At 69.6% G+C, this 46,713-nt stretch carries 41 protein-coding genes, 1 pseudogene and 1 riboswitch; of the genes and pseudogenes, 15 read left to right on the forward strand and 27 right to left on the reverse strand.

All coding sequences use genetic code 11. From position 1 onward, the window contains the following. A pseudogene (locus tag V1318_RS19885) lies at positions 1–200 on the forward strand (hypothetical protein); the annotation flags it as partial. Here the strand turns inward: V1318_RS19885 and leuB are convergent. Genes leuB through V1318_RS19935 form a run of 10 tightly spaced genes read right to left on the reverse strand, consistent with a single transcriptional unit; the run spans position 189 to position 11,831 of the window. Next, a complete protein-coding gene (leuB, locus tag V1318_RS19890) occupies positions 189–1,277 on the reverse strand; it encodes a 3-isopropylmalate dehydrogenase (protein WP_332941505.1) in 1,089 nt (362 codons plus the stop codon). The pseudogene V1318_RS19885 and the gene leuB overlap by 12 nt on opposite strands. Then, positions 1,267–1,848, reverse strand: a complete 582-nt coding sequence (gene leuD / locus V1318_RS19895) for a 3-isopropylmalate dehydratase small subunit (RefSeq protein ID WP_332941506.1) — start codon at positions 1,846–1,848, stop codon at positions 1,267–1,269. Before leuD ends, leuB begins: the two co-directional genes overlap by 11 nt. Then, on the reverse strand, positions 1,848–3,272 hold the full coding sequence (gene leuC, locus V1318_RS19900; RefSeq protein ID WP_332941507.1) for a 3-isopropylmalate dehydratase large subunit: 1,425 nt from the start codon (positions 3,270–3,272) through the stop codon (positions 1,848–1,850). Before leuC ends, leuD begins: the two co-directional genes overlap by 1 nt. A gap of 47 nt (positions 3,273–3,319) precedes the next feature. Further along, positions 3,320–4,909 (reverse strand): 2-isopropylmalate synthase, encoded by a 1,590-nt coding sequence (locus V1318_RS19905; RefSeq protein WP_332941508.1) that lies wholly within the window; start codon positions 4,907–4,909, stop codon positions 3,320–3,322. Continuing rightward, positions 4,906–6,069, reverse strand: coding sequence for a threonine dehydratase (locus V1318_RS19910; protein ID WP_332941509.1), 1,164 nt, complete (start codon positions 6,067–6,069; stop codon positions 4,906–4,908). The genes V1318_RS19905 and V1318_RS19910 overlap by 4 nt, the downstream gene beginning before the upstream one ends. A 4-nt stretch (positions 6,070–6,073) precedes the next feature. Further along, positions 6,074–7,054, reverse strand: a complete 981-nt coding sequence (locus tag V1318_RS19915) for an aminotransferase class IV (RefSeq protein ID WP_332941510.1) — start codon at positions 7,052–7,054, stop codon at positions 6,074–6,076. Continuing rightward, positions 7,045–7,281 carry an ACT domain-containing protein gene (locus tag V1318_RS19920; protein WP_332941511.1) on the reverse strand — a complete coding sequence of 79 codons (237 nt, stop codon included), beginning with the start codon at positions 7,279–7,281 and terminating at the stop codon, positions 7,045–7,047. Before V1318_RS19920 ends, V1318_RS19915 begins: the two co-directional genes overlap by 10 nt. Next, positions 7,265–9,013 (reverse strand): acetolactate synthase 2 catalytic subunit, encoded by a 1,749-nt coding sequence (gene ilvG / locus V1318_RS19925; RefSeq protein WP_332941512.1) that lies wholly within the window; start codon positions 9,011–9,013, stop codon positions 7,265–7,267. Before ilvG ends, V1318_RS19920 begins: the two co-directional genes overlap by 17 nt. Continuing rightward, positions 9,013–10,044 (reverse strand): ketol-acid reductoisomerase, encoded by a 1,032-nt coding sequence (gene ilvC, locus V1318_RS19930; protein ID WP_332941513.1) that lies wholly within the window; start codon positions 10,042–10,044, stop codon positions 9,013–9,015. The genes ilvG and ilvC overlap by 1 nt, the downstream gene beginning before the upstream one ends. Positions 10,045–10,097: 53 nt before the next feature. After that, positions 10,098–11,831 (reverse strand): dihydroxy-acid dehydratase, encoded by a 1,734-nt coding sequence (locus V1318_RS19935; protein ID WP_332941514.1) that lies wholly within the window; start codon positions 11,829–11,831, stop codon positions 10,098–10,100. Between the two features lie 170 nt (positions 11,832–12,001). Between V1318_RS19935 and V1318_RS19940 the strand changes: the two genes are divergently transcribed. Next, complete coding sequence (locus V1318_RS19940; protein ID WP_332941515.1) at positions 12,002–12,172, forward strand: hypothetical protein; 171 nt, start codon at positions 12,002–12,004, stop codon at positions 12,170–12,172. A 200-nt stretch (positions 12,173–12,372) separates the two neighbouring features. Here V1318_RS19940 and V1318_RS19945 read toward each other — a convergent pair whose 3' ends face one another. Continuing rightward, positions 12,373–13,455 (reverse strand): L-dopachrome tautomerase-related protein, encoded by a 1,083-nt coding sequence (locus V1318_RS19945; protein WP_332941516.1) that lies wholly within the window; start codon positions 13,453–13,455, stop codon positions 12,373–12,375. Between the two features lie 164 nt (positions 13,456–13,619). On the opposite strand from V1318_RS19945, the gene V1318_RS19950 reads away from it, so the two are divergent. Then, positions 13,620–14,543: a LysR substrate-binding domain-containing protein gene (locus V1318_RS19950; protein WP_332941517.1), complete on the forward strand. Its 924-nt coding sequence runs from the start codon at positions 13,620–13,622 to the stop codon at positions 14,541–14,543. 418 nt (positions 14,544–14,961) lie between these two features. Here V1318_RS19950 and V1318_RS19955 read toward each other — a convergent pair whose 3' ends face one another. Then, entirely contained in the window at positions 14,962–15,426 is a 465-nt protein-coding gene (locus V1318_RS19955; RefSeq protein WP_332941518.1) for an Lrp/AsnC family transcriptional regulator, read from the reverse strand. A gap of 105 nt (positions 15,427–15,531) precedes the next feature. Here V1318_RS19955 and V1318_RS19960 point away from each other — a divergent pair, with 105 nt between their 5' ends. The 4 genes from V1318_RS19960 (at position 15,532) to V1318_RS19975 (ending at position 18,020) form a co-directional block, all read left to right on the forward strand. Beyond that, positions 15,532–16,146: a LysE family translocator gene (locus V1318_RS19960; RefSeq protein ID WP_332941519.1), complete on the forward strand. Its 615-nt coding sequence runs from the start codon at positions 15,532–15,534 to the stop codon at positions 16,144–16,146. Positions 16,147–16,323: 177 nt separating this feature from the next. Next, entirely contained in the window at positions 16,324–16,986 is a 663-nt protein-coding gene (locus V1318_RS19965) for a hypothetical protein (RefSeq protein ID WP_332941520.1), read from the forward strand. Between the two features lie 138 nt (positions 16,987–17,124). Beyond that, positions 17,125–17,403: a hypothetical protein gene (locus V1318_RS19970; RefSeq protein ID WP_332941521.1), complete on the forward strand. Its 279-nt coding sequence runs from the start codon at positions 17,125–17,127 to the stop codon at positions 17,401–17,403. A 281-nt stretch (positions 17,404–17,684) separates the two neighbouring features. After that, the gene (locus V1318_RS19975; protein ID WP_332941522.1) at positions 17,685–18,020 is read left to right on the forward strand and encodes a hypothetical protein; all 336 of its coding nucleotides are present in this window, start codon (positions 17,685–17,687) and stop codon (positions 18,018–18,020) included. 170 nt (positions 18,021–18,190) lie between these two features. Here V1318_RS19975 and V1318_RS19980 read toward each other — a convergent pair whose 3' ends face one another. Beyond that, positions 18,191–19,639: a serine hydrolase gene (locus tag V1318_RS19980; protein ID WP_332941523.1), complete on the reverse strand. Its 1,449-nt coding sequence runs from the start codon at positions 19,637–19,639 to the stop codon at positions 18,191–18,193. Positions 19,640–19,761: 122 nt separating this feature from the next. Next, on the reverse strand, positions 19,762–20,166 hold the full coding sequence (locus tag V1318_RS19985) for a hypothetical protein (protein ID WP_332941524.1): 405 nt from the start codon (positions 20,164–20,166) through the stop codon (positions 19,762–19,764). A 537-nt stretch (positions 20,167–20,703) separates the two neighbouring features. Between V1318_RS19985 and V1318_RS19990 the strand changes: the two genes are divergently transcribed. Then, positions 20,704–21,507, forward strand: a complete 804-nt coding sequence (locus tag V1318_RS19990; RefSeq protein ID WP_332941525.1) for an MBL fold metallo-hydrolase — start codon at positions 20,704–20,706, stop codon at positions 21,505–21,507. A gap of 31 nt (positions 21,508–21,538) precedes the next feature. On the opposite strand, the gene V1318_RS19995 is transcribed toward V1318_RS19990, so the two are convergent. Then, positions 21,539–22,150, reverse strand: a complete 612-nt coding sequence (locus V1318_RS19995; RefSeq protein ID WP_332941526.1) for a methyltransferase domain-containing protein — start codon at positions 22,148–22,150, stop codon at positions 21,539–21,541. A gap of 198 nt (positions 22,151–22,348) precedes the next feature. Between V1318_RS19995 and V1318_RS20000 the strand changes: the two genes are divergently transcribed. Then, complete coding sequence (locus V1318_RS20000) at positions 22,349–22,798, forward strand: hypothetical protein (RefSeq protein WP_332941527.1); 450 nt, start codon at positions 22,349–22,351, stop codon at positions 22,796–22,798. Here the strand turns inward: V1318_RS20000 and V1318_RS20005 are convergent. Continuing rightward, the gene (locus V1318_RS20005; protein WP_332941528.1) at positions 22,795–24,216 is read right to left on the reverse strand and encodes a hypothetical protein; all 1,422 of its coding nucleotides are present in this window, start codon (positions 24,214–24,216) and stop codon (positions 22,795–22,797) included. The two genes, V1318_RS20000 and V1318_RS20005, sit on opposite strands and share 4 nt — an antisense overlap. A gap of 176 nt (positions 24,217–24,392) precedes the next feature. Between V1318_RS20005 and V1318_RS20010 the strand changes: the two genes are divergently transcribed. After that, entirely contained in the window at positions 24,393–25,172 is a 780-nt protein-coding gene (locus V1318_RS20010) for a hypothetical protein (protein ID WP_332941529.1), read from the forward strand. A gap of 49 nt (positions 25,173–25,221) precedes the next feature. Here V1318_RS20010 and V1318_RS20015 read toward each other — a convergent pair whose 3' ends face one another. Together V1318_RS20015 and V1318_RS20020 are read right to left on the reverse strand one after the other, a co-directional pair. Then, positions 25,222–25,830 (reverse strand): GyrI-like domain-containing protein, encoded by a 609-nt coding sequence (locus V1318_RS20015; protein ID WP_332941530.1) that lies wholly within the window; start codon positions 25,828–25,830, stop codon positions 25,222–25,224. Between the two features lie 167 nt (positions 25,831–25,997). Further along, positions 25,998–26,126, reverse strand: a complete 129-nt coding sequence (locus V1318_RS20020) for a hypothetical protein (RefSeq protein WP_332941531.1) — start codon at positions 26,124–26,126, stop codon at positions 25,998–26,000. Positions 26,127–26,445: 319 nt separating this feature from the next. On the opposite strand from V1318_RS20020, the gene V1318_RS20025 reads away from it, so the two are divergent. Beyond that, entirely contained in the window at positions 26,446–27,969 is a 1,524-nt protein-coding gene (locus tag V1318_RS20025; protein WP_332941532.1) for an FAD-dependent monooxygenase, read from the forward strand. Positions 27,970–28,047: 78 nt separating this feature from the next. Here the strand turns inward: V1318_RS20025 and V1318_RS20030 are convergent, their stop codons facing one another. Further along, on the reverse strand, positions 28,048–28,533 hold the full coding sequence (locus V1318_RS20030; RefSeq protein ID WP_332941533.1) for a VOC family protein: 486 nt from the start codon (positions 28,531–28,533) through the stop codon (positions 28,048–28,050). Between the two features lie 233 nt (positions 28,534–28,766). Here V1318_RS20030 and V1318_RS20035 point away from each other — a divergent pair, with 233 nt between their 5' ends. After that, complete coding sequence (locus tag V1318_RS20035; protein ID WP_332941534.1) at positions 28,767–29,438, forward strand: methyltransferase domain-containing protein; 672 nt, start codon at positions 28,767–28,769, stop codon at positions 29,436–29,438. 176 nt (positions 29,439–29,614) lie between these two features. Then, on the forward strand, positions 29,615–29,911 hold the full coding sequence (locus V1318_RS20040) for a hypothetical protein (protein ID WP_332941535.1): 297 nt from the start codon (positions 29,615–29,617) through the stop codon (positions 29,909–29,911). Between the two features lie 19 nt (positions 29,912–29,930). Here V1318_RS20040 and V1318_RS20045 read toward each other — a convergent pair whose 3' ends face one another. The 7 genes from V1318_RS20045 to V1318_RS20075 all read right to left on the reverse strand — a co-directional run bounded on the left by V1318_RS20045 (position 29,931) and on the right by V1318_RS20075 (position 41,341). Beyond that, positions 29,931–31,052: a protein kinase gene (locus V1318_RS20045; protein WP_332941536.1), complete on the reverse strand. Its 1,122-nt coding sequence runs from the start codon at positions 31,050–31,052 to the stop codon at positions 29,931–29,933. A gap of 123 nt (positions 31,053–31,175) precedes the next feature. After that, positions 31,176–34,226 (reverse strand): serine/threonine-protein kinase, encoded by a 3,051-nt coding sequence (locus V1318_RS20050; RefSeq protein WP_332941537.1) that lies wholly within the window; start codon positions 34,224–34,226, stop codon positions 31,176–31,178. 38 nt (positions 34,227–34,264) lie between these two features. Next, the gene (locus V1318_RS20055; RefSeq protein WP_332941538.1) at positions 34,265–34,918 is read right to left on the reverse strand and encodes an ECF-type sigma factor; all 654 of its coding nucleotides are present in this window, start codon (positions 34,916–34,918) and stop codon (positions 34,265–34,267) included. Positions 34,919–35,276: 358 nt separating this feature from the next. Beyond that, the gene (gene thrC / locus V1318_RS20060) at positions 35,277–36,572 is read right to left on the reverse strand and encodes a threonine synthase (RefSeq protein WP_332941539.1); all 1,296 of its coding nucleotides are present in this window, start codon (positions 36,570–36,572) and stop codon (positions 35,277–35,279) included. Between the two features lie 273 nt (positions 36,573–36,845). Continuing rightward, positions 36,846–37,805, reverse strand: a complete 960-nt coding sequence (locus V1318_RS20065; protein ID WP_332941540.1) for a homoserine kinase — start codon at positions 37,803–37,805, stop codon at positions 36,846–36,848. Next, on the reverse strand, positions 37,802–40,309 hold the full coding sequence (gene thrA, locus V1318_RS20070) for a bifunctional aspartate kinase/homoserine dehydrogenase I (protein ID WP_332941541.1): 2,508 nt from the start codon (positions 40,307–40,309) through the stop codon (positions 37,802–37,804). The genes V1318_RS20065 and thrA overlap by 4 nt, the downstream gene beginning before the upstream one ends. Before the next feature lie 336 nt (positions 40,310–40,645). After that, positions 40,646–41,341: a hypothetical protein gene (locus V1318_RS20075; RefSeq protein WP_332941542.1), complete on the reverse strand. Its 696-nt coding sequence runs from the start codon at positions 41,339–41,341 to the stop codon at positions 40,646–40,648. A gap of 415 nt (positions 41,342–41,756) precedes the next feature. Between V1318_RS20075 and V1318_RS20080 the strand changes: the two genes are divergently transcribed. Continuing rightward, complete coding sequence (locus tag V1318_RS20080) at positions 41,757–42,917, forward strand: M23 family metallopeptidase (protein WP_332941543.1); 1,161 nt, start codon at positions 41,757–41,759, stop codon at positions 42,915–42,917. Positions 42,918–43,071: 154 nt separating this feature from the next. Here V1318_RS20080 and V1318_RS20085 read toward each other — a convergent pair whose 3' ends face one another. After that, positions 43,072–43,740, reverse strand: coding sequence for a hypothetical protein (locus tag V1318_RS20085; protein WP_332941544.1), 669 nt, complete (start codon positions 43,738–43,740; stop codon positions 43,072–43,074). A gap of 148 nt (positions 43,741–43,888) precedes the next feature. Next, positions 43,889–43,993, forward strand: a riboswitch (TPP riboswitch). 92 nt (positions 43,994–44,085) lie between these two features. Between V1318_RS20085 and thiC the strand changes: the two genes are divergently transcribed. Beyond that, the gene (gene thiC / locus V1318_RS20090; protein WP_332941545.1) at positions 44,086–45,963 is read left to right on the forward strand and encodes a phosphomethylpyrimidine synthase ThiC; all 1,878 of its coding nucleotides are present in this window, start codon (positions 44,086–44,088) and stop codon (positions 45,961–45,963) included. The last annotated feature ends 750 nt before the right edge of the window (positions 45,964–46,713 follow it).

Here is a 46,713-nt window from a genome sequence, read left to right on the forward strand (position 1 = left end):
ACATCCTTGTCCATTCGAAAAACGGCGCGCGTCCTGCGCGCCGCCCTTCGGGTCTACGGCTGCTCGCACGGGTGCGGTGCTATGGATTTCAATGCAACGGCAACGGCAACGGCAACGGCAACGGCAACGGCAACCGCAACCGCAACCGCCTTAGACGGCGTCGCGTTCTTGGTTGCCGTCGCCAGCTCTCAGTCCCGTAACTCCGCCACCTGGCAGGGCAACTCCAGCTGCGCCAGCACCGCGGCGGTCACCTCGGCGGTGCTGGCGCCGCGGCCGCCGGGGGCCAGGTCGGCGCTGAGTACGCCGCGTTCCAGTACCGCCGCCACCGACTGCTCGACGCAGTCGGCTTCGTCGCTCAGGCCCAGCGAGTGGCGCAGCAGCATGGCCGCGCTGAGGATGGTGCCGCAGGGGTTGGCGATGCCGCGGCCGGCGATGTCGGGGGCGGAGCCGTGGATGGGTTCGTACAGGCCGACCTTGCCTTCGCCCAGCGATGCCGAGGGCAGCAGGCCCAGCGAGCCGGCCAGCATCGAGGCTTCGTCGGTGAGGATGTCGCCGAACATGTTCTCGGTCACGATCACGTCGAAGGCGCGCGGCTTGGCGATCAGGTGCATCGCCATCGAATCCACCAGCTGATGCTCCAGGGTCACATCGGGGAATTCGTCGCGGGCGATGCGGGTCGCGACTTCGCGCCACAGCCGAGAGGTCTCCAGCACATTGGCCTTGTCCACCGAGACCACATGCCCGCGGCGGCCACGCGCCAGCGCGCAGGCGCGGCGCACCACGCGCTCGATCTCGGCCACGCTGTACTCGCACAGGTCGCTGGCGCTGTCGGCGTTGCGTTGCTTCTGGCCGAAGTAGATGCCGCCGGTGAGCTCGCGCACCACCAGCAGGTCGACGCCGGCGAGCAGGTGCGGCTTGATCGGCGAGGCGCCCAGGGTCGCCGCATGCGGCTTGACCGGGCGCAGGTTGGCGTACAGGCCCAGGCCCTTGCGCAGCGCCAGCAGGCCCTGCTCGGGACGTACCGTGGCCTTCGGGTCCGACCACTTCGGCCCGCCGACCGCGCCCAGCAGCACCGCATCGGCGTTGCGGCAGGCGGTCAGGGTGGCCTCGGGCAGGGGTTCGCCGGTGGCGTCGATCGCGGCGCCGCCGATCAGGTGCTCGCGCAGGACGAAGCTGTGGCCGTAGCGGCGCCCGACCGTGCGCAGCACTTCGACCGCGGCGGCGGTCACTTCCGGGCCGATGCCGTCGCCCGGCAATACGACGATCTCAGCGTGCATGACGCAGTTCCTCATAACGTTGGATGGCAGGTTGTTGTTTGAGCAGGTAGCCCAACTGGTCCACGCCCTCGAGCAGGCAGGTCTGGGCGAAGGCGTCCAGCGGGAACTGCACGCGGGTGCCGCCGGGCAGGATCACGCTGCGGCTGGCCACGTCGACGCTCAGCTCGATGCCGGGACGTTCCAGCAGTTCGTCGACCACCTCGGTGTCGAGCACGATCGGCAGCAGGCCGTTCTTCAGCGCGTTGCTGCGGAAGATGTCGGCGATCTCGGTGCTGATGACCGCGCGCAGGCCGAGGTCGGTCAGCGCCCACGGCGCATGCTCGCGCGAGGAGCCGCAGCCGAAGTTGCGCCCCGCGACCAGGATCTGCGCGCCGGCGTTCTCGGGGCGGTTGAACGCGAACTCGGGATTGGGCGAGCCGTCGGCGAGGTAGCGCCAGTCGTTGAACGCGTAACGGCCCAGTCCCTGGCGCTCGGTGGTGGTCAGGAAGCGCGCCGGAATGATCTGGTCGGTGTCGATATTGCGTTCGCGCAGGACGACGGTGCGCGAGGTCAGGGTGGTGAAAGCGCTCATCAGGCGGCCTCCGTCGCTACGGTTTGCAGGTAAGCGCGCGGGTCGGTGACCTCGCCCGCGATCGCGCAGGCGGCCGCGGTCAGCGGCGAGGCCAGCAGCGTGCGCGCCCCTTTGCCCTGGCGGCCTTCGAAGTTGCGGTTGCTGGTGGAGACCGCGAGCTGGCCCGGGCCGACCAGGTCGCCGTTCATGGCGATGCACATCGAGCAGCCCGGCTCGCGCCATTCGGCGCCGGCCGCGCGCACGATGCGGTCGATGCCCTCGGCCTCGGCCTCGCGCTTGACCTGCTCGGAGCCGGGTACCACCAGCATGCGCACGCGCGGATGCACGCGCCGGCCCTGCAGCACCTGCGCGGCCTGGCGCAGATCGCTGAGGCGGGAGTTGGTGCAGCTGCCGACGAAGACCACGTCCACCGGCGCGCCGGCCAGGGCCGCGCCGCCGCTCAGGCCCATGTAGGCCAGGGCCTTGGCGGCGTCGGCGTCCTGCGCGACCGGCAGCGACGCATCGACCGCGGCGACCTGGCCCGGGTGCGTGCCCCAGGTCAGGGTCGGCTTGATCCGGCTGGCGTCGATATGCACTTCGCGATCGAAGCGCGCGCCTTCGTCGCCGACGAACCCGCTCCAATGCGCGACCGCGCGCTCGAAGTCCGCGCCCTTGGGCGCGCGCGGCGTCGCGGCCAGGTAGGCGTAGGTGACCTGGTCGGGCGCGATCAGGCCGGCGCGCGCGCCGGCCTCGATCGACATGTTGCAGACCGTCATGCGCTCGTCCATCGACAGTGCGCGCACGGTCGAGCCGCGGTATTCGATGACCTGGCCGGTGCCGCCGTTGACGCCGATCTCGCCGATCACGTGCAGGATCAGGTCCTTGGCGCCGACGCCGGGCGCCAACTCGCCCTCGATGTTGATCGCCAGCGTGCGCGGCTTGCGCTGCAGCAGGCATTGGGTCGCCAGCACGTGCCCGACCTCGCTGGTGCCGATGCCGAAGGCCAGCGCGCCGAACGCACCGTGGGTGGCGGTGTGGCTGTCGCCGCAGACGATGGTCATGCCGGGCTGGGTCAGGCCCAGCTCCGGGCCGATCACATGGACGATGCCGCGGTGCGGGCTGTCGTAGTCGAACAGCTCGATGCCGTGGCGCGCGCAGTTGCGGCGCAGGGTGTCGACCTGACGTTCGGCCTCGTCGGTGTAGTAGGGCAGGCGGCCGTCGGCGCCGCGCGGCAGGGTCGGGGTGGAATGATCGAGCGTGCCCTTGGTCAGATCGGGCCGGCGCGGCGAGAGCCCGCGGGCGTCGAGTTCGGCGAAGGCCTGCGGGGTGGTGACTTCGTGGATCAGGTGCAGGTCGACGTAGAGCACCGCCGGTACGGCCTCGGTCTCGGGCGTGACCAGATGGGCGTCCCACAGTTTGTCGAACAGGGTTCTGGGCGTGGTCATGGGTCTGCTTTGGCGTTATGGCTGTGGCGTGATGTATTCGGGATGGTTCAGGCGGTCGCGGCCAGGCGCTGCGGCGCCTGCTGGCGCGTACGCAGCACGCGATTGGCGATGTCCAGCCAGGCCAGCGCGCTGGCCTCGAGGATGTCGGTGCTGGTGCCCGAGCCGGTCAGTTCGATCCCGTCCACGCGCGTGGTCACGCTGGCCTGGCCCTGGGCGTCGTCGCCGGTGGTCACGCTGGAGACGTGGTAGCTGTCGATCTGCAACTGCACACCGGTCGCGCGCGCCAACGCGGCGAACAGCGCGTGCACCGGGCCGTCGCCGACCGCGGCTTCGCTGATCGCGGCGCCGTCGGGGTCGACCAGCTGCACGCTCGCGGTCGGCAGGCTGTCGCTGGCGATGCCGGTGCTGACATGGGCGCGGACCAGGCGATGGCCGCGCGCGGCGCGCGCATCGGCGCCCAGCACCAGCGCTTCCAGGTCGGCGTCGAAGACTTCGCGCTTCTTCTCGGCCAGGGCCTTGAAGCTGGCGAACACGGCGTTCAGTCGCGCCTCGTCGACCACGAAGCCCAGGGTCTGCAGGCGGTCGCTGAGCGCGGCGCGGCCGCTGTGGCGGCCCAGCACCATCTGCGACTGGGCCCAGCCCACGTCCTCGGGATTCATGATCTCGTAGGTGCCGCGGTGCTTGAGCATGCCGTGCTGGTGGATGCCGGACTCGTGCGCGAACGCGTTCTGGCCGACGATGGCCTTGTTGCGCTGCACCGCCATGCCGGTGATGCGCGACAGCAGGCGCGAGGTCGGCACCAGCCGGCGCGTGTCGATGCGGGTCTGGGCGTTGTAGTAGCCGCCGCGTACGCGCAGCGCCATCACCAGCTCTTCCATCGCGCAATTGCCGGCGCGCTCGCCGATGCCGTTGATGGTGCATTCGACCTGGCGCGCGCCGCCCTCGATCGCGGCCAGGCTGTTGGCCACCGCCAGGCCCAGGTCGTTGTGGCAGTGGGCGCTGAAGACCGCGCGTTCGGCGTCGCGCACGTTCGCGCGCAGGTATTCGAACAGGGCGCGGATCTCGCTGGGCGTGGTGTAGCCGACCGTGTCGGGGATGTTCAGGGTGCGCGCGCCGGCGGCCAGCGCGGCGCTGCAGACCTCGGCCAGGAATTCCGGCTCGGTGCGCAATGCGTCTTCGGCCGAGAACTCGACGTCGTCGACGTAGCGGCGCGCCAGCTCGACGCCCATCACCGCGCGTTCCAGCACCTGCTCGCGGCTCAGGCCCAGCTTGTGCTCGCGGTGCAGCGGGCTGGTGGAGATGAAAACATGGATACGCGGGTTGCCGGCGCCGTCCAGGGCCTGCGCGCAGGCCTCGATGTCGCCGACGTGGCAGCGCGCCAGGGTGGCCAGGGTCGAGCCGCGCACTTCGCGCGCGATCGCGCGCACCGCTTCGATCTCGGCGCCGGAGCTGGCGGGGAAACCGGCTTCGATCACGTCCACGCCCAGTTCGGCCAGGGCGTGGGCGAAGCGCAGCTTCTGGCTGGAGGTCATGCTGCAGCCGGGCGACTGCTCGCCGTCGCGCAGGCTGGTGTCGAAAATGGCGACGTGCTGGGGGGCGTGGTCTATGGGTACTACCGGTCCGGGCGACTCGTTCATGCGGGGACGTCCTCGATCAAAGGGGAATGCGGAGCAAGGGAGGGCGTGTGGGCCGTGCGCGCTTGTGGCGACGGCCCGGGTCTAAGTCGTGCCAGCCGATAGACGTCGTGGTTGGCGGCCGCGCTCTCGCCGGCGGCGGCCTCGCGCGGCGGCGCCTCGCGGCTGCGCCGGCGCGGACGCCGCGGTGCGCGCGGGCGCACCTCCGACAGCAGCTGCGCGAGCACGCCGGCATCGAGGTTGCCGCCGGAGACCACCGCGCATTTGCGCTTGCCGGCGATGCGGCGGCCGGCCGCGAGCGCGAGCGCGCCCGCGCCTTCGGCGATGATGTGTTCCTCCAGCGCCAGCCGGACCAGGGTCTCGCGCAGTTCCGCCTCGCGCACGATCACCACGTCGTCCAGCAATGCGCTGAGCACGCGCTCGGTCAGGCGGCCCGGGTCCTTGACCCGCACGCCGTCGGCCAGGGTCGCGGCCGGTTCGATCAGGCGGCGGTCGCCGCGCAGCGCGCGCGCCATCGAGTCCACGCCTTCGACCTGGGCGCCGATCACGCGCACCCGGCGCGCGGCCGCACTGCCGCTCAGCAGCTCGGACTTCAGCGCCAGGGCCACGCCGGCGGCCAAACCGCCGCCGCCGATCGGCACCAGCAGCACGTCGGGCGCGAACGCGGCCAGTTCCAATGCGACCGTGCCTTGGCCGGCGATCACGTCGGGGTCGTCGAAGGCCGACAGCAGGCGGTAGTCGTGCTGCTCGGCCAGCTCGATCGCGAAGGCCTTGGCCTCGTCGTAGCTGTCGCCGTGCAGGCGCACGGTGGCGCCCCAATGCGCGACCCCGGCGATCTTGGTCTGCGGCGCGCAGCGCGGCATCACCGTGATCGCGTTGACGCCCAGGCGATAGGCGGCCCAGGCCAGGCCCTGGGCATGGTTGCCGGCCGAGGCGGCGATCACGGTGCGGTGATCGCCGCGTTCGCGCGCGGCCAGCAGCGCGTTGAGCGCGCCGCGCACTTTGTACGAGCCGGTGCGCTGCAGGTTCTCCAGCTTCAGCCAGCAACCGAAACGCTCGGCATGGTGCAGCGGCGTGGGGTCCAGGTACCGCCGCAGCCGCGCCTGCGCCGCCAACAGGTCGGCGGCGCTCACGGATACCGCGCTGGCTACGTCGCCGTCCATGCGCTCAGACCGGCGTCAGCCACGCGCGGTAGCGCGGGTCTTCGCCGCGCACCACGCGCGAATACTGCGCCGACAGCTCGCGGGTGACCGGGTTGTCGCCGAACTCGCGGCGGTCCAGCACCGCGATCGGCGTGGCTTCGGCGGCGGTGCCGCAGACGAAGACCTCGTCGGCGTCCAGCAGTTCGTGCAGGGTCACTTCGCGCGACTGCGCACCGGACAGGGCGATCATGGTGTCGCGGGTGATGCCCGGCAGCGCGTCGCGGTGCTCGACCGAGGTGATCGCGCCGTTCTTGACCATGAACACATTGGCGCCGGTGCACTCGACCACGTAACCCTTGTCGTCGGTGAACAGCGCCTCGTCGAAACCGCGCTGCTTGGCTTCGCGCTTGGCCAGGATCGAATTGACGTAGGCGCCGCTGAGCTTCAGCGCCGGCAGCGAGGTCGCCGGGTTGCGCTTCCACGGCGACACCGTCAGGCGCGTGCGCGCCCCGCCCAGGTGCACGACCTTGGCCATGGTCGCGATCATCAGGTGCTGGCTCAACGGATCCACGTCCAGGCCGATCGTGCCGGTGCCCATCCAGGTCAGCGGGCGGATGTAGGCGTCGCGGTGGCCGTTGGCGCGCAACGTCTGCACGGTCGCGGCGCTGGCGCGCTCGACGTCGAAATCGATGCCGAACAGTTCGGCGCCCTTGCGCATGCGCTCCATGTGTTCGGGCAGACGGAACACCGCCGCGCCGCCGTCGGCGGTGGCGTAGCTGCGGATGCCCTCGAACACCGCGGTGCCGTAATGCATGGCATGGGTGGTCAGCGGCGCTTCCGGCGCGTCGGCGGCGACGAACTCGCCGTCGAACCAGATCAGCGGTTGGTTCGTGGGCTGCGGCACGCTGCTGCGTGCCGGCGCATAACTGCGCTCGCGTGTCGCGTAGGCCGCGTGTTGGGCTTCGGCTGCGGAGGGCGCGGCCAGGGTTTCGACGTTCAACTGCATGGGGACACCTCGACGGCAAGACAGTCGTAGAGCTTGGCGAGCTGGCTCTGCAGGGCGGTATCGGCACGTTCGCCTTCCACCGTCATGCGCAGATGCCAGCGATCGCCGTCGGGTTGCGCTTCGCCGTCCACGGACAGAGGACGGAAACCGCGCCGTTCGGCGGCACCCAATACGCGAGCCAGCGCGCCCTCGGCCTGGCGCAGGGTCAGTTCAAGCTGGTATCGCATGGGCATCCTCCTTGTCGGTGGCGGGGGTGGGAGCGGCGGCCTCCGCGATCGCGTCGGCCTCGGGGTCCAGCATTTCGGCGTTGCTGCGGTTGGGCGGCACCAGCGGCCAGACATTGGCTTCCTGGTCGATCGCCACGTGCAGCAGCGCCGGGCCTTCGCAGGCCAGCATCGCGGCCAGGGCGTCCTCGACCGCGTCGGCGCGCTCGACGTGGAACGCGGCCACGCCGAACGCAGCGGCGATCGCGCAGAAGTCCGGGTTGTCGGACAGGTCGATCTCGGAATAGCGGCGCTCGAAGAACAGCTCCTGCCACTGCCGCACCATGCCCAGGGCCTGGTTGTCGAGCAGCACGATCTTCACCGGCAGGCGATAGCGCGCGACGGTGGCCAGCTCCTGCACGTTCATCAGGAACGAGCCGTCGCCGCTGACGCAGATCACGCGCGCCGTCGGGTCCTGCATCTGCGCGCCGATCGCGGCCGGCAGGCCGAAACCCATCGCGCCCAGCGCGCCGCTGGTCAGGTGCTTGCGCGGATCGTCGAAGCGCCAATGCTGCGCCACCCACATCTGGTGCTGGCCGACGTCGCAGGTGACCACGGCCTCCGGCGCCAGATCCGACAGGCGCCGCAGCAGCGCCGGCGCATACACGGTCTCGCCGGGCGCGTCGTAGCGCGGCGCGCAATCGCGCTTGCGCTGCAGGCAGGTGTCGCGCCAGGCGCGGCGCGCACCGCCGTTGCGGCCTTGGGTCTGCGCGGTGCAGGCCGGGGTCAGCGCTTCCAGCGACCGGCGCAGGTCGCCGTTGACCGCGGCATCGGCGTGACGCAGCTTGCCGATCTCGGCCGCGTCCAGGTCCAGATGGACCACGCGCGCGTTCGGCGCGAACTCGGCCAGCTTGCCGGTGGCGCGGTCGTCGAAACGCGCGCCGACCACGATCAGCAGGTCGCATTCCTGCACCGACAGATTGGCGGCGCGGTTGCCGTGCATGCCCAGCATGCCCAGGTTCAGCAGGTGATCGGCCGGTAGCGCGCCCAGGCCCTTCAGCGTCAGCACGGCCGGGATCTGGCTGCCTTCGACGAAGTTGCGGAACGCGGCCACCGCATCGCCCAGGGCGATGCCGCCGCCGCCGTAGATCAGCGGCTTGCGCGCATGCGCGATCAGCGCCGCGGCCTCGTGGTAGGCCGCGTCCGGCGCCGCCGGCAGCGGATCGGTCGGCAGCGGCACGTGCGCGGCCAGGTGCGAGGCCTCGGCGTTCTGCACGTCCTTGGGCAGATCGATCAGGACCGGGCCGGGACGGCCGGAACGCGCCAGGCGGAAAGCCTCGCCGACCATGCGCGGCAGATCGTCGACGCTGCGCACCAGGAAGCTGTGCTTGACGATGGGCAGGGTCATGCCGAACACGTCCAGCTCCTGGAAGGCGTCGGTGCCCATCAGCGAGGTCGCGACCTGGCCGGTGATCGCGACCATGGGCACCGAATCCAGCATCGCGTCGGCGATGCCGGTGACCAGGTTGGATGCGCCGGGACCGGAAGTCGCCACGCATACGCCGACTCGCCCGCTGGCACGGGCATAGCCGTTGGCAGCGAAAGCGGCGCCCTGCTCGTGGCGGACCAGCACATGCTTGAGGTCCGATCCGTGCAAAGCGTCGTAGAAAGGCATGATGGTGCCGCCCGGATAACCGAACAGCGTGTCCACGCCTTCTGCGGCCAGCGCTTGCGCCAGCCAGCGGGCACCGTTCATCACGCAGCCTCTTCCTGTCGTTCGCCGCGCGTGGCGGCGGGGGCGGGAGCGGCCTGCTGCGCTTTCGGCGCGGTGTCCAGCCACTTCATGTTGGCGCGCAGCTTCTTGCCGACCGCCTCGATCGGGTGATCCAGGTCGGCCTGCTTGAGCGCCTTGTAGTGGGCGTTGCCCGAGGCGTACTCGGCGATCCACTGGCGCGCGAAGGTGCCGTCCTGGATTTCCTTGAGCACCCGGCGCATCTGCGCGCGGGTGTCCTCGTCGACCACATAGGGGCCGCGGGTCAGCGCGCCGTACTGCGCGGTCTCGCTGATGAACTCGTGCATGCGGGTCACGCCGCCTTCGTAGAACAGGTCGACGATCAGCTTCAGTTCGTGCAGGCACTCGTAGTAGGCGACTTCGGGCTGGTAACCGGCTTCCACCAGGGTTTCCCAGCCGGCCTGCACCAGCTTGGTCGCGCCGCCGCACAGCACGGCCTGTTCGCCGAACAGATCGGTTTCGGTCTCTTCCTTGAAGGTGGTCTTGATCGCGTTCTGGCGCGCGCCGCCGATACCGGCGCAGTAGGTCAGCGCGAACTCCTCGGCGCGGCCGCTGCTGTCCTGATGCACCGCGTAGACGCTGGGCACGCCGCGGCCGATCTCGTACTCGCGCCGCACCAGCGCGCCCGGGCCCTTGGGCGCGACGAGTACGACATCCAGATCCGCGCGCGGCGCGATCTGGGCGTAGTGGACGTTGAAGCCGTGCGCGAACAGCAGGCAGGCGCCCTGGGCGATGTTGGGTTCGATCACCTCGCGGTAGAGCTGGGCCTGGACCATGTCCGGGGTGAGCACGGCGACCAGCTCGGCACCGGCGACGGCTTCGGCGGGCGACTTCACGGTGAAGCCGTCGGCCTTGGCCTTGATCTCGGTCGGGCCGCCCGGGCGCAGACCGACGGTGACGTCGAAACCGGAGTCGCGCAGGTTCAGCGCGTGGGCGCGGCCCTGGCTGCCGTAGCCGACGATGGCGATCTTGGGGCGGAAGGTCGTAGCGGTCATGTCTGTGATCTCTGAGCGAGGAGTGAGCGGAGAGGAGTGAGGAGCGAGTGGGGTCAAGCGGTTTCGGTACTGGCGTGTTCGACTAGAGCGGCCGGAATCGTTCGCGGCGGCGGCGACTGCAACGGGCCGGGCGCGGTGACCGCGCCCTGCGAGGCCGAGCCGACCAGCAGCGCGTACTTGGCGAGCACGCCGGTGGTCACGCGCGGGGCGATGCGCGCCGGTTCGCGCGCGGCCAGATCGGCGGCGACGTTCAAGCGCCGCGTGCGCACGTCGATGCTCACGCGGTCGCCCTCGCGCAGGCGCGCGATCGGGCCGCCGTGCGCGGCTTCCGGCGAGATGTGGCCGACCATGAAGCCGTGGGTGGCGCCGCTGAAGCGGCCGTCGGTGATCAGGGCCACGTCGTTGCCCAGGCCCTGGCCGACCAGGGCCGCGGTCACCGCCAGCATTTCGCGCATGCCGGGGCCGCCGGCCGGGCCTTCGAAGCGGATCACCACCACGTCGCCGGCCTGGATGCGGCGCGACTGCACGGCGGCGAACGCGTCTTCCTCGGAGTCGAACACCCGCGCCGGGCCTTCGAAATGTTCGCGGCCGTGACCGGCCAGCTTGAGGATGCAGCCTTCCGGCGCGAGGTCGCCGTACAGCACCGAGTAGCCGCCGCGCGGCTTGATCGGGTCGGCGACCGGACGCACCACGTCCTGCTGGTCGGCCATGCAGGCATCGGCCAGCTCCTGGAAAAAGGAACGGCCGGTGACCGTCGGAATATCCTCGATCAAGCCGGCCGCCTTGAGTTCGCGCGCCACCAGTGCCGCTCCGCCGAATTGGTACATCTCCGCGGCGGTGTAGCGGCCGCCCGGTTTCAGGTCGGCGATCACCGGCGTGTGCGCGGCGGCTTCGAACTCTTCCAGATCGAAGGCGACGCCGGCTTCGTGCGCGATCGCCAGCAGGTGCAGGGCGGCGTTGGTGGAACCGGCGGTGGCCGAGACCGCGCGCGCGGCATTGCGCAGCGCGGCCGGGGAGAGGAGCGCGCGCGGCCTCGGTCCGCCCTTACGCAATTGCTGCATGACCAGCTCGCCGCAGCTGCGCGCGGCTTCGGGCTTGTCGGCGTGGATCGCGGGGATGTCGTTCAGGCCCAGCGGCGACAGGCCCAGGAAGGTCAGCACCATGGCCATGGTGTTGGCGGTGAACTGGCCGCCGCAGGCGCCGGCGCCGGGACAGGCGTGGGATTCGATGCGGTGCAGCTCGGCGTCGTCGATGCGCCCGGCCGAATGCGCGCCCACCGCCTCGAACACGTCCTGCACGGTCAGCGGCTTGTCGTCGGCCGCACCCTGCTTGGATGGGCAATGGCCCGGCATGATCGTGCCGCCGTAGAGGATCACGGTCGGGATATCCAGCCGCGCCGCCGCCATCGCCGCGGCCGGGATGGTCTTGTCGCAGCCGACCAGCAGCACCATCGCGTCCAGGCAATGCCCGGACACCGCCAGCTCGATCGAGTCGGCGATGGTTTCGCGCGAGGCCAGCGAGGCGCGCATGCCGTCGGTGCCCATGGCGATGCCGTCGGTGACGGCGATGGTGTTGAACTCGATCGGGGTGCCGCCGTTGTCGACCACGCCGCGGCGCACGTGCTGGGCCAGGTCGCGCAGGGTCATGTTGCACGGCGAGACGTCGGACCAGGTGTGGACCACGGCGACCAGCGGCCGGGCGATGGCCGCGTCGTCGAGACCGGTCGCGCGCAGCATCGCGCGTGCGGGGGCTCGGGCCGGGCCTTGCTTGATGGCGTTGCTTCTCACGAAAACGCGTTCCTGTGGTGGCTGATGCAGGAACCCCGTGCCGCAAAACGAAAAACCCCGCGCCTTTTGGGCGCGGGGTTCAGGTTCTTTCGACCTTAGGGGCTGTGTGTTTTTGCTACACGAACCCGATTCCCGCGCTGGTAAGCCCGGTAATAAGTACGAGGACGAGAATGGACGTGGCGATCGCCGGAGCGAGTCGGAGCGCAACGCGCGCGATGTCGTTCGAGGCCGTGGCGGCCTTGAGCGAAGTCGTCTGCGAGTGGTTGTTGCGCTGCGTCATGGTCCTGAGAAAAACATGCCGGCTCGCGGCTTGTCAACAGTTTCATGAAAAACTTTCATGACGAAACCGCATAAGCCGTGACGGCGGTCGCTTCCCGCGCCGGCGACGAAAGCGCGGCCGGTCCGGAGCTTGCGGTCCTCGCGCCGGGCCGGCGCCAAGCCGGCCCGGCGCGCCTGATTTCGGCGAGTGCGCGGCCGATGGAGGGGCCGCGCGTCGCCGCAGAACGATAGTGAAGCCGAGCAGCCGCCGTCGCGGCGCCGCTCAAGGCGCCTTGAAGCGGTAGACGTAGTAGGGAGGACGGCCGCGATCGGGCTGGCCGGTGAACGCGGACGTGAGGTGCAGCTGATTGGCCACCACATAGACCCAGCCGTCCGGACCCAGGCTGAGATTGTCCGGCCAGTTCAGATTCGCATCGCGCACCACGTCGCGCACTTGGCCATCGCTCGACAGGCGGCTGATCGCGTGGCGCTGCAGGTCGGTGTAGTAGTGATTGCCCTTGCGGTCGGTGGCCACGCCGTCGCTGATCGGTTTGGGGCCCGCGACTTCGATGGCCGCGGCGATCTCGGCATCGCTCTTGCCCTCGCGCAACAGGCGGGTGGGCAGGCGGTACCAGCGCGTGCCGTTCATCGCGCCGAAGTACAGCGTTTCGCGGTCGTCCGACAGGCTCAGCGGATTCACGCCCACTCGCGCGGGCTTGCCGGCGAAGTCGACGGTCTTGCCGTCGATGACCATGTCGATGTCCTCGCTCTGCAGCGAGGGATGGCCGCCGAAGCGGCGGGCCTGGCCGGTCTTGAGGTTCAGGGCAATCAGGCCGGGGTTGGCGATGTCGGCCAGGTAGATCCAACCGCGCCGCTCGTCCACGGCGAAGTCCTGCACGAAGCTGCCCTTGGGTGCGATCTCGGCCGACAGTTCGATGGTGGGCAGGGCGACGTTCTTGCGCAGATCGAACGACCATAGCCGGGTCTTGCCCAGATTCAGTCCCATGTCGATCACCCACAGCCGTTGCTGGCGGTCGACCTGCAGGCCCAGCGGGGTGTCGATGGTGGCGTCCGACGCCGCCGCGCCGTTCCTCTGCAGGCTCGAATCCGGATACGGCAGCGCGCGGCCGTTCTTGATTTCGGCCAGTTGCACCGGCGCATCGGAGAGCGCGTGATAGGTGATGAAGACGCGGCCGTCGGGCGCGACGGCCACGTTGCCCGGGCGCCGCGGCGAGGCCAGCACGACCTCCAACGGCGGACCGCTGCGGGCGAACGAATCGGCCGCGGTCGCGGCGTCGGACTGGGCGAGCGCGGCGCCGGGCAGCAGCAGCGCGGCGGCGAGAGAGATCGATGACAGAGGGTTCATGACGAGGCTCTTGGATGAGTGCGCGATCGGAGGCGCGGGTTGCGATGGGGTGTCGCGGCGTCGGGACGCAGCGGGCGGGCGTTTAGGACGGTGCCCAGATTCGGCTGTTGCTCTTGGGCGAAAAAGCGGCCATAAATGGTTTCAGTTTCAATAATGGTTTGAAAATGAAGGCGCTCGCCGACCTCCGCCTGTTCGTCCGCACCGCCGAGTTGGGCAGCCTGTCCGCCGCCGCTCGCCACCTGGACCTCAGCCCGGCCGTGGCCAGCGCCGCGCTCAAGCGCCTGGAGAACGAGTTGGACGCACAGTTGTTCGTGCGCTCCACCCGCAGCCTGCGTCTGACCGCCGAGGGCGAGCGCTTCCTGGCCCATGCGCGCGAGGCGCTGCGCAACCTGGACGAGGGCGCGCAGTCGCTGCGCGGCGACCGCGCCGAACTGCGCGGCGAATTGCGCATCTCCGCGCCGTCGGATCTGGGCCGGCATGCGCTGCTGCGCTGGCTGGACGCGTTTCAGCAGCTGCACCCGCGCCTGCAACTGCGGCTGCTGCTGTCGGACCGAGTGGCGGATATCTACCGCCAACCGGTGGATGTGGCGCTGCGCTACGGCGTGCCGCCGGATTCATCGCTGATCGCATTGCCGTTGTTGGCGGGCAATCGGCGGGTGCTGTGCGCCGCGCCGGCGTATCTGCAGCGTCACGGCGCGCCGCCGACGCCGCTGGAGTTGGGGGCGCACAACTGCCTGCGCTTCATGCTTTCGGACGAGCTGCATACGCATTGGCGCTTCACCGCGCCCGACGGCAAGCCCTGCGTGGTGGACGTGCGCGGCGACCGCATCAGCGACGACAGTGAGGCCGTGCGCCGCTGGGCGGTGGCCGGCCTGGGCATCGCCTACAAGTCGTGGCTGGACGTCGCCGACGACCTGCAGGCCGGGCGGTTGCTGGCGCTGTGCGGCGACTGGCGCGGCGAAGCCTCGCCCCTGCACCTGATCAGCCCGGACCGGCGCCTGCTCAGCCCGGCGGTGCAGCGGCTGCGCGAGTTCCTGAGCGCGCGCTGCGAGCAGGCCGTCGCGGCCGCGGGACGCTTCGCCCCCTGACCGCTGCCTCGCGTACCGGCCATGGCCGTGCGCGGCTTCGTTTCGCCGTCTCGCCGCGCCGCGAATCCTGAGGTTTCGTATCGCTGCGCCTGGGCATCGGACCAGGCGCAGCGGCACGACTTTCCGCCGACGTCCGCGGCGGGCACGCCCACTGCGATCCTGGCCTGCGCTCGCTGGGCCGTTGTCGCAGCGATGCGCGGCCATCGGCAGCCGGGTGTACGGCTGCGCCGAATCGGCGACAAGACGTCGCAAACCCGCGCATGGGCATTGACCTGCGCATCCCGGACCGGCAACGGTGCGGTTTGCCCGTTATGTTGCTTCTCAACTGTTTAATGAAAAGCCATCGTCAATTGCGACGGCCTTCGCAGTGCGCGGGGACATGAGCTACATGCGGCGTCAGGGCCCGCTTGGCGCCGGGCTAGACCGGTAGCGCGTAACTCTGCTTCACGATCTGGCTGGGCAGATCGGTCTTCACGTTCTGGATGCCGTTGGCGCGGGTCAGGTGCTGGGTCTGGAAGCGCCGGTAGTCGTCCAGGTCGGCCACCACCACGCGCAGCAGCGCGTCGCTCTCGCCGAGCATGATGTAGCACTCCACGATCTGCGGCAGCCGCCGCATCGCCTCGATGAAGTGATCGATCGTGTCCGCGTCCTGGGCGGTCAGCCAGACCCGGGTGAACAGGGTCATGCCGATGCCGACCTGGGCCGCGTCGAGCACGGCCACATAGCGATCGATCACGCCGGCTTCCTCCAGCAGGCGCACTCGCCGCAGACAGGGCGAAGGCGACAGCCCGACTTCCTGGGCCAGCTCGGTGTTCTGCAGCCGGCCGTCGCGTTGCAGGGCACGCAGGATACGGCGGTCGATCTCATCGAGCTTGATTGGCATGGAAGTATCTCAGGTTGGCGTGGATTGGTGCTTTATGCCAATTTATCAGGATGAAGCGCAATCATCGCAACCCGATTGCGGCCCGGACGGCATACGCTGTCCGCCATGGAATCGACCACCCTGCTGCTGTTCGCCGCCACCGTGCTGCCGCTGATCTGCACCCCGGGGCCGGACATGCTGTTCATCGCCTCCCAGTCCATCGGGGCCGGCGCGCCGGCCGGCCTGCGCGCCACCGCCGGGGTCTGCGCCGGCTACGTCGTGCATTCGGCGCTGGTGGCGCTGGGCCTGGCTGCGATCATCGCCGCCTCGCCGCCGCTGTTCGAAGCGCTGCGCTGGATCGGCGTCGGCTACCTCGTCTACCTGGCGCTGCGGTTGCTGCGTTCGGCGATGAAGGCCGGTTCGGCCGATCGCACCGACGGTGCGCGCGGCGCACCGTTCTGGCGCGGTTTCCTGACCGCCGTGCTCAACCCCAAGGGCATGCTGATCTATTTCGCGATCCTGCCGCAGTTCATGCATGCGCAGGCGTCCGCGGCGGCGCAGGCGATCGTGCTGTCCGCGCTGTTCATCGCGCTGTGCGCCCTGGTCTACGCCGGCTTGAGCCTGGTGTTGGGTTCCAGTGCGGGCAGGCGCCGCTCCTATAGCGATCGTCGACGCCGTTGGGTGGAAGGCGCCTGCGGCGGACTGATCGGCGTGGCCGCCGGCGCCTTGGCATCGGGCTAGGCGAAGCGGCTGACATCTTGGCCAATGCCACCGGCGTGCGCGAGGTACTCGCGATCCGAGTCCGCGTTCATCACGGCGCGATCGGCGATCGCCGTGCGTTGCCGCAACGATGCGCCTGCCTCGTCGGTCGGATGTGCACTTACACCGAATCGGCGACAAGACCTCGCAAACCCGTCCATGGGCATTGACCCACGCATCCAGAACCGGCGACTGTGCGGTTTGCACTATGTGCTGCTTCGGTTGCGTCGCATCGAAGCGCGTGTGCGAGCGGACGATCCGCACTCGACGCGCCGTACAATGGCGGCCGATCACTCGTTCAAGCCCGCGTTGCCAGGCGACCGGGTTGGAACCCAACGACTACGCAAGATGCCGCTGCTCTCAGTCCCCACCGAATCGCAACTCCAGCAAGCCATCGCTCTCATCGCCCAGGAGGGCCTTGGCGATGACGATATCGAGCAAAGGATGACCGCCTTGGCGACGGAACCCATGCTGGCCCGACGTCTGATCGACTGGCTGCCGGAGGCGTTCGGCCTAGTGCTGGTTTCGCATATGGACGGCGTCGAGCTGCCGACCCGCTTCAGCGCCAGCGATCGCGATGGCCGCTGGCACGAGTTCGGGTTCGCCGCCGAGCCCATCTTCGCCCCGGCCATGAACCTGGCCATGCAGATGTACCACGCCGGTCCCCGCCAGAGTTTCGCCCGCATCGCGCAACGCAGCTCCATCGTGGACGCCGTCAGTCGCGCGTTGGAGCAGTGCGGCAGCCTGGAGGGCACCCGGCTTTCGGGGCCGGCCCTGGTCGGAATACCGGCGGAGATCTATGCGTCGGCGCGCGGGTCCTGATCGCGGGCGGGACGGCTCAGGGGCTTATCCGGCGCCGCGCGGAGCTGCCCCTCTCCCGCTCACGGGGCTCGGATCGAGCGGGATCGGATTGGAGGTGTTGTGCACGGACAGATGAGTGTTTCCTGGAGCCGATACTGCTTGGCCATCGGCGCCCTGAACTGTGTTCCCCTGTTGCTGGCGATAGCCAACGGCGGCTTGGACTCCAATCTCGCCATCGTGTGGCTGGTGCTGCTTTCGGTGTGCGCCTTCATGGGGTTCGGCTGGGCTCGCCTGCGGCGCGAGCACGCCATCAGGCCCTTGACGATCATGGATATGGGCCGCGCACGGCGCCTGCTCATCGGGCCGCTGATTCCCGCCGTCGTGTGGTTCGCGTTGACGATGGTCGCGGCCATCGCATTGGCGATCGCTACCGCCTAGTAGGACTTCCCGCGGACGGCGTCACGCGGCGACGGCGTGGCGGAAGACCCGAAGTCGCGTTGAACGACTGCGCTCGTGGACAGGTCGAATCGCTTGCACCCTGCCTGCGGCGCGAGCGCTCCCACGGGCTTGGCCTTGCGGATACGGTCCGTGCACGGCGTGCTCGCGGCAGCTGACTCCCGCCCGCGCATGGTTCACACTGGCCGCGACGGTGCGGCGCTGAGCCCCTGGTCTGATTGGCGGACGAATGGCCCCCGATTCCGATCCAAGGAGACCGATGTATGAAGGCTTCTGGTCCGGCGTTGGTGGGTCTGCTGTCGCTCGGCGCCTTGCATGCCGCCGCGGCGTTCGCGCCGCCCTCCCTGCTGGGGCAATGGCGTCCCCAGGACGCCAACAAGGGCGAACACATCGTGAGCTTCTCCGCCGATCTGATCACGGTAACGGAACGAGGCGTGGATCATGCCGTTCCCTATAGCGTGGTCTCCGCCGATCCCTTGATCTTGCGGATGACGCCGCGTGACGGCGGCCCATCCGAAGACCCGGCGTTCTCGCTGAAGGACGGCGTGCTGTGCCTGAAGAAAGAAGGGAAGCTGGTCGATTGCCTGGTGCGCAAATAGGCCGGCGCCGGGCGCAGGCTGGCGACAGCGCGAGCGAAAAACCTGCGGCGCGTGGACGGCGTGGATCGCATGCTTCGTGTCCACGCGTGGCTTGTTCAACGCGGGCATGCATCGGCGACATTTCGCCGTGGCTTGCAACGTCGATGAGTCCGGCGGTCGCCGGCGCGCGACTAGGGCCCGCTTTCCAGTCGCCGCAGCTGCTGCGCCGCATGGGCGTTGTTCGGGTCCAGCGCCAGCGCACGTCGATACGCCTCGATCGCGCCTTGGCGATCGCCGTTGAGCGACAGCGCTTCGCCCAGGCTGTCGTGGGCGTTGCCGCTGTCGGGGTACAGGGCGACGATGCGTTCGAAGATCGCCTGGGCCTGCTTGGGACGGCCGGAGGCGAGCAGGCGGTAGCCCCAGTCGTTGAATTCGGCTTCGGGGAACGCCGCGTCCGGATGCTTCGTGCGTAGCTCGTGCAAGGCCGCTTCGACATGCTCGTAGCCGCCGTCGTCCAGGGCGATCCGCAGCGCCGGAATGCCGCTCAGAGGGAGCCCGGGCGCGTAGATCTTGGCGATGCCGTCGATGAAGTCTTCCGGATAGGCGCCGGACAGATTGGTGAGCACGACCACGCCGAGGTCGTCGTCCGGATACAGGAACACCGCCGAGCGTCCGCCGCCGGTCATGCCCACCATGCGGTGGTCGCCGCGCGCGAAGACCTGCCAACCCAGTCCCCATTGCCCCGGCTTGCCGTCGGCGAAGCGCACCGGCGTCCACAGCAGCTCGCGCGTGCGCGCGTCGATCAGCTTCGCGTCCAATACCGCCCGCGCCCAGCGCGCCATGTCCGCGGCGGTGCTGTTGATGCCGGAGGACGCCTGCCGATAGGCGGGGAAGCGCTCGTGGATAGGGCGCAGGGTCCGGGGCGTACCCGCTCCGGTGTCCCGATAGCGGTAGTTCGGGCCTTTGCCGGGAACCACGACGTCGGCGTCGCCATAGCCGGTGTCGCGCATGCCGGCGGCGGTAAATTGCGGCGTCGCCAAGGCCGCGTCCGTCGGGCGCTGCATCAGTCGGTTGATGATGCGCTGCAGCAGCGTGTAGTTGGTCTGGCAATAGTCGTAGCGTTCGCCGGGGGCGAAGCGGACCGGCTGCGCCAGGGTCCATGCCCACGCGGCGGCGGGGTCCTGCTCGACGGTCGGTGCGCGCAGCACGTCGGGCAGGCCGGACATGTGCGACATGATCTGTTCGACGGTGACGGTGCGCCAGGACTCCGGCAGGTCGTCGAGGTAACGCGACAGCGGGGCTTTGGGGTCCAGGCGCCCCTGCGCGATGACGGCGCCCGCGGCGATGCCCGAAAACGCCTTGGTGATGGAGTTCAGCGAGAACACCGAGCGGTCGGAGACCGGCACACCCAGCTCCACGCTGGCGAGGCCGTAGTTGCGCAGCAGCACGGTCCGGTCCTTGCGGACCACGGCGAGCTGCAGGCCCGGGATGCCCAGTTGCTGCATCCGCCTGTGCACCAGCGCATCGACGGCGCGGGTGTTCACATCCGTTGCAGTTGCCGCTGCCGGTGTCTGGCCGGCATGAGCGCCGCTGGCGATGGTGGCCGAGAGCGCTAGCGCCAGCAGTAAGCCTGATTTCATGAGCATGCGATGTCCGTGTTGGAGCGGGCGCCGTGGAACCTCCAGGCGCGCCTACGAATCAACGCGCGGCGGCTTCGTGGGATGACAGCAGGGTGGGGAGGATGTGGCCGCCGCGGGCCTGGCTAGAGCACGTCCCAATTCGCCCGGCCGCCGATCGTTTTCTTGCCCAGCGTGAGCGTGCCGACATCGCCACGGACCTCCAGCAGGAACGACGGCGGCTGACGCGGATCGCCAGGGTTGGTGTGGCGCACCGTAAGACGCTTATGCGCGCGATCCATGCGTACCACGTAAGCCTTGGGATTGGCTTCGTACTGGCCGCTGCCGGTCCAGGTGGTATGCGGGAAGCCCGGATCTTCGCGGCCGACCAGTTGGAAAGAGAAGAAGTCCGCGGGCGTGCTGCCGGCCGAGTAGCGGAACAAGGTGCCGGTGGCGAGGGCCGGCAGGCTGTAGATGGCCAGGGCCAGCAGCAGCGCCCAGGTGCGGGTGTGGCGGAAGCCGCGAACAGCGAAACGGATGCAGCCTTCCATTGCGAGAGCTCCGTGTTGGGCCCGTCGTCGGACGCACGAGCATTGTGAGTCGCCGTTCTGCGAAGGAGCAATCGGGGAAGTGCGTCCGCGTGTGGGCATGCGCCAGGCCGGTGAGCAACGCGCCGGAGCCCGAACCAGCTCGCCGGGCCAGCGCCATCGGGCGTTCGGCCGACGCCCGGGACCCTGCCTGGGGAGACCGGGCCGGTGGCATATCGAGCTTGCGTGCAGGACGACATGCAAGCGGCAGTCGGCGACGAGCGGCACGCAGCATTGCGCAAACGCTGCCTTTTCGATCGATACCGTCGCGGTAAGCTGATCGCGCCGCAGCTCGGTCATTCGGCGAGCATCGCGGTCCCCATTCCGCACTCGAGACCGCCCATGAATCGCACCCCTCTCTCACTTCTGGTAACCGCGGCACTGGCCGCCGCGACGCTTGCGGCTTGTTCCAAACCCCAGCCCGCGGCCAGCGACGCGCCGGCTCCGGCGGCGGCGCCCGTCGCGGCCACGGCCCCGGCAGCCGAGTCGGCGAATCCGGACGTGCTGCGCTTCAAGATCGGCGCGCTCGACGCCACGGCCCTGAAGGACGGCGACATCGACGCCGGCAACGACGGCAAGACCTTCGCCATCGGCCACCCGCCTGCGGACGTGGCCGCATTGCTGGCCGCGGCGGGCCAGCCGACGGATGTATTGCACCTGAGCATCCAGCCCCTGCTGGTGCGCAGCGGCGCCCGGGTCCTGCTGTTCGATACCGGTGCCGCCGACGCCTCCTTCGCGCGCGCCGGGCGCTTGCCCGCTTCGCTGCGCGCGGCCGGCGTCGAGCCTTCGCAGGTCACCGACATCTTCCTCTCGCACCAGCATCAGGACCATGTCGGCGGTTTGCTCACGGGCGAAGGCAAGCTCGCTTTTCCGAATGCCGCCCTCCATCTGTCGGCGCCCGAGTGGGACAGCCTGAAGCGCGACAAGGACGCCGCCGCGCTGGTCGCCGCGATGACGCCCAAGGTCGCCACCTTCCAGCCCGGCGCGGCCATCATCCCCGGCGTGGTCACCGCGGTGGCCGTGGACGGACACACGCCCGGCCACAGCGCCTACGAGATCGCCTCGGGCGACCAGCGCCTGCTCTACATCGGCGATACCGCGCACCACTACGTGATTTCGGTGCAGCGCCCGGAATGGACCATTCAGTACGACACCGATGCGCCGTTGGCCCAGACCAGCCGCCGCGCGCTGCTGCAACGCGCCGCCGACGGCAATCTGCGCGTGTACTCCGTGCATTTCCCGTTCCCGGGCCTGGGCCGCATCAAGGCCCAGGGCGAGAGCTTCGTGTGGGTGCCCGAGAGCTGAGCGCGCAGTAGCGGCCGCGTGACGCGCGTGCTCACGCGGCCGTGCGTGCGATCAGCGTGCGCCAGGGCCCGTCCCTGCCGTCCTGTTGCGCCTCCCAGACGACGCTGAGGCCGAGGCCCTGCAGGCGCTCGTCCATCGCGGCGGCGCTCCATAGCACCACGCGGTAGTCGCCCGAGGCTCCGTGGTCCCAGTGCTCGCCTTCGCCCAGCGGATACGACAACAGGATCGCGCCGCGGTCGGTCAGCGCATCGGCCATCTTGCGCAGCGCGCCATCCAGGTCGGCGCGCTCGAAGTGCTGCAGCACGTACTGCAGCAGGATGCCGTCGTAGCGAGCCGCGATCTCATCGGTGAGCAGATCCAGCGCGTCCACGCGTTGGCCGCGTTCGGCCTGGAAATCGCGGAAGGCGGCGGTCGCCTCGGTGCGGTGGACCCGCAGGCCCAGTCCTTCGAGGAAATCGGCATCCCATCCCGGCCCGGAGCCGATATCCAGCACGCGGCCGCCGGGAGGCAGCAGCTCGGCCAGACGCCGCATGGCCGAGGCGGCGGGCTCCGGCGGCTGCTGCGGCACCGAGGTCGCGTAGTCGCGCGCGCAGTTCTCGTAGCCGGCGACGGTGCGGCGATTGTGGGGATGCGAATCGGGCATGGCGATACTCCGCAGGATTGGGCCAAGGCTCTCGGAATCCGAGGGCGGGGTTGCGATCCGGCCGTAACGATAAACCCGCCGCAGCTGCGCAGGCACCGAACCGGGGGCGAGGCCGTTCGAGAGACGGCAAGGGGCGATGGACGCGCCCGGATGGGCCGTGCCAGGATGCCGCCGGGGAAAACCGGATAGGGGGAAGCCATGAGGCTCGCAGCCGCGCTGCTCGGTCTGTCGTTGTCTGTCGCCAGCGGAAATCTCCTGGCCCAGGTCCAGTCGCTGGGAGAACGTCCGTTCGTGGGCGGGGTGCAAGTGGGATGCCCGGGCACGACGACCTATGTAATGCCGATAAGCGATCTGGCCCAGGCCGTGCCGGGCGAGATCCGGCTGAGTCCTGCGTTCTTTTCGCAACCTGCGGTGCTGCAGGTCTTCGTGTATGCGCACGAGTGCGCCCATCAGATCTATGGCGGCGGCGCCGCCGGTGAAGCGGCCGCCGACTGCTGGGCGATCAAGCTGGGCCGCGATCAGGGCTGGCTGCCGCCGAACGCGACCTATCTGATCGCCCAGTCGGTGGCCGATACGGCGGGCGACTGGACCCATGCGCCGGGCCCGATCCGGATCCAGCAGATGGCGGCCTGCTACGACATGCCCTAACCGCCGAAGCTGCCGTTGAAGTAGCGCATGCGCAGCTCATCGCGGCGTTGCGAGTTGAGGCACTGCGCCGCTTCGTCCAGGTTGCAGCGAGCGATCGACGGGTCCTCGATCCAGATGCGGAAGCGGGTGTCGAGTACGAATTGCTCGCGTTGCCGCCGCAGCTGCGCGAGCTGGCCTTTCAAAAAGCGCATTCGCTCTTCCCGCTCCGGCGTGCTGGGCAGTTGCGCGAGCGCTCCGATCTGCTGCAGGACCTGGTCCTGCTGCGCCAGGGCGGCCTCGGTATCGGGGATGTCGGAGAACCGCACCGGCAGTTGCGCCCGGATGTCGTAGTCGTCGCGCGGCAGGTCGGCGGGGTAGACGCAATCGCGATCGTTGCCGATGCAGTCCTGCAGCGTCTGTTTGAGCCGGTTGCGCTGGGAGATCGCGGCATCCTGGAGCAGTTCGATCCGTCGCAGCGCGTGGTTGTCGTAGATGCCGTACGCGGCACGGTCCTGGCGCATGTCGTTCATCGCGCCGATCAGGTTCTCCAGCCGCAGGTGCTGGTCGGCGATCTGGCCGATGTCCGGATCGGTCGCGTTCTGGCTTTGCGGGAAGTTCGGCAGCTCGGAGTAATAGGTGATGCCGATCTCGACGGGGGCCGCGCCGTCGGTGGCCGTCCCCAGTTCGGTGACCAGCGTGCGCAGTTCGCCTTCGGTGGTGGCGATCTTGGTTCCCGCCCCGCCCAGTTGGGTGTAATGGATGGACAGGCGTCCTTCCTTGCCCATTTGGTCGATGATCTGTTTCGCCGACGCGGAGGCGCTGAACAGGCCGTAGGAGCCCGCCATCTTTCCCTTGATTTCATCGCGTTCCTTCTGGGTCCGCGTGCGGAACGAATAGACCCCCTGTATCCCGGACTGCCGGAAGATCGAGGACACGAAGGCGTCGCCGCAGCGCCGGCGGAACTCCATCGGGTTGCTCGCGGCCAGTTGCGCCAGCCCGCTGCGCAGCCGGATCGCGTTGCTTTGGTCCGGGCCCTCGTCTTTGGGCGCCAGATAACTGGCGCCCCGCGCGATGCGCACGTCCACGCTGATGTTCAGCGAGTTCATGTCCATGTTGTAGGTGCGCAACAGGGAGCCGCTGGCCGACCCCGACGCCCCGATGATCCAGCTGGCTTTGGCCTTCGCCGACATCGACAGCGAGGTCATGAAGGAGGCGGTGTCGGAGAACTCCTCGAAGCGTTGCGTGCGCTTCTCCGATCGGTCTTCGGTCTGGCTCGCCAGCACGCAGTTCTCGTTGGTCTTGGTCAGCCTGGTGGAATGCCAGCCCGTGCCCAATTGCACGCCGGCTTCCGGATACGGCGCCTTTTCGCTCGCGGCCGCGGTCAAGCCATGGCTGCTCAATCCGACCAGCAGACAGGCGAGCGCTCGGAAGTTCCCCATATACCCCTCCCCCCAGAGGACGATGAAAGGCCTAATGTATCGCACCCGGTCCGCGCCCCGCCGTGGCGGAGGCGGACGGAACGGGCGATGGCCGCTGCGGCCGCGTACCCGGACGCTGGCCTGTCCCGGCCTCGCCCGACGTTGGCCCCGGATGTCGAGCCAACGGAGGGCGGGTCATGATCGTCTCGGTGTTCAATCTCAGCCACGGCGCCATCAGCGACATTCAGATGCAGAAGGTGATCCGGGCGATCAACATCCAGATCGAGCGCGACTTCGAACCGTACTGGGGCTTCGGCGCGACGCTGCGACTGGAGGGGCACACGGCCCGCAAGGGGAAGCGACGCTTCGAATTCGATCCCTTGGACATGCGCGGCGACGGCGTGCTGTACGTGCTGGACAAGTTCAACAAGGACCTGGCCGGCGCGCACGAGACCGACTTCCGCGGCGTGCCGGCCGGCGTGGTCTACCTGGATCTGAGCAAGGGCCTGCAGGAGGACTGGACCGTCAGCCTCTCGCACGAAGCGCTGGAGATGATCGGCGACCCGCAGGTCAACCTGGTCGTGCAGGGGCCGCATCCGGAAGCCCGCGACCGCGACGTGTTCCATTGGTTCGAGATGTGCGACGCCGTGCAGGCCCAGTCCTATGCCATCGACGGCATCGGCGTCGCCGATTTCGTGCTGCCCCTGTACTTCACGCCTTCGTCGGAACCGGGCTCGCGCAACAACTTCATGGGCGCCGTGACCCGCGGCAAGAAGAGTTTCGATCTGCCTTCCTTCGGCGTCGCCCATGGCGGCTACATCGGTTACTTCGATCCGAAGAAGGCCGACAACCTGACCTACGAGCACGAAGGCGACGCCCTGGCCAGGAAGCGCCGCGCCCTGAAGCAGGGCCGCATCGGCCGTCGCGCGCAGCGCATGCTCAAGACGGCCAATTTCGCCAGGATCCCGAAAGCCTAGCCCGGCGCGAGCGTGGGGCCGCGGTCGGCTGCGGCGGCCGCCGCAGCGCCTACTTCATCGGCTGACGGATGATGGTTTTCCACTTGGCCGGGGCGGCGCGGCGTATGTCGCTCAGGTAGATCTCGTGGTGTTTGCCGGCCAGCGCGGAACGCGCCTGGATATAGTCGTGGACGCGCTGGATGGTCGGGCCTTCCTCGCTGAAGGGGCCGACATGCAGGATCTGGGCGCAGCCGCCTTCGGCGAAACGCTCCAGCCGCAATTCGTCCACCGCGGCCAGCGCCTTCTTGCGCCGCACTTCCGCGATGGCCGTCTGGATGAGCGCGGCCTCCACGAAATCCGGCTGCAGGATCATCATCGTCCACCGCCACTGCGAGCGATCGTCGGCGACGAAGGCGGACATGTCGTCGGACCACCACAGCCCTTCCAGCGGCATCACCGCGTAGTCGATCCCCGGCTTGCCCTTCTTCACCATGAACTTGGCGGTGTAGGACACCGAGAACAGGGCCTCCACCGCCGCGGCGTATGCCGGCGAGGTGTTGGGGTCGCCGGCGCCGTCGATCATGAGATAGCGCAGGCTCGGAACCTCGACCCGGACCACGTCCTTCGCGGAGGCCTGGTAGAGGTGTTTCAGTTCCTTCTTGAGATCGACCTTCTGCACGCAAGCTCCCGGGGGCGGCGGACGGCCGATCTTAACCGCGCGGGGCCGGGCCTCCATTGCGAGAGCGTGCGGCGTTGGGTAGGAAGCGGCCGTGTCGAACATCGGCCGCTTCGATTCCGCAGCGCCTGCCGGCGGATCGGGCCGACGCCCGGGCCATCCGACGCTGTTCACGCAGCGGCGATGAGCCCGGACACGGCGTCGACGTTGCCGATCGCGATGGCGGCCGGCGCCTGCGATGCCTCGGTTTGGATCGTGGCCTTGCCCAGATGTCGCGGCGCCGGGTTGGTCGCGTTCAAGGCCCAGAAGGAACCGTCGGCAACGGCCGCTCGGGCGTCGGCGGTCGGCGCATAGCGGCCGAGGGACGGCCTGGCGTTGTTTCGGGTGGATGGACGCGCTGCGCCGGCGCCCGCGTGTGCGGCGCATTCGAGACGGTCTGGGGAAGGGGCGATCGCGGCGGCGCGGCGCGCTGTCGAAGCGCTGGATCGCGGCCGGAGAAAAAAGCACGCTTGCGTCCCTATCAATATCTTAGCGCAGGGGGGGCTTGCGGCAAGCCCCCGCCCGTGGCGCCAAATCGCCAGCCTTGAAGCCGGACCCTCCGACGTTGGGAGCGAGGAAATGGGCGAGCGGTTATCGAAGCAGGGGCAGCACGCGCACGCGGTGGTGATCGCCGGCGGCGGCCCGACCGGGCTGATGCTGGCGGGCGAATTGGCCTTGGCCGGCGTGGACGTGGCCATCGTCGAGCGGCGCGCGAATCAGGAACTGGCGGGCTCGCGCGCAGGCGGCCTGCACGCGCGCACGATCGAGATCCTGGACCAGCGCGGTATCGCCGAGCGCTTCCTGGCGCAGGGGCAGGTGGCCCAGGTCGCGGGCTTCGGCGGCGCGAGACTGGATATCAGCGACTTCCCCACCCGCCATCCCTACGGCCTCGGGCTGTGGCAGAACCACATCGAGCGCATCCTGGCCGGCTGGGTCGATGAGTTGCCGGTGAACTTCCATCGCGGATGCGCGGTGACGGGCTTCGCGCAGGACGACCGCGGCGTCGACATCGCGCTGTCCGATGGGCGTTCGCTGAGGGCGCAGTACCTGATCGGTTGCGACGGCGGACGCAGCCTGGTGCGCAAGGCCGCCGGCATCGAGTTTCCCGGTTCGGATCCGACCACCAGCAGCCTGATCGCCGAAGTGGAGCTGAGCGGCCAGCCGGAACTGGGCATCCACCGCAACGCCTGGGGCGTGCATTCCTTCGGCAAGCTGGAATACGAAATCCGCGACGGCCAGGTGGTCTACAAGGACGGCGGGCCGACACGGGTGATGGTGACCGAGGCCCGGGTCGGAACCGCCGAGCCCAAGTTGCGCGATTTAAGCGAGGCGCTGATCGCCGTGTACGGCACCGACTACGGCGTGCACAGCCCGACCTGGATCTCGCGTTTCACCGATACCACGCGCCAGGCCGCCAGTTACCGCGCGGGACGGATCCTGCTGGCCGGCGACGCCGCCCACGTGCATAGCCCGATCGGCGGCCAGGGCCTCAACACCGGCGTGCAGGACGCGGTGAACCTGGGATGGAAGCTGGCCCAGGTGGTCCATCGCACGGCGCCGGACAGCCTACTGGACACCTACCACGCCGAGCGCCACCCGGTCGGCGCGCGCGTGTTGCGCAACACCATGGCGCAAGTGGTGCTGCATCGCAGCGACGATCGCAGCAAGGCCTTGAGCGAGGTGGTGTCGGAGCTGTTGAGCATGGACGAGCCGCGCAAACGCTACGCCGCGATGATGTCCGGCCTGGATATACGTTACGAGTTGGGCGAGGGGCATCCGCTGCTCGGGCGCCGCATGCCCGACCTGGAGCTGATCGGCGCCGAAGGGCCGCTTCGGCTCTATACCCTGCTGCACCGGGCGCGGCCGGTGTTGCTCAATCTCGGCGAGCCGGGCGCCATCGAGATCGCGGCCTGGGCGGATCGGGTCCGCTCGGTCGAGGCCCGCTACGCGGGCGCGTGGGAGCTGCCGGCGATCGGCGTGGTCGCCGCGCCCAGCGCCGTGTTGATCCGACCCGATGGCCATGTGGCCTGGGTGGGCGAGGGCACGGATGCGGGCTTGGCCGATGCCTTGAACGTCTGGTTCGGGCCGCCCGCGGCGATCTAGCCGCTGCCGCCCGGGCCTGTGAGCGTTCGGGTCGCGGGCCCGGTTCGACGCGGCGCGCTCATCGGCAGAGCGTAGGCTTCAGGCGCCGGCGCCCTCGACCGCGCGGTCGAGCTGGGCGATGTCGATCTTGCGCATCGTCATCATGGCCTTGAACGCGCGCTGCGCGGTCTGACCGCCTTGCGCCATCAGCTCGGTCAAACGCCGGGGCGTGATCTGCCAGGACAATCCGAAACGGTCCTCGCACCAACCGCACACGCTCTCCTTGCCGCCGTTGTCGACGATCGCGTTCCAGTAGCGATCGGTCTCGGCCTGATCGTCGGTGGCGATCTGGAAACTCACGGCCTCGTCGAACTTGAACTGCGGGCCGCCGTTGAGCAGCAGGAACGGCATGCCGAGGATCGTCATCTCCACGGTCAGGACGTCGCCCTGCTTGCCGTCGGGATAGTCGCCGGGCGCGCGCATGACGGCGCCGATGCGGCTGTCGGGGAAGGTATCGGCGTAGAAGCGCGCGGCCTCTTCCGCATCGTGGTCGTACCAAAGGCAGGGCTGGATCTTGGCGGTCATGCGGAACCTCCTGGGATCGTTCGAACGCCGGAGATTACTGCGACGCGGGCGAGCCCGGCGTGAATCCAGCAGCGTCGCCGATTCGATCGCATGGATGCGCATACGCTCGACGGCGCGCATTTCCGACCGAGCCGCGCTTCGCTTTCGACCGCCGCCTGCGGGCGGCCACGCGACCGTCGTCGGCTTGACCGGTGCAGTAGCATGAACGCATCACGCCAACCTGGGAGCCCGCCTTGTCTTCGTTCTCCGATCCCCAAGCGGTGGCGCATTACGCGCAAGGCCCTGTTCGGCAGGTGCCGGGTTTTCACGCGCTGCAGCAAATGACGAGTTTGCTGTTGGCCGAGACGGTCCCGCGACAGGGGCAGGTGTTGGTCCTGGGCGCGGGCGGCGGCTTGGAGTTGAAGGTCTTCGCCCAGGCGCATGCGGCTTGGCGCTTCGTCGGCGTGGATCCGTCGGCCGAGATGCTCAAGCTCGCCAGCGCCACGCTGGGCCCGCTCGCGTCGCGCGTCGAGCTCGTCGAGGGCTACATCGACACCGCGCCCGCGGGCCCCTACGACGGCGCCACCTGCCTGCTGACCCTGCACTTCCTCAGCGTCGAGGAGCGCCTGCATACGCTGCGCGAACTCAGGCGGCGCCTGAAGCCCGGCGCGCCCCTGATCGTGGCGCATCACAGCTTTCCATTGGACGGGGATAGGACGACGCGCTGGCTGAAACGCTACGCGGCGTTCGCGGCGGCGTCCGGTGTTCCCGCGGCGGATGCGGACAAGGCCATCGCCGCGATCGGCAGCCGACTGCCGCTGCTCGCACCCGAACAGGAGGTGGCCCTGCTGCAGCAGGCGGGGTTCGACAACATCGAATTGTTCTATGCCGCCTTCACCTTCAAAGGCTGGGTCGGGTACGCCTGAGCGCGGCAGACCCGGCCCGATCGGCCCGGAGCGGTGTTGGCCGGGGACGACAAGGCCGGCGCCCCCGACGAGGATGCCTTGACCACCGTGCCCAACGTGGCCCTGGCGCCGGGCGGCGCCCATGTCCTGAGCAACATCGTCTGTCGCGGCAATGGCGCCAGCGTCTACGCCTTGTTGTGGCGGCGACCGACACCGCGATCGTCTGCACCTGTACCAATGAGCGCAGGCGCGCCGATCTGTCCGTCACCAAGACCAATACGCCAGGCGTGAGCGGCGAGGTCGATCCGGCCATAGACGCGGTGATGGCCGGCGCCACGAGCTATGTGGTGACCGCGCGCAACGCTGGCCCGCACGCGGCCCACGGCGCGGTGGTGCGCGACCTGCCCGGGGCGAACCTGAGCGGGTGTGCCGCGACCGCGTGTACCGCCAGCGGCGGTGCGGTGGCCTTCACGGTGCGATACACGGTCCACTAGCGAGGCTTGGGCGTCGCGGTCAAAGATGCAGGGTTTGGCGCAGGCGCTGCAGCCAGCTTGGATCCCGGGCGATCGGCAGGCCGGCGTGCCAAAGGCGCAGATCGCCGGCGAACGTGAGCATGTCGGGATAGCCGGCCTGCGCGGCCATGGCCCTGGCGACGATGAGCGAGAGGTCGCCGCGAAGCATGCGGGCGAGGGCGCGGTTGTCGCCCAGGGCGCGGTGCTGGGCGATGCCGGCGGGGGCGTCGATGAGGGCATGGGCCATGCTCGCAGCTGCGCTGCCCGGGCCTGCGGGCAGCGGATTGCGGCCGCACAGCAGGCGGAATGCGACCGCGCCCAGGGCGCGCACGTCGGCACCGACGGCGATGCGGTCGTCGGCGCCATCGGCCGTCGCGTCGGTATCGGTTTGCTCCGTCGCGCCGGCACGGCCGAGGCTGGGCAGGCCGAAGCCGACCAGCTGCAGGCGCCCGGTTTCGTCGACCAGCAGACTGCAGGTGGCCAGGTGGCGATGGCGCACGCCATGAGCGTGGGCATGTGCGAGCGCGTCGCAGGCGCGGATCAGCAGCTCGACCCGCTGCGCCAGGGACGATCGGCGGTCGTCGCACCAGGCATCGATGGATTGGCCTTCGACGGGGCGGGTGGCGAACCAGGGGCGGCCGTCGCCGTCGATGCCGCCATCCAGGACGGTGGCGATGGCGGGATGGCGCAGGGCGACCAGGCGCCGCCGCTCGGACAGGAAGCTGCCGACCGCGTAGGGATCTCGCAGCTCGGGATTCAGGCAATCGAGCACGACCTGCTGGCGGTAGCGGCCGTCGTCGCGGTAGGCGAGGTAGCGGCGGCCGCCGCAGATATCGCCGATAGCATGGTCGATGCGCCATGGGCCCAGACGGGCGCCGATGCGGGGATCGCCTAGGGCGGCCTGCTCGGGCGAGGCCAGCAGCGCCAGACGAGCGACCAGGCCGCTGGGCAGTTCCTCGTCCAGCGCATGGTGGCAGCGGTCGGCCTGCAGCAGGTCGGACAGCGCGCCGTGCAGTCGCGGGTTGGCGTCGCGCAGCGACAGCAACCATTGGGCACGTTGCGCGGCCGGAAGATCGACGTAGTCGTCGAACAGGTCCAAGGCGCGAAGCTTGAGTTCGTCCATGGGAAGCGGCGGGGCCGGCGGTGGGCGCGGATGCGCTCGACACAGCAGATATCGCGAAGGCGGGCGGTAGCAGGGCATGTCCAGGGCGTCATTCGTCGTTCGAACGACGAATCTGCGACCTGGTTAGCGTTTCGCTCCGCCGCTGCCTGGCTGCGGGTCGTCTCTGCCTATGGCCGCGGACAGATTCTGAGTGGAATAGGAGCGCTCTGAATACGTAGTCTGTCCGCAGTTCTGCATGCGCCTGGCCGCGGTCGCATCGAGTTCGTACTGCGGTATCGCCTGCGCGCGCCGCGCCTGCAGCATGGAGCGGTTGCGCAGCGCGACCAGGTAGGCGCGCGATTCCTGGGTCGAATAGGCATCCGGGCCCTGGCGGCGCAGATCCAGTGCGTTGGCCCTTTCCAACAGCGCATAGGCGTCGCGGTCGCGGCAGGTTTCGTAGGCGTACAAGGCCCGATAGAGGAAGCTTTCGTGTTCGCCGGCACCGGCCAGGTCGCTGGAGTCGTCGCGGTCGGCGGCGAGCAGACGCGCGAAATCGGCGTCGGCTTCGGCGCGCCGCCCGAGCAGATAGCCCAGGGAGGTGCGGGTTTGCGCGACCAGCTTGCTGAACAGGTCGTCGGGGGCGTGATAGCGGTCGATGTCGGCCCGGGTCTGGTCCAGCAAGGCCGCCGCGCGCGGTAGGTCGGACCGGCTGCCGTTGAGCATCAGCGCGCGCGCCAGGATATGCGTTTCCCGCGCGGTGGGCAGGCCGGCCTCGCGCTTGAACTCCAGGTTCTGGGTGGCCAGGGCCAACAGCGAGGCGGCATCGCCGGCTTGTTGCGCACGCGGCGGCAGGTTCATCAGCCGGATCGACAAGGCGTTGCGCGCGCGCATGGTGATCTCGTGGCGCGGCCCCATGGTCGTGACGCAGATCCTGAGCACCTCGCGCAACTCGTTCACGCTGTCGCGGCTGTCGCCGGGCGCGGTGTAGGCCAGGAACATCAAGGCCTGCGCATACTCGGGGTGCTCGCGGCCGTAGGCGGCCTCGATCATGTCCAGGCCCGCGCGCAGCTTCTGGCGCGCCACCACCTTGCTGCCCGAATAGTATTGGGTGAAGCCCAGCAGGATCCAGGCGCGCCCGGTCTTGGGATGACGTTCGCCCAGGGTGCTGCGGCGGCTCGCCAGCAGGCGCTCGGCGAGCGCGGGCGCGACGCGCTGGCTTTTGCACAGCAGCATGAACAATTCCTCTTCGCGGCCGTCGTCGGCGAGCACGGTGTTGTGCGGCCGCGCCAGCGCGATCGCCGACAACAGGTCGGCATGGGCTTCCTTGAAGCGCGACATGCGCGACAGGTAGCTGCCGCGCCGGATCAGCACCTGCGCCTGCAGTTCCTCGTGGCCCGGTCCCAGCGCACGCGCCTGCGCCAGGGCCTCGTCCAGGGTGCGCAGCGCCGCCGACGGACGCGCCTGGCCCCACTGCGCCTGCGCGAGTTCGGCGCTGAAGTTGATCTTCTCCTGCCGCGCCGACGCGTCGGCGCGATCCGCCAATTCGCTCAGGCGGATCGTGGCCAGGCGGGTGGCCTCGTCGAAGTCGGTGCGCGCGTTGAGCATCGACACCTGGGTGGCCGACACGTAGCCGTCCTCGTCGCCGCTGTCGCCCAGGGCGCGCATCGCTTCCGCGGCCAGGCTTTCGGCATGCTTGTAATCCCCGATCACCGCATTGCCGCGGGCCAGCGTCGCCAGGCTGTGTGCCAGCAGTTCCGGATGCTCGCCCAGCGACATCTGGCGCAACTGCGCCTCGGTCTTGTTCAACAAGGCGCTGGAGGAGAACGGCGCGCTGCCCAGGCCGGACAGGGTGGCGGTGCCGAGCGTGGACGCGAACAGCTGGACCACCGCGAGGGTGGCGCGGGCCTCGCGCGCGGCGCGTTGGCTTTGCCAGGCGGTGATGGCGGTGCCGGCCGCCAGAACCAGCAGCAGCGAGGCGGCCAGGGCGGTCGCCGCGCGGTTGCGGCGCATCAGCTTGCCCAGGCGGGCGAGGCGGCCGAGCGGACGCGCCAGCACCGGCCGGTCCTCGCGCCAGCGCTGCAGGTCGGCGCCGAATTCCGCGGCGCTGGCGTAGCGGTCCTGCGGCGCGTCGGCGACCGCCTTGAGCGCGATCGCGCTGAGGTCGCCGGCCAATTGGTCCGCCAGCGCCGCCGCGCTGCGCGCGCCACGCTGCTGGGCAAGCGATGCCGGGTCGGCGCACGTCCGCAGCAAACGCTCCATCGGTTCGGCCGCCGCGGCGCTCCAGGACGGCATCAGTTCGTGCAGGCCGTGCCGCGGCGTGGGCCAGTGCGCGCACAGCAGGCGATAGGCGAGCACGCCCAGCGAGTAGATGTCGACCGCGGGACCGCGACTGCCGTATCGCAGCAGCTCCGGCGCGCTGTAGTCGAGCGTGGCCGCGAGTTGCCGTTGCGGGGACGCGGCGGCGGTGAGGATGGAGGAGATGCCGAAGTCGACCACGTGCAGATGGCCGTCCGGCGTGACCAGCAGGTTGCCGGGTTTGATGTCGCCGTGCAGCACGCCTTGCGCATGCGCATGCGCGAACGCTTCGCAGGCCTGGATCAGCAGGCCCACGCGGGTGCGCACATCGGCCTTGCGCGCATCGCACCACTGATCGACGGGCATGCCGTCGACGTAGCGCATCGCGAACCAGGGGCGGCCTTCGCCGTCGATGCCGCCGTCGACCAGGCTGGCGATGCCGGCGTGGTCCAGGCGCGCGAGGTGATGGCGTTCGTCGAGAAAGGCGGCCACCAGTTCGGGCGAGACCAGCTCGTTGCGGATGCATTTGAGCGCGACGCGCTGCTGGTAATGGCCGTCGTCGCGGTGGGCCTCGTAGACCGCGCCCATGCCGCCGCGCGCGATCAGGCGCTGCAGGCGCCACGGCCCCAGGCGCTCGCCAACACGGGACTGGTCTGCGCAACGGCTGTCGTCGTCGGGCGCTTCCGTGGAATTCGCGGACTGCCTTCCGGCCAGGAAATCCACGGCCGAGCGCTGCAGGAAGTCGTCGTCCTGGGCGTCGGCATCCAGCAGCGAGCGCAGGATCGCGTGCAGCGGCGCGTCGCACCGCGCCAACGTCTCCAGGGCGCGCGCGCGTTCGGGCGCGGGCATGGCGACGTACTCGTCGAACAATGTCAACGCACGCGCGGACAAAGAAGTCATGACGATGCGGCCAGGTGGAGCGTCCTGCGTTCGGGGCCCTAGGTCGAGTCGTCGTCCGTGCTGCTCGGGTCCAAGGATGCGGCGAGGAAGGCGCGCGCCTTGCGCCAGTCGCGCCGCACCGTGCGTTCGGTGATGCCCAGTACTTGTGCGATTTCCCCTTCGCTCATGCCGGCGAAATACCGCATTTCCACGACTTGGCCCAGGCGCGGATCGACCGCGGACAGATCGGTGAGCGCGCGGTCTATCGCGATCAGCTGATCCAGTTCGGGGTCGTAGGAGGGTTCCTGGATATTGTCGATTTCGCCGGGGTGGTAGTGCTCGGCGCGTTTGCTGGCCTGCAGGCGCCGCACCTCGTCCAGCACCGCGTAGCGCATCGCCCGCGACAGCACCGACAACAGGTGCTGGCGGTTGTTGAGGGTGACCTCGTCCTGGTTCAGACGCAGCCAGGTGCGGTTGATCAGCGAGGTCGGCGAACGCTCGCCGCCGCGCCAGCGCCGGCGCAGGTGCAGGCCCGCGACCTTGTGCAATTCCTGATAAAGCAGGGTGTAGACGCGGTCCCAGGCACCGGCCTGGCCGTTCTGCGCGGCCAGGATGAGCTGAGTAACGGAGTCCATGGTGTCGCAGCCGAATTCGAACCCGGACGGATTGGCGTCCGGGCTGCCCTGTGCCGCTTCCTGGGCCTCGTGGGTCATGTTCTCGGGCGTTTCCGAATGAGAAAGATGTGTCCTTGAGAACGATAAATACGCCAAAGGCGGTCCAGTGTCGATTGTTGCGAACGCAACGTACGGCTGCTGGTCAGGTTTCGCTAACAAGGGCTTCGCGACGCAGGGGAAAACCCCCAGATTTTGTTAGCGATTCGCAGCCGATGGAGCTCACGGGAATGGCACGTTTTTATCTTCAACTAGGCACATGCGCGAAGGCTGCAGGACCGCTTCCTCGTTCTGATCGGCGGACGGTCGCTTCGCCCGCGAACGATGCCGCCGCGAACGAGGTCGGTGCCCGCGGCCACGTCGCATCGCGACCGAACGTCGGCTTGCCGGGCCCTACGTTCTAAGGGGCCAGGCTCAGCAGCCGCTCGCGCAGAGCCGGGTAGTCGGCGCGCAAGGGCTCGGCCGATGCCGGGCGCGCCAAGGCCTCGGCCAGGGCCTGCGGCGGCGGCACCGGATGCCCGACCAGGGGCTCGACGATGCTGTCGAACTTGGCCGGATGCGCGGTCGCGACCACCGCCCAAGGCCGATCGTCGCCTTGCGCGCGCAGGCCTTCGAGCACATGCAGGCCGGTCGCGGTGTGCGGACAGGGAACGATGCCGTGCCGCTGCGGCGCATGCCGGATGGTGTTGGTGATGGTGGCGTCGTCGACGGAGTCGGCGGCGATCGCGGCGCGCAGTGCGGCGTCGCTGGCGAACCAATGGCGCAGGCGCTCGTAGTTGCTGGGCGCGCCCACGTCCATGGCGTTGGCGAGAGTGGCGCGGGTCGGCTGCGCGGCGTAGTCGGCGCCTGCGAAGTAGCGCGGCAGGGTGTCGTTGGCGTTGGTGGCCAGGCGGATCTCGCCGATCGGCAGGCCCATGCGCTGGGCGACCAGCGCCGCGCAGGCATTGCCGAGATTGCCGGTGGGCACGATGAAGTTGAGGGCGGTGCCGCTGCGCGCATGGTGTCGCGCGGCGGCGTGGGCGTAGTAGGCGGCTTGCGGCAGCAGTCGGCCCAGGCTGATGCTGTTGGCCGAGCTAAGCGGCAGGGTGTCGCGCAGCGCCTGATCGGACAGGGCCTGCTTGGCCAGGCGCTGGCAGGCGTCGAAGTCGCCGTCGACCCGATAGGCCTGGACGTTGTCGCCCCAGCAGCCCAGGCCGTGGGCCTGGCGCGGCGAGACGCGGCCGTCGGGGTAGAGGATCAGCACCCGGAAACCGGGCCGGCGATGGAAGGCGGCCGCCACCGCGGCGCCGGTGTCGCCCGAGGTCGCGACCACGATGGTGGTCGGCGGCGCGTCCGCTGTGCGCAGCGCCGACAGCGCCTCGGCGAGGAAGCGCGCGGCGTAGTCCTTGAACGCGGCGGTGGGGCCGTGGAACAGCTCCAGCAACAGGTCGTCGGGCCGCGACAGCGCGCGCAGCGGCGCCGGGAAGTCGTAGGCGCTGTTGCACAGTTCAGGCAGGCGGTAGCGCAGCGCGGAGCCGGCGAAGTACGGCGCGAGCAGTGCCTGTGCGGTGTCGGCAAGCGCGTCGCGGGGGGGCTGCGGCGGCAGTATCGGCACGCGCTCGGGCACGTAGAGACCGCCGTCGGGGGCGAGACCGGCCGACAGCGCATCGTCGATCGCGGTCGCTGGCGTCTGGCCGCGGGTGCTGAAGAAGTTCATGGGCGGTCTCGGTGCGATGCGGTTTGGCGGGTGGTGGCGAAAGAGCAAATCCCCGTCGGTCCCCTTTTTTCAAAGGGGGAAGACCGGCGGGCTTTCGCAAAACGGGAATGCCGGCGGGCCTTGGCGGGCAGGGAATGCAGTGGCGGGCTCGTCGAGCTCGCAGGCGTGTCCGGCACCGACGAGGAACCGCGACGGCGCCCCGCTGCTCTCGCCTTTGGAAAAGGGGGGCACGGGGAATTCGCTTCTGCCTGCGCGCCTGCGACGTCGCCCGCCTCACTCCACACCGATCACCTCCGCGCGCGGCCCCGCCACCGGAGTGACGTAGGCGCGCGAATCGAAGCCGGCGTCGGCGAAGGCCTGGCGCATCGACGCCGCCGCGGCCTGCGCCTGCGCCTTGGATTCGAACCAGGCGAAACAGCTGGGGCCGGCGCCGGAGATGCTCGCGCCCAGCGCGCCGTGATCGAGCGCGGCGGCCTTGACCGCGGCGAAGCCCGGGATCAGCGGCGCGCGGCGCGGCTCGACCAGCAGATCGACCAGGCCTTCGCGCAGCAGGCCGGCGTCGCCGCGCTGCAGGCCGGTCAGGAACAGCGCCAGGTGCGCGCTCTGTTCGACCACGGTGTGCAGCGGATACGGCTCGGCCAGCACCGCGCGCGCGCGCCGCGTTTCCAGTACCTGGTCGGGATGCACCACCACCGCATGCAGCCAGTCCGGCACGGACAGCGGAATCATCCGCGTCGCGGTGGCCATGACCACGCCGCCGAGCAGCATCGGCGCGACGTTGTCGCCGTGGCGGCTGCCGCTGGAGACCGACTCGCCGTCCAGAGCGAATTCGTACAGCGCCTCGCGCGCCAGCGGTGCGTCGAGCAGGGCGTTGGCGGCGACCACCGCGGCCACGCAGGACGCGGCCGAGCCGCCCAGGCCGGACCCCAGCGGGATGCCTTTCTCCAATTCCAGTTCGAAGCCGTGGTCCAGGCCGAGTTTCTCGCGCAGCGCGATCAGGGCCTGGCCGGCGGTGTTGCGCGCGGCCTCCAGCGGCAGGCTGTCGGCGCCGACGCTGTCGCCGCGGATCGCGGCGATGCGCACCTCGCGCTCGCCGATGCGGCGCACCACGGCGATGTCGCGCGGGCCGTCGATGGAATGGCCGAGCAGGTCGAAGCCGACCCCGATGTTGCCGACGCTGCCGGGCGCGAAGGCGCGGACGCGGGAAGGGGGAACGGGTACGGCAGCGCTCATGCGCGGGCTCCGAGGGTTTGCGCGATGGAAAGGATGTCGCCGAACACGCCGGCCGCGGTGACGTCCGGCCCCGCGCCGGGCCCTTGCACCACCAGCGGATTATCCGCGTAACGGCGGGTGCGGAACTGGATCAGGTTGTCGGTGAGCGCGCCATGCAGGGCGGCGTGGCCCGGCGGCGGCGAGACCACGCCGACGCTGGCGCGGCCGTCGCGGTCCAGGCGTGCGAGGTAGCGCAGGCCCAGGCCGGCCGCGCGCGCCTGGTCGAAGCGCTGTTTGAGCGGCGCGTCGAGCTCGGACAGGCGCGCCATGAACTCGTCCTTGGACACCGCGCGCAGCGCCTCGGGCACCAGGCTTTCGACCTCGACCTGTTCCAGCGACAAGGCGCGGCCGGCTTCGCGCGCCAGGATCACCAGCTTGCGGGCGACGTCGGTGCCGGACAGGTCGTCGCGCGGATCGGGTTCGGTGTAGCCCAGGCGATGGGCTTCGCGGACCAGCTCGGAGAACGTCGTGCTGCCGTCGTAGCGGTTGAACAGCCAGGCCAGGGTGCCGGACAGGATGCCCTCGACCTCGGTGAGCTCGTCGCCGGTGTCGAGCAGGCTGCGCAGGGTCTGGATCACCGGCAGGCCGGCGCCGACCGTGGCCTCGTAGCGGAACTTGCCGCCGCCGTTGCGGCTGGCGGCGCGGATCGCTTCGTAGCGCGGCAGGGGGCCGGCGCCGGCCTGCTTGTTCGGCGTGACCACGTGGATGCCGGCGGCCAGCCATTGCGGGTAGTAGGCGGCGACCGCGTCGCTGCCGCTGCAGTCGACGATCAGCGCATGCGGCAGGTGCTCGGCGCGCACGTGCGCGGCGAAGCGGTCCAAGTCCAGCGTTTCGCCTTCGCTCAAGGCATCGATCGCGCCTTGCGGCGGCATGGCCTTGGCCGAGAGCAGCATGCGCCGGCTGTCGGCGATCGCGCGCAGGCGCAGTTCCAGTTTGGAATCGGGCTGCTGTTCGCCGCTCAAGCGCGGCTGCGCGGCGGCCAGTTGCGCGAGCAGGGCGCGGCCGACCTTGCCGGGGCCGATCAAGCCCACCGACACGCATTGCGGCGATAGCCAGAACGCGGAGTGGGCGGCGCGCAGCGCGCGGGTGGCGTCGCGCGCGCCGATCGCGACCGAGATGTTGCGCTCGCCCGCGCCCTGGGCGATCGCGCGCACGTTCACGCGCGCTTGCGCCAGGCCGCCGAGCAGGCGCGCGGCGACGCCGGGCGTGCCGACCATGCCGTCGCCGACCGCCGCCAGCACGCACACGTCCGGGGTGACGCTGACTTCCTGGGCCTGGCCGTCGGCCATGGCGTCGGCGAAGGCGGCGACGATGGCTTCGCGTCCACGCTGGGCCTGGTCGGCGCGCACCACGCAGCAGATCGAATGCTCGGACGAGCCCTGCGAAATCATGGTCACCGACACCCCGGCGCCGCGCAGCGCGCCGAACAGGCGCTCGGCGGTGCCGGGCACGCCGACCATGCCGTTGCCGATCAGTTCCAGCACCGCCAGGTCGTGGACCAGGCTCAGGCCCTTGACCGGGGCGCCGTCCACCGAGGGTTGCGGGGTGATCAGGGTGCCGGGCGCGTCCGGATGGCGTGCGTTGCGGATGCGCAGCGGAATGCCGCGTTGCTGCACCGGCGCCAGGGTCTGCGGGTGCAGCACCTTGGCGCCGAAGTAGGCCAGCTCGCAGGCCTCGGCATAGGACATCGCCGGCAGGCAGACCGCATCCGGGACCAGGCGCGGGTCGGCCGAGAGCACGCCGTCGACGTCGGTCCAGATGGTCAGCGCGTCGGCGTCGAACAGGTGGGCGAAGATCGCCGCGGAGTAGTCGCTGCCGTTGCGGCCCAGGGTGGTCGCATCGCCCTGCGCATCGCGGGCGACGAAGCCGGTGATCACGATGCGCTCGCCGGGGTGGCGGGCGCGCCAGTCGGCCAGGCGCGCGCGGCTGGCGTCCCAATCCACGCCCACGCCCATCTCGCCCGGATGTACGACCAGCACCTCGCGCGCATCCAGGCGCAGCCAGCCGGCGGCATCGCCGCCGAGGGCGGCGTGCAGCAGATGCGAGGACAGCACCTCGCCCAGCCCGGGCAAGGCGGCGGCGATGCGTTCGGCCTGTTCGTCGTTCCAGTGCCCGGCAGCGAGTCGTTCGAGCTGCGCCTTGAGGCCGGCGAGCTCGTGGCGCAGCGCCGGCGCCAGACCGTGGCGGCCGCTGGGATCGAGTTCGGCGGCGACGTCGAGATGGCGTTGGCTCAGCGTGGACAGCGCCGGTTCCAGCGCCTCGCGTTTGCATGCGGCCGCGGCCAGTGCGACCAGGGCGTCGGTCACGCCCTGCATGGCCGAGACCACGACCATGCGCGCCTGCGCGCCGTCGTCGATCAGCGGCGGAACCGCGCGGTAGCGGATGGCGTCGGCGACGCTGCTGCCGCCGAACTTGTGCACGTGGCGAACGGGTGGTGCGGCGGGCGAGGGTGGCGCGGACGACATGGCGAGAGCTCCGTTTGGGGCTCCGCGTCGCGATTCGGGCGTGGCCGACAGGCCGCACCCGGATCGGGTGCGGAGCGGCGTGTTTGGATCAGATGGACACGCCCGTCCGCACCACTGGGGTAGTGGTGGTACCGGTGGTGGTAATCGACAGCGCCCGCGCGGCCGGGCCCCGGCCTTGCGGCAGGGCGGCGGTGCGGGCGATGGCGAAGGCGGGGTGCATGGGCGACAGCAATAACCGACGTTTGTGCGGTGCGTCAAGCGGCGTCGATGGCCGTCACCATCCGCATGCGTCCGCCCGCTGCGCGTGGGGATGGCGCGAATGCGCGATTGCGCGGCTCAGCGCGGCTTCTTCGCCCGCGGCGCGCGTTTGGCTGCCTTGGCCGGCGCCGGCGGCGGATCGCTGGCGCCCCAGGGCGGCGGCGGAGTGGCCAGCGGCCGGGTCAGGTCGAACTCGACCCGGAACAGCCGTCCCGGCCTGGCCAGCTTGTAGACGAAGCGCCGGCCGCTATCGAGTTCGATGGTCCAGACGTTCTGCGCCGCCTCCGGCCGGCCCAGGCGCCGGAACAACGAGCGCGAGTCGGCGTCGGCCGGGAATTCGGCCTCGGCGCTGTCGGCGGAAATCAGGATCCGCGAGCTGTCGCCGCCGTAGTGCGACAGCGGATCGGCGGCGCCGTCGGAATGGCGATGGTCGTGCTTGAGCCGCAGTCGGTGCCCGTGCGGGCTCAGCACCCAGGTGCGCGAGCGGTCGCTGCCGACGTGGAAAGGGATGCGGATCTCCTGCTTGTTGCACTCGCGCACGTGCATCACCAGGGCGCGGCCGGAGTAGGGATCGGCCGCGTTTTCCGGGATATCGGCGACCACCCGCCCGAGATAGGCCTTGCCGCACAGGCCGGACAGGCGCGCGAACAGCGCATGCGCATCGTCGGCGACCGGTGCCGGCTCCTCGTCGCCGCGGAACGGCCACATGGCGCAGGCGCTGGTGGCCAGCACGACGCAGAACAGGGCGATCAGGCGCGGCGAAAGTGGGTTCATGCGGCCGGAGCGTGCATCGTGGTGATGTCGCCATCGTGGCACGCGGTGCGACCGTGCCGATAGGTGCAACCAGTGCAGTTCTAACGCACATCGAAGCCGCGCGATGTGAATACGAAAGCGGGTCTGCGCCTGGTTCTGGTCCGCCGGCGCGACCGTGCCGGCGGCGCGGGATGGCTCATGTCGAAATGGAATAACAAAATTGGAGAATTGGTCTCATTTGAAACTAAATGAGCGGGCCTGCGTCTCACGACAGCGCCGCCCGCGGGCGCCAGAGTTTTTTTGCCGGGCGTTCTCAAGGGCGACGGATGCCGGCGCAGTGGCGGGACGTTTGGCCGGACGTTACGGCCCGGCGCCGGGCCCGACGGTTAGGGCAGGCGCATGCAATTCGCCCATTCACCTATCAAGGAGCAAGACAATGAAGGAGACGACCAAGGCAAGAATGGTGCTGCTGGCGTGTTGCGTGGCGCTGGCGATCGGCGGGACCGCCACGGCGGCGGAACCGGCCGCGAACGCGGACGGGCTGAGCGGGCGGGACCTGATCTACGGCTACGACGAGATGTTCGATTTCGACATCGACGCCTACCTGGCCAAGCGCGCCCCGCACCTGTCGCCTTACGGCGAGACGATCTCGCACTGGGCCGGGTACAGCGGCATCAGCCCGAAGGTGTTGATCGCGCTGATGGAGCAGCAAAGCGGCGTGGTCACGCGCCGGCGCGCGGCCGCCGACGGCATGAGCCGGCCGTTCGGCAAGCTCGCCCGGAGCCGCGGCTTCGGCGCGCAAACCCGCGAGGTCGCGGTGGCGCTGCGCGAGGCGCTGTACGCGCGCGACGCCGCCGACGCCAAGGGGCCGGTGCCGCTGGCACGCACCAACCCGCTGCAGGCCTTGTTCGCGCGCGCCGGCGCCAGCGAGGCCAGCGCCGCGCTGAGCGGCGACGGCGAGTTCCAACTGGTCTACGCCGGCTTGTTCAACGAGCCGCGCAAGGCGACGACGCCGTCGCCGCGTTTCGCCGCCCAGGCCGGCCCGGACGCGGGCGCGCTGGCGGGGCCGGCGAACGGCTTCCTGCAGTTCCCGTATCCGCGCGGGCAGCGCTGGCACGTGGGCGGCGCGCATACCAACACCGGCTCGGGCAGCTATCCGATGTCGTCGCTGGACATGTCCCTGGGCGGCGGCTGGGGCAGCAACCAGAGCGGCACCTGGGTGTCCTCGTCGGCGGCCGGTTCGTTCAAGCGCCACTCGTCGTGCTTCGCCGAAGTGGTGCACAGCGGCGGTTGGTCGACCACCTACTACCACTTGATGAACATCCAGTACGGCACCGGCGCCAGCGTCGCGGCCAACACCCGCATCGCCAATCCGGCCAACACCCGGACCCAGGCGCTGTGCAACGGCGGCAGTTCCACCGGCCCGCACGAGCATTGGTCTCTCAAGTCCAACGGCAGCCACTACCACCTCAATGGCGTGTACCTGTCGGGCTTCCAGATCACCGCCATCGGCACCAGCTACGACACCAACTGCAGCCGCTTCTATTTGACCAAGAACGGCACGCGCTACTGCTCGGGTTGGTTCACCAACCCGTGATGCAAGCGCGGATGCGCCGAGGCGCTCGGCGCATCCGCATGGCACGCTCGGCTGGAAGTTCCGGCCGGGCGTCGCCGGCGATGGCGATGCGACCGCGCGCTGGCGCCTGACAAGGCTTGCCCGAAGCGACGAATCCGCCGATACCTGAGCGCGCTCAGCCGCCCCACGGCGGCGGAGGCGGCGCGACCGGTCGGCTCAGGTCGAACTCCACGCGGAACAACCGGCCCGTGCGCGCGAGTTCGTAGACGAAGCGTCGTTCGTCGATCTCGATCGCCCACACGTTGGACACCGAGACTTCACGGCCCTGGGCGCGGAACAAGACCTGGCTGTAAGCGTCGGCCGGGAATTCCAAGCGCGGGCCCCGCGCGTAGCGGCGCTGGTCGCCGCCGTACATCGTCAACTTGTCGGGGCTGCCGTCTTCGTGGCGATGGTCGTGCTTGAGGCGCAGCTCGCCGTCGTGCGCGCTGAACACCCAGGTGCGCGAGCGATCGTCGCCGACATGGAAGGGCACCCGGATCTCGAGCGGGCCGCATTCGCGCACGTGCATGATCAGGGGCTTGCCGGCGAAGGGATCGTCGGCGCTCTTGGGCGTATCGACCACGACCCGGCCGGCATAGGCCTTGCCGCAGAGCCGGCGCAGGCCCTGGAGGGGGTCGGGCGCGGCGGTCGCGGCCGCCATCGCGGCGTCGGCGGCGTTGGGCGCGGCCGCCGCCGGCTTGGTCGCGGGCGCGCTGCAGGCCGACAGGACGAGGGCGAGCGCGGTCAGGCCAAGGCGGCGTGCGGCGGTGAGGGGCGGGCGATGTGGGCGGGCGTGGATAGGCATGGCCCCACGCTAGCCTGCGCAGTCGCGTCCGGCAATGCGCGGGCGCCGGGCCGTTTCGGCGCGGCCCGGGCGGGCGCGCCGGCGCTGGAATCGGGCCGCACCGGCCGCGGCGCGGATTGGCGCCGGCCTGGTTTTCCATGTCTAATGCGCACTGAAGCGGGGGTACCGCGGCGGTTCCAGGCCGGCGGTTGAGACAGTCCCTTCGAACCTGATGCGGTTGAGACCGCCGTAGGGAAGCTTCGCCGGCCGCGCTGTCGCGGCCGCGCGCCGCCCGCTTTGTGCGAGTCCCTCGCATGCGCCCGCACGTTTCGTGCGGATGTCCCCATCAAAAGCGGATCCGATCCCATGAATGCGGTGCCCTCCGAACTGCTGCAGCAGGCCGAACGTCTTTCGGCCGACGTCGTGCGTCCGATTCCCGGTTCGCGCAAGATCCATGTCGAAGGTTCGCGTCCGGACCTGCTGGTGCCGATGCGCGAGATCGCGCTGGCGCGCACCCCGACCATCTTCGGCGGCGAGGACAACGCCGCGCTCGCGGTCTACGACACCTCCGGCCCCTACACCGATCACGAGGCCGACATCGATCTGGCGGCCGGCCTGAAGCCGCTGCGCGCGACCTGGATCGCCGAGCGCGGCGATACCGAGGTACTGAGCGGGCTGTCTTCGGAGTTCGGTCGCAAGCGCGAGCACGACCCCAAGCTGGCGCACGTGCGCTTCGGCAACCGGCCGCTGCCGCGCCGCGCCGTCGCCGGCGCCAACGTCACCCAGATGCACTACGCGCGCCGCGGCATCGTCACCCCGGAAATGGAATACATCGCGATCCGCGAGAACCAGCGCCTAGACGCGATCCGCGAAGCGCACCTGCTCAACCAACACCCGGGCCACAGCTTCGGCGCCAACATCCAGAAGCTCATCACGCCCGAATTCGTCCGCGACGAAGTCGCGCGCGGCCGCGCGATCATCCCCAACAACATCAACCACCCGGAAAGCGAGCCGATGATCATCGGCCGCAACTTCCTGACCAAGGTCAACGCCAACATCGGCAACTCCGCGGTGTCCTCGGGCATCGCCGAGGAGGTCGAGAAGCTGGTGTGGTCGATGCGCTGGGGCGCCGACACGGTCATGGACCTGTCCACCGGCAAGCACATTCACGAAACCCGCGAGTGGATCATCCGCAATTCGCCGGTGCCGATCGGCACGGTGCCGATCTACCAGGCGCTGGAGAAGGTCGACGGCCGCGCCGAGGAGCTCAACTGGGAGATCTTCCGCGACACCCTGATCGAGCAGGCCGAGCAGGGCGTGGACTACTTCACCATCCATGCCGGCGTGCTGCTGCGCTACGTGCCGCTGACCGCCAAGCGCGTGACCGGCATCGTCTCGCGCGGCGGTTCGATCCTGGCCAAGTGGTGCCTGGCCCACCACAAGGAGAATTTCCTCTACACCCACTTCGAGGAAATCTGCGAAATCATGAAGGCCTACGACGTGGCCTTCTCGCTCGGCGATGGCCTGCGTCCGGGCTCGATCGCCGACGCCAACGACGCGGCCCAGTTCGGCGAGCTGGAAACCCTGGGCGAGCTGACCAAGATCGCTTGGAAGCACGACGTGCAGACCATGATCGAAGGCCCCGGCCACGTGCCGATGCAGTTGATCAAGGAGAACATGGACAAGCAGCTCGAGGTCTGCGGCGAAGCGCCGTTCTACACCCTCGGCCCGCTGACCACCGACATCGCGCCGGGCTACGACCACATCACCTCCGCCATCGGCGCGGCCATGATCGGCTGGTTCGGCACCGCGATGCTGTGCTACGTGACGCCCAAGGAACACCTGGGCCTGCCCAACAAGCAGGACGTGCGCGAAGGCCTGATGGCCTACAAGATCGCCGCGCACGCGGCCGACCTGGCCAAGGGCCACCCGGGCGCGCAGGCGCGCGACAACGCGATGAGCAAGGCGCGTTTCGAGTTCCGCTGGGAGGACCAGTTCAACCTGGGCCTGGATCCGGAGCGCGCGCGCGAGTACCACGACGAGACGCTGCCCAAGGACGCGCACAAGGTCGCGCACTTCTGTTCGATGTGCGGTCCGCACTTCTGCTCGATGAAGATCACCCAGGACGTGCGCGACTACGCCAAGGAACATGGGGTGGAGGAGACGGTCGCGTTGAGCGAAGGCATGGCGGAAAAGTCGGCGGAATTCCTGGCGCAGGGCGCCGAGGTTTATCGGCGCGCGTGAGTCCGCATCGGTGCCGGTGCGATTCGTGCCGGCGCCGCGGCCGACGCTGGTGCCGCTCCCCTTTTGTAGGAGCGGCGCGAGCCGCGACCGCGAATTCCGGCTGCTGTGCCGGCTGGGGTGTGCCGAGATCCGCTGGCATCGGACTTTGCTTTGGATCAAGGGCTTCCGCCCGCTGCGCGTGCGGGTCACTTTCTCTGGCCTGGGCTTTGGGTAGGAGCGGCGCGAGCCGCGACCGCGAACTCCGGTTGCTGCGTCGGCTGGTGTCTTATTGAGATCCGCTGACGCCGGATTTTGCTTTGGATCAACGGCTTCCGCCCGCTGCGCGTGCGGGCCACTTTCTCTGGCCTGGGCTTTGGGTAGGAGCGGCGTGAGCCGCGATCGCGAACTGCGGCTACGGCGGTGGCCGGGCGCGTCGGGAGATTCGTTGTGGCTCTCGCTCTGCATGTCTGGCACGAAGGTCAACGGCTTCCGCCCGCCGCGCGTGCGGGTCAATTCTCTCGCCCAAGCTCCCTGTAGGAGCGGCGCAAGCCGCGACCGCGAACTCGGGCTGCGCCGTTGGTTTCGGGTGAGCTGGCTTTCTGTGGGAGCGGCGTGAGCCGCGATCGCGAACTCCGGTTACTGCGGTGGTCTGGCGCGCTGGGAGTTTGCTGTTGCTCTCGCTCTGCATGTTTGCCACGAAGGTCAACGGCTTCCGCCCGCTGCGCGTGCGGGTCACTTTCTCTTGCTGGCCCAAGAGAAAGTAACCAAAGA

The organism is Lysobacter sp. CCNWLW3 (genome assembly GCF_036697405.1).
Classification (GTDB): domain Bacteria; phylum Pseudomonadota; class Gammaproteobacteria; order Xanthomonadales; family Xanthomonadaceae; genus Lysobacter.

Bases quoted from the DNA above. Each gene is read 5' to 3' on its own strand.
- V1318_RS20025 (WP_332941532.1), top strand. From the start codon at position 26,446: ATGGGCGAGCGGTTATCGAAGCAGGGGCAGCACGCGCACGCGGTGGTG.
- V1318_RS20055 (WP_332941538.1), bottom strand. From the start codon at position 34,918: ATGACCCACGAGGCCCAGGAAGCGGCACAGGGCAGCCCGGACGCCAAT.
- ilvG (WP_332941512.1), bottom strand. From the start codon at position 9,013: ATGAACGGTGCCCGCTGGCTGGCGCAAGCGCTGGCCGCAGAAGGCGTG.
- V1318_RS19995 (WP_332941526.1), bottom strand. From the start codon at position 22,150: ATGCCCGATTCGCATCCCCACAATCGCCGCACCGTCGCCGGCTACGAG.
- V1318_RS19980 (WP_332941523.1), bottom strand. From the start codon at position 19,639: ATGAAATCAGGCTTACTGCTGGCGCTAGCGCTCTCGGCCACCATCGCC.
- V1318_RS20005 (WP_332941528.1), bottom strand. From the start codon at position 24,216: ATGGGGAACTTCCGAGCGCTCGCCTGTCTGCTGGTCGGATTGAGCAGC.
- V1318_RS19985 (WP_332941524.1), bottom strand. From the start codon at position 20,166: ATGGAAGGCTGCATCCGTTTCGCTGTTCGCGGCTTCCGCCACACCCGC.
- V1318_RS20075 (WP_332941542.1), bottom strand. From the start codon at position 41,341: ATGAACCCACTTTCGCCGCGCCTGATCGCCCTGTTCTGCGTCGTGCTG.
- V1318_RS20010 (WP_332941529.1), top strand. From the start codon at position 24,393: ATGATCGTCTCGGTGTTCAATCTCAGCCACGGCGCCATCAGCGACATT.
- V1318_RS19915 (WP_332941510.1), bottom strand. From the start codon at position 7,054: ATGCAGTTGAACGTCGAAACCCTGGCCGCGCCCTCCGCAGCCGAAGCC.
- thiC (WP_332941545.1), top strand. From the start codon at position 44,086: ATGAATGCGGTGCCCTCCGAACTGCTGCAGCAGGCCGAACGTCTTTCG.
- V1318_RS19920 (WP_332941511.1), bottom strand. From the start codon at position 7,281: ATGCGATACCAGCTTGAACTGACCCTGCGCCAGGCCGAGGGCGCGCTG.
- V1318_RS19975 (WP_332941522.1), top strand. From the start codon at position 17,685: ATGAAGGCTTCTGGTCCGGCGTTGGTGGGTCTGCTGTCGCTCGGCGCC.
- V1318_RS19950 (WP_332941517.1), top strand. From the start codon at position 13,620: ATGAAGGCGCTCGCCGACCTCCGCCTGTTCGTCCGCACCGCCGAGTTG.
- leuB (WP_332941505.1), bottom strand. From the start codon at position 1,277: ATGCACGCTGAGATCGTCGTATTGCCGGGCGACGGCATCGGCCCGGAA.
- V1318_RS20050 (WP_332941537.1), bottom strand. From the start codon at position 34,226: ATGACTTCTTTGTCCGCGCGTGCGTTGACATTGTTCGACGAGTACGTC.
- V1318_RS20045 (WP_332941536.1), bottom strand. From the start codon at position 31,052: ATGGACGAACTCAAGCTTCGCGCCTTGGACCTGTTCGACGACTACGTC.
- V1318_RS19965 (WP_332941520.1), top strand. From the start codon at position 16,324: ATGGGCATTGACCCACGCATCCAGAACCGGCGACTGTGCGGTTTGCAC.
- V1318_RS19910 (WP_332941509.1), bottom strand. From the start codon at position 6,069: ATGGACGGCGACGTAGCCAGCGCGGTATCCGTGAGCGCCGCCGACCTG.
- V1318_RS19960 (WP_332941519.1), top strand. From the start codon at position 15,532: ATGGAATCGACCACCCTGCTGCTGTTCGCCGCCACCGTGCTGCCGCTG.
- leuC (WP_332941507.1), bottom strand. From the start codon at position 3,272: ATGACCACGCCCAGAACCCTGTTCGACAAACTGTGGGACGCCCATCTG.
- thrC (WP_332941539.1), bottom strand. From the start codon at position 36,572: ATGAACTTCTTCAGCACCCGCGGCCAGACGCCAGCGACCGCGATCGAC.
- V1318_RS20000 (WP_332941527.1), top strand. From the start codon at position 22,349: ATGAGGCTCGCAGCCGCGCTGCTCGGTCTGTCGTTGTCTGTCGCCAGC.
- V1318_RS20030 (WP_332941533.1), bottom strand. From the start codon at position 28,533: ATGACCGCCAAGATCCAGCCCTGCCTTTGGTACGACCACGATGCGGAA.
- V1318_RS19945 (WP_332941516.1), bottom strand. From the start codon at position 13,455: ATGAACCCTCTGTCATCGATCTCTCTCGCCGCCGCGCTGCTGCTGCCC.
- V1318_RS19955 (WP_332941518.1), bottom strand. From the start codon at position 15,426: ATGCCAATCAAGCTCGATGAGATCGACCGCCGTATCCTGCGTGCCCTG.
- V1318_RS20065 (WP_332941540.1), bottom strand. From the start codon at position 37,805: ATGAGCGCTGCCGTACCCGTTCCCCCTTCCCGCGTCCGCGCCTTCGCG.
- leuD (WP_332941506.1), bottom strand. From the start codon at position 1,848: ATGAGCGCTTTCACCACCCTGACCTCGCGCACCGTCGTCCTGCGCGAA.
- ilvC (WP_332941513.1), bottom strand. From the start codon at position 10,044: ATGACCGCTACGACCTTCCGCCCCAAGATCGCCATCGTCGGCTACGGC.
- V1318_RS20080 (WP_332941543.1), top strand. From the start codon at position 41,757: ATGAAGGAGACGACCAAGGCAAGAATGGTGCTGCTGGCGTGTTGCGTG.
- thrA (WP_332941541.1), bottom strand. From the start codon at position 40,309: ATGTCGTCCGCGCCACCCTCGCCCGCCGCACCACCCGTTCGCCACGTG.
- V1318_RS19905 (WP_332941508.1), bottom strand. From the start codon at position 4,909: ATGAACGAGTCGCCCGGACCGGTAGTACCCATAGACCACGCCCCCCAG.
- V1318_RS20085 (WP_332941544.1), bottom strand. From the start codon at position 43,740: ATGCCTATCCACGCCCGCCCACATCGCCCGCCCCTCACCGCCGCACGC.
- V1318_RS19940 (WP_332941515.1), top strand. From the start codon at position 12,002: ATGGACGTGGCGATCGCCGGAGCGAGTCGGAGCGCAACGCGCGCGATG.